The organism is Streptomyces sp. NPDC002788 (assembly GCF_053592115.1).
The window spans coordinates 57,411-113,643 of the sequence record NZ_JBSFVB010000014.1; the positions used below are offsets into that span (position 1 = coordinate 57,411).

Here is a 56,233-nt window from a genome sequence, read left to right on the forward strand (position 1 = left end):
CTGGTGAAGCTGATGGAGGACCACCGGGAGGCGGTCGTGGTGATCGTCGCGGGCTACACGGCCGAGATGGAGCGCTTCCTGTCGGTCAACCCGGGAGTCGCGTCCCGCTTCTCGCGGACCATCACATTCAGCGACTACGGCCCCGAGGACCTGCTGCGGATCGTGGAACAGCAGGCCGAGGAGCACGAGTACCGGCTGGCGCCGGGCGCCGCGGAGGCCCTGCGGATGTACTTCGCGGAGCTCCCCAAGGGCCCGGCGTTCGGCAACGGCCGTACCGCACGGCAGACGTTCGAGGCGATGGTGGAGCGGCACGCGAGCCGGGTCGCCCAGCTCACCGAGCCGACCACGGACGACCTGACCCTGCTCTACGCCGAGGATCTGCCCGAACTGCTGTGAGGGTCCGCCTAGGCGGCGGGCGGCTCGGGCGTGTCACGGGGCGAAGGCACTTGGGGCCGCAGCCGGCCCAGCAGCTTGCGGCGTTCCACGGCGAAGACCGGGTCGGCCTGGTAGTCGGAGTGGCCGAGGATCGGCGCGGGCAGCGGAAGCAGGGCGGTGCGGCCGTAGGTCAGGGGGTCCTTCAGGGGGGCGTGGTCGACGTGCGGGCCGCCGTCGCCGGGCAGGCTCATGGGGCCGCCGATGGGGTCGGTGAGCCGGTACAGGTTGCGCCAGCAGTCGACCTCCCGGTGCAGGGAGCTGAGCGCCGCGGGCCCGAAGTGCGCCGGGAACCAGCGGCCGTAGAGGCGCTCCAGCGGGGAGCCGTAGGTGAGCAGCGCGACGCGTTTGCGGGCGGACGGGGCGAGTTGCCAGGCCGCCGCGGCGGCGAGCACGCTGCCCTGCGAGTGCCCGGAGATGACCAGCCGGCCGCCGGTGGCGCGGGTCCAGGTGGCCATGCGCCAGGTCAGGTCCGGCACCGCGCGCTCGGCGTAGCAGGGTGGGGCGAAGGGGTGGGCGGCGCGGGGCCAGAAGGTGCCGACGTCCCACAGGATGCCGATGGTGCGGCGTGCCGCCGCGTCCTTGTAGGCGCGCCGGCCCCAGGTGACGAACAGTATGAAGCCGAGGCCGATCAGCCAGGAGCCGAGGGCCTGGGCGGTCTCCGCGGCGCCGTGGACGATCGGGTACGTGCCCCGCGCGGCCTCGCCCGGGGTCTCGTCGGTGGTCAGGGCGCCCACCAGGGCAGCGGCGCCGAGGAGCAGGGTGACACCCGAGGTGACGGCGACGATGCGGGGTCCTCGGTCGGTGAGCGAGGCCATGGCACGGGTGTAGGCGATGCGGCGCGTGCGGGCGCGGTCCTGGGCCTCGTCCGGGTAGGCCCGGGCCACGGTGTCGCGCTCGGCGCGGGCGAGTTGCCAGGCGCGCCGGGCCAGCCAGCCGAAGAGTCCCAGCAGCACGACCAGCAAGGGCGGGATCACTGACGCCTGCCAGGTCAGCAGGACCGGGGGGCCCGCGATCGACGTCCCCGTCCCGTCCAGCCAGTCGGACACGCGCTGGGAAACGCCGCCGGACATCACCCCGCCCAGGGCGCAGGCGAGCATCGCCACGGCCGGTCCGCCCAGGCCGCGCAGCACGGCGCGGCGGTCGGGGTCGGTGCGGTGCAGGACGTGGGCGACGACGGCGAGGACGATCACGAGCAGGCCCTGGACGAGGGCGATCGCGCCGAAGGCCGTGTCGCCGGGCAGCCGGCCTTCCGATGTCCACCCCGGGCGCTCCCACCCGGCGTACAGCAGGGTGAGGGCGAGCAGGACGAGCGCGGCGAGCGGCAGGCGTCGTACGTACCGTTCGTCGAGTTCCTGGTCGAGGCGGTTCTCGCTGCGGCCCCGGCGGCACACCACCCAGACCACGGCGACCGCGCAGGCGACGAGGGCGGCCTCCAGGAGCAGGCCGAGAAGGTTAAGTGCGGTCGGGCCGCCGGGCTCGCGGTCGTGGCGGGCGGCGGCACTGCCGACGGCGGCGGCGACCGTGATCAGGCCGGCGGCGGTGTGCGCGGCGCGCAGTCGGGCCACCAGTCGGCGTCCGTACCAGAAGCCGGGCCGGCCCAGGGCGGTCGGGCAGGGGTCCCCCTCGGGCTCGGGGTCGCGGGCGAGCGGCTGCTGCGACTCGTAGTCGCTCCAGGTGCGCCGGGACAGGAACCACAGCAGGACCGTCAGGGCGGTGGGGACGGCGGCGGCCAGGGCGAGTCTGCGGCCGGGGGCGCTCCACCAGCCGCCGTGCGAGACGGTGGGTGAGAGGAAGCCCAGCCACGAGTGGCGGTCGGCGCACGCGGTGGTGCCCGCGCACTGCCAGGCCGCCAGGTCGAGGGCGACCTCGCAGGCCGCCGCGACGAGCAGCACCGTCAGGGTCAGGGCCGTGAGCCGCACCAGGAGTCCGTACAGGCGCACGGTGCGGCGGCGGCCGCGGGCGGTGGGGCGCATCCAGTGGGCGAGGTTGACGACCATGAACGGCAGCAGTAACAGCCACAGGGCGCGGGTGCCGTTGCCGGAGGTGAGGTTGCACCAGACGTAGGCCTCGGGCACCGGCTCGTCGTGGCGGCGGTCGGGGCGGTGCTCGGCGTCGACGTCGTCGGCCCGCCGGAAGACGGCCGCGATGTCGTCGCCGGTGATCCGCACCGTCCGCGGATCGTCGAGCATCTCCTGGGGCGTGGTGCCGCCCACGCCGTGAACCAGGAGTTCCAGGGCGGTTCCGGGCTCGCCCGCCCGCGCGGCGGGATCGTCGGGCCCACCGGTCGACGCATGTTCCTGCGCACGCTCCACTGATCCGCACTTCCCCCGTGACACGCCGTCGGCTCTGTCCGTGCGGGCACAAGGATCTCCACTTCCGCGGCGCCACACACCTCCTGTCACGGAATCTTCCCGATCCGTGATGAAGCGGCGCCGCCGGTGAACCCGCGGTGTCGTGTGCGCGACGATCGGTCGGTGGCGCTGTCGGCGGCGCGACATGCGAGGATGGGGCGTCCGCGCACCGGAGCCGGGGAGTATGTCCTAGTCGGGGAGGGTGCGCAGGGCGTGTCGGACGGCATTGAGGCGAAAGGACCGGAGCGTACGTGAGCGAGAATCAGAACCTCCTCGCGGAGCAGCGGCGATCCCTGATCCTCGACGAGGTCCGCCGCCGGGGTGGTGTCCGGGTCAACGAGCTGACCCGCAAGCTCGGCGTGTCGGACATGACGGTCCGCCGCGACCTCGACGCGCTCGCCCGCCAGGGTGTGCTGGAGAAGGTACACGGCGGCGCGGTCCCGGTGGTCGAGGCGAGCACCCACGAGCCGGGCTTCGAGGCCAAGTCGGGGCTGGAGCTGACCGCCAAGGAGGACATCGCGCGCGCCGCGGCCAAGCTGGTCGCGCCGGGCGCGGCGATCGCCCTGTCGGGCGGTACGACGACGTACGCGCTGGCGCATCAGCTGCTGGACGTGCCGGACCTCACGGTGGTCACCAACTCGGTGCGGGTCGCCGACGTCTTCCACGCGGCGCAGCGCACCTCGGGCCCGCGGCAGGGCGCGGCCACGGTCGTGCTGACCGGCGGCGTGCGCACCCCCTCCGACTCGCTGGTGGGCCCGGTGGCCGACCAGGCGATCGCGGCGCTCCACTTCGACCTGCTGTTCCTGGGTGTGCACGGCATATCGGTCGAGGCCGGCCTGTCGACGCCGAACCTGGCGGAGGCCGAGACGAACCGGCGGCTCGTGCAGTCGGCCCGGCGGGTGGTGGTCGTCGCCGACCACACCAAGTGGGGCAAGGTGGGCCTGAGTTCGTTCGCCTCGCTGGAGCGGATCGACACGCTCGTGACGGACGCCGGTCTGCCGGACGAGGCACGCGCGGTGGTCGCGGAGCACCTGCGGCGGCTGGTGGTGGCCGGGGCGCCCGAGGAGGCGGCAGACATCTGACGGGGCGCCGGCCGGGGCGCAGTCCTCGGAGTGCGGGCGATCGTCGAGGAGTGGCGCCTCACCCCGGCCGGCACCGGTACGAGGATGCGGTGGACCTTCGCGACCGACGGGACGGCGGCGTACCGGCTGGTCATGAAACCGGCGCGGGCGGGCCAGGCGCGCGTTCCGGGACGCCGTGACCGCGTCGGACCGCAGGCTCACGGGCTGAACGACCGGGTCAGCCGGGCCAGACGCCCGTCTCCAGGAGCGAGTCGATCGCGGCGGCGTACGGCTCGATGTCCAGCCCATGGCCGGCCAGCCAGGTGTCCGAGTAGTACTTGTCCAGATACCGGTCTCCCGGGTCGCACAACAGGGTGACGACACTGCCCTGCCGCCCCTCGGACACCATCTCCGCGACGATCTTCAGCGCGCTCCACAGGCCGGTTCCGGTCGAGCCGCCCGCCTTGCGGCCGATGGCGCGCTCCAGAGCCCGTACGGCGGCGACACTGGCCGCGTCGGGCACCTTCATCATCCGGTCGATCGCGCCGGGCACGAAGCTCGGTTCCATCCGGGGCCGGCCGATGCCCTCGATACGGGAGCCGCAGTCGCAGGTGACGTCCGGATCGCCGGTGGTCCAGCCCTCGAAGAAGCACGAGTTCTCGGGGTCGGCCACGCAGACGCGCGTGTCGTACTGCATGTAGTGCACGTAGCGCGCGAGGGTCGCCGAGGTGCCGCCGGTGCCCGCCGTGGCGACGATCCACGCCGGCTCGGGGAACCGCTCCAGGCGCAGCTGCCGGAAGATGGATTCGGCGATGTTGTTGTTCCCGCGCCAGTCCGTGGCGCGTTCGGCGTAGGTGAACTGGTCCATGTAGTGGCCGCCGGTCTCGGCCGCGAGTCGGGCGGACTCCTCGTACATCGTGCGGGAATCGTCCACGAAGTGGCACCGGCCGGAGTGGAACTCGATGAGGCGGATCTTCTCGGCGCTCGTGGTGCGCGGCATGACGGCGATGAACGGCACGCCGATCAGCTTCGCGAAGTACGCCTCCGAGACGGCCGTCGAGCCGCTGGAGGCCTCGATCACGGGCCTGTCCGGACGGATCCAGCCATTGCACAGGCCGTAGAGGAAGAGGGAGCGGGCGAGCCGGTGCTTGAGGCTGCCGGTGGGGTGGGTCGACTCGTCCTTCAGGTACAGGTCGATGCCCCACCGCTCCGGCAGGGGGAACCGCAGCAGGTGCGTGTCGGCCGAGCGGTTCGCGTCGGCCTGCACCCTGCGGACGGCTTCTTTCAGCCACGCGCGGTAGGCGGTGTCGCTGTGGTCGGCGTCGAGGGTCACGCCGGTCCGGGTCTGCCGGGGAGTGCTCACGGGGGGCTCCTAACGCTGCGCGCACGCCGACGCGTCGCGCGGCCGACACACCGATCATAAGCACCCGGCGCACGCTTCTCACCTGCATAAACGCTGCTTTGAGCCCCCCAAAGCGCCCCCTGGGGCAGGGGGCGGGGCAAGGGGGCGCGCGGCCACGGGGGTGCATGGGCGACCGTGCTGCGGGCGCCCCCGGCGAGGAGGTCGCGGGCACTGGTGCTCGACGCCGCATGGGGGCAGACTGCACCGCGGGACCGAGGCCCGGGCGGGGCGGCGGCAACGGGGGGTGACGCGCCCTCGAAGCACCACCGACGCACCACCACCGATGCACCATCGACGCACCGCCGAAGCACCACCACGGACGCACCATCGACGCACCTCCGGAGCGGGCTTCCGGGCCGGGAGCAGCGCCCGGGAGGGCGGACCGCGCATCGGCCGAGGCCCCGGCAGGGCGCGACGCACCACCGGAGCAACGTCCCGGCGGGGGCGGTGCACCGCCGGGGCCGGTATCCGACCCGGGCACGGCGCGCCGCCGCGAGTGAGGGGCGCTGCCGCCGGGAGGAGCAGGGTTCCGGACGGGGCACACTGGATCAGGGCACGAGCCCGTACCGGGCACCGCGTCGGGCGGGGCGGTACACCGAAACGCGCAAGGGGGCGGGTGACATGGCGGAGCCGGAGTTCAGGGCCACGGGTGTGCGGATCGGGAAGCGGCTGCGTTCACTCACCCGGGCCGGCCAGGTCCGGATCAGCGACGGCCGGCTCGAGCTGCTGACCAGCTACGGCAGTGAGATCGACAGCGCACCGGTGCAGGCCGTGCGCGCCTCCAGGCCCTGGTTCGGCCCCGACGGCCGGGCCACCGCGGATCTCAACGGCAACCGGTACCTGCTCACCCTGGGCGATCACGATCCCGCTCCGGGCGAGCCGGGGCCACCGGCCGCACGGCGCTTCATAGAAGCCGTGCGCCGGGCCGCGGGGCGCGGCGACTGAGATGCCCGCGAGTTGCGGTACCTCACCCCTTGCGCCACTCTGGTTCCACGTCACTCTGGGTTTACCGGCGATAACGCTGCGAACCAGCCCGCCGGCCACGACAGCGGGCGGCAGCGTCACCAAGGCGCCCTGCTGGATCCGAACTCCGTGTTCTTCCGGACCTCACGTCGGGGAGTCGCAGCCGTGATCAGCTACCCAAGCAGGCACTGCACGGTGGAGCTCCAAGCCCTGCCGTCGCGGATCGGCCAGGTCCGCAGAATCGTCTCTGCGCAGTTGCGCTACTGGCATCTGGACGCCCTGATCGACCGGGCCTCGCTCGGTGTGACGGAGCTGCTGTCCAACGTCCACCGGCACGCCCAGCCCGACAAGACGTGCACCGTGGAGATGGAGCTGCTGCTCGACCGGCTCACGGTCTCGGTGCGCGACGGTGACCCGCGGATGCCCGTGGTCGACGACGCCGAGCCGCTGGCGACCTGCGGGCGCGGACTCGCGATGGTGGCCGCCATGAGCGAGAGCTGGGGTGTCCGGCCGGACGGCGAGTCCGGCAAGGTCGTGTGGTTCACCCTCCCCACGTCCCCCACCGCACTGGCGGCCCCGTCGCGCCGGGCGCGGCACACGGTCCAGGACAAGCCCGCACGCAGGTTCGCCGAGGTCGGGCACTCCGCCGACGGGCTACGGCCCGAACATGCTCCCGCCCGGTCCGCCGTTGCCGGTTGACCGGGCGGTGACCACCGTTCGCACGGCGGCTGCCGCCGGGTGAGGTACGCCGCCGGGCGCACGTCACCCGGTGGCGGCGGAGCGCGGCCTCGTTCGGCGTTCTCCCGCCGCCTTCTCGGCATCGCGGATTCCGTCCGGGGCGAACGCGGTGTATCGGCCGGACATCACGCACCACCACCCTTGGTCGAGCGGCCGAACTCCTCGTTCAGCACGGACGGTCGGCGCCAGTACTCGTCCTCGTCGATCTCTCCGGAGGCGAAGCGGTGGCCGAGTACGGCGATGGGCGAGTCGTTCCCGACCGTGGGCTGCCGCCGGGGGCCGCCGCGGCGGCCGCGCCACACGGTGCGGCGCAGCAGCATGACGCCGCCGCCGATGACCAGTGCCCAGATCACCGGGAAGAGCAAAATCCAGGGGCCGGGGCCGCCGTCGCCGTGGTTCGCCAGGGTGTGCATGTCGTTCAACTCCTCGGACGCGTTGCTGCGATGTCCTGTCTGTCGCTTCCGAGAGTCGCCGCGCGAGGGTGCCCGAGTCGTCGTACGGCCGGCGGCAGGGTGCTTACCTCGTGGGGAGTAGACGGGCAGGGCCGGGGTGCTTCCTGGCCTTCGACTTCTGTAACTACTGGTATGTACAGTGAGGGCATGAGCACCTCGGAACGGCTGATCGAATCCACCCGCGAGCTGCTGTGGGAGCGCGGCTACGTGGGCACGAGCCCCAAGGCGATCCTGGAGCGCGCGGGCGCCGGGCAGGGCAGCATGTACCACCACTTCAAGGGCAAGCCCGACCTCGCGCTGGCCGCGATCCGGCGGACCGCCGAGGAGATGCGGGCCACCGCCGCGGGTGTGCTCGACGGCCCGGGAACGCCGTACGAGCGCATCGAGGCGTATCTGCGGCGCGAACGGGACGTGTCGCGGGGCTGCCCGATCGGCCGGCTGACCATGGACCCGGACGTGATCGCCAGCGCCGAGCTGCGCGCCCCGGTCGACGAGACGCTCGACTGGATCCGCGGGCGGATCGCCGGGATCGTCGACGAGGGCAAGGAGCAGGGCCAGTTCGCGCCCTCGCTGGACGGCGAGGAGATCGCCGCGGCGGTCGTCGCGACGGTCCAGGGCGGTTACGTCCTCGCCCGCGCCTGCGGCTCCCCCGCCGCCTTCGACGCGGGTGTGCGGGGCCTGCTGTCCCTGCTGGCACCCCGTCCCTCCTGAGGAGACCTGAATGCACGCCATGCAGTACGAGCTCACCCTGCCCGCCGACTACGACATGGGCGTCATCCGCGACCGTGTCGCCCGCCTGGGGCGTCTGCTCGACGACTGGGACGGGCTCGGCCTCAAGGCCTACCTGATACGCGAGCGCGGTCTGCGCGGCTCGCCGGTCAACCAGTACGCGCCCTTCTATCTGTGGAACACCGTCGAAGGCATGAACGCCTTCCTCTGGGGCGGCGGGTTCCAGGGGCTCAGTGACGCCTTCGGGCGGCCGTCCGTACGGCAGTGGACGGGTCTCGCGTACGAGGAAGGGGCCGGTTCACGCGTGCGATTCGCGGTACGGCGGCGCCGACCCGTCCCCGCCGCCGGGGCGTTGGCCGAGGCGGCGGAGGACGCGGTGCGGGAGGCCCGGCGGCTGGCGGCGGAGGACGGTGCCCTGCTCGCCGCGGCCGCCGTCGACACGAGCCGCTGGGAGCTGGTGCACTTCTCCCTCTGGGAGCACGACGACCCGAAGGCCGACGGGGACGTGTTCGAGGTGCTGCACCTGTCGGCACCGGGCCGGGACCGTCTGCCCCGGGGGCGCCGGTGGTGAGCGCGGTCCGCACGGTGCTGGGGGACGTGCCGCCCGGAGAGCTGGGCGTGTGCGACGCCCACGACCACCTTTTCTTCGGCAGTCCCCGGCTGCCCGGCCAGGAGCTGCGCAGCGTGGCGGCGGCGCGGGCGGAGCTGGTCGCGTTCCGGGAGCAGGGCGGCGGTGCCGTGGTGCAGTGGACGCCGTACGGACTCGGGCGGCGGGCCGCCGATCTGCCGCCGCTGTCCCGGGAGACCGGGGTCCACGTGGTGGCGGCGACCGGGCTGCACCAAGCCGTCCACTACGACGAGGACGTGCTCGCGGGGCTGCGGGGCCGGCTCGCGGACGTCTTCGTCTCGGAACTCACCGACGGCATCGGGGCATCGGGGGTGCGGGCGGGGCTCGTCAAGGTCGCGGGCGGTTTCCACGCCCTGGACGCGCACGCCCGCTGGACCATGGCGGCGGCGGCCGAGGCGCATCACGCCACGGGCGTGACCCTCGCCGTGCATCTGGAGCTGGGCACCGGGGCGCTGGACGTACTGGACCTGCTGTGCGGGGAGTTGGGTGTGCCGCCGCATCGCGTGGTGCTCGGGCACCTGAACCGCTCCCCCGACCTCGTGGTGCACCGGCAGGCCGCCGAATCCGGCTGTTATCTGGCTTTTGACGGGCCGTCGCGCGCCCACCACGCCACGGACTGGCGGATGCCGGACGCCGTACGGGCCCTCGCCGACGCCGGGTTCGGCGACCGGCTGCTGCTGGGCGCGGACACCACGACGGCCGCCGCCCGCTCGGTGGGCGGCGGCCCCGGGATGCCGTATCTGCTGCGCCGGGTGCGCCCCCGGCTCATCCACGCGGTGGGCGAGGACCTGGTGGGGCGCATCCTCACGGAGAACCCGGGCCGGGCGTTCGCGGTGGAGTGGCGCTGACGGCGTGGTCCGCCCGTCTCAGGCCGAGGGCTGATCGCTCAGGTCGAGGCCTGGTCGCTGTCCTTCATCTCGCCCCAGCCGTGCCAGCGGTCGACCTCGATCCAGGCGCTGACCCGCGGGCGGACGCGGTTCGGGTAGGGCTTGCCGGTGTAGTGCCGGGCGAGCAGATCGATGTCGGCCAGGCCCTCGTCGTCGTACATCTCGGTGACCCGGCCGATGAGGGTGACGTGGGTGTACCAGTCGTCGCCGGCGAGGACGGTGAGGGTCACGCGCGGGTCGCGGCGCAGATGCTTCAGGCGGACCCGGCCCTCGTCGAGGTTGATCAGCACCCGGCCGTCCTGCCACAGGTACCAGGTGGCGGTGGAGACCGGTGCGCCGTCGGAGCGCAGCGTGGCCATGACGCACGGGTTGGGCCGGCTCAGCAAGGCATCGGCCTCGGGCGGCAGCGGCGGCTTGGACATGGGGGAACCTCCCTGATGATCAGGCGGACGGGTTGTCGAAGCTGGCGAAGTAGGCGGCGGCCATGTCCTCGTCGCCGTGGCCCTGGGCGGCGGCTCGTTCCATGCGGGCGGCGGCGGCTTCGGCGACGTCCAGGCGGACGCCGTGGTCCGCGCCGGCCTCGACGATGAGGCGGGCGTCCTTGGCGGCGGTGTTCACCGCGAACTGGGGCGGTGTGAGCCGGTCCTCGAGGAGCAGGCCGGACTTGGCGCGCAGATAGCCCATGTCGAGCGGGCCGCCGGCGATGAGGTCGAGGAAGCCGTGCGGGTCGACGTCAAGGGCCTTCGCCAGCGCCAGAGCCTCACCGGCGGCGGCCGTGACGGCCAGGACCCAACTGTTGGCGACGAGCTTCAGCCGGGTGGCGCCGCCGGCCGCCCCGTCCTCGCCGGCCCACACGGTACGGGCGCCGACGGCGTCGAAGACCGGCGTCACCGTGTCCCGGCCCTCGACGGGGCCGGCGGCGAGCACGGTCAACTGTCCCGCTTCGGCGGGCTGGCGGGTGCCCAGGACGGGCGCGTCGTAGAAGACCAGGCCGTGCTCGCGGGCGAAGGCGGCGAGGTCGCCGATGGCCTCGACGCCGGCGGTCGTGGACTGCACCCACGCGGCGCCGGGGCGCAGGGCGGGGGCGGCCTGGCGCATCGTGTCCAGGGCGGCAGGGCCGTCGTAGAGCATGGTCAGGACGACGTCGGTGTCCCGGACCGCCTGCGCGGGGGTGCCGGCGATGTGCACGCCCTCGGCGGCCAGCGGTTCGGCCTTGGCACGGGTGCGGTTCCAGGCGTGGACCGTGTGCCCGGCGCGTGCCAGGTTGCGGGCCATCTCGGCGCCCATGATGCCGGTGCCCAGGACGCTCACGGTGAGCTTGTCGGTCATGACGTCAACTTCCTCGTTCGTACGGTGCGGGCGTGCCGCCTGCGGTCCAGCCTGCCCGCTCAGGCGCGAGCCTTCCCGGAAGCGGCGCGGACAAGCCCGTCGAGCCGTGCCGGCGAGAGCAACGCCTGTTGAGGCTTGGGATGAGGCATCGCTGCCGAGCGTGAGCAGGATCGCGAACGGGACCGTCGGACCGGATTCCATCGCTGTGTTCAGCACGCCGACCGCGAGCCCGGTGTGCTGCTGCGACACCCCTTCAGTGGTGAGTACGGCGGCTCCCGCGAAGGAGGCCGCCGTGCCGGCCGGCAGTAGCACGAGGCTCGGCAGCAGCGGCGTATCCAGAACGATCAGTCAAATAACTGCGATGGTGTGCCAGCCGGTGGTGTGCTGCTCAACGAAGTGGGCCTGCTGCCCGAGGGCGAGCAAGGCGCAGCAGGTGTTCAGCGGGGCCTGAAGACCGCCGTGGACGGCGTGAGACTGTTTAGGTGAGCGCTCCGAGCGGATCGTCCAGTACCGGCTGCCAGGCGAGTTCCGCCGCGCCGACCAGGCTGTTGTGGTCGAGGGTGCACGGGAGGATGGGGACGCCGCCGCTCTGGCCCCAGAGGCTGCGGTCTGCCACGACCGCGCGGAGGCGGGCGGGGTCAGCGTCGAGGAGGGTGCGGTGCAGGCCGCCGAGGATGATCCGGTCCGGGTTGAGGATGTTGACCAGGCCGGCGAGCCCGAGGCCGAGCCGGTCGATGAGGGCCTCGGTGGCGGGGCGGACGCCCGGGTCGTCGTAGTGGTGGCGGATCAGGTCGATGGACTGCTGGAGGAGGGACACCTCGGGGCCCGGTTCGCGTCCGGCCTCCGTGAGGAAGGCCAGTGGGTCGGTCTCCACGTCGAGGCAGCCGCGGCTGCCGCAGTGGCAGGGGCGGCCCTCGGGGTGCACGGTCAGGTGCCCGACCTCCAGCGCGAGGCCTGAACTGCCCCGGTGCAGGCGGCCGTCGAGGACGAGCGCGCCGCCGACGCCGCGGTGGCCGGTGGCCACGCACAGCAGGTCCCGGGAGCCTCGGCCGGCGCCGTGCCGGTGCTCGGCGAGCGCGGCGAGGTTGACGTCGTTCGCGGCGAACGCGGGTCCGTCGAGGCCGGCCGCGCGCACCTGCTCGGCGAAGATGTCCCGGACGGGCGCGCCCGCGGGCCAGGCCAGGTGCAGGGGGTTGAGGGCCAGACCTTCTGGTTCCGCGACGGCGGACGGTACGGCGAGGCCCGCGCCCACACACCGGCGTCCGGTCTCGCGCAGCAGCTCGGCACCGGCCGTGACGACGGAGGCGAGCACCTTCGCCGGGTCGGCGTCGACGGTCTCGCAGCCGGGCGCGGTGGCGACGATCCGCCCGCCCAGGCCGACCAGTGCCGCCCGGAACCCGTCGGCGTGCACCTGCGCGGCGAGCGCGACGGGCCCGCCCTCGGCGACGGTGAGTCTGTGCGAGGGCCTGCCCTGCGAGCCGGCTCCCGCGCCGGGCCGGGCGTCGACGCGGATCAGCCCGAGCGCCTCCAGCTCGGCGGCGACCGCGCCGGCCGTCGCCCGGGTCACCCCGAGCTCGGCGGTGAGCACGGCCCGGGTCGGCGCGCGTCCGGTGTGCACGAGCTCCAGCGCGGGCCCGAGCGCTCCGCGCCCCCGGTCCAGCCGTGTCCTCGAGGTGCTCCCATCCCCCGGCCGGGGGTCCGCCTTCCCGCTCATGAGGGCGAGTCTCCCATGATCCGCCGGAGCGGCGGCCTACATGCCGCTGACCCGGAGCGTGATGTTGAGCCGCCCGGTCAGGCCCAGACCGGGCGGTGCCGTGCCCGCCTGGACCCGGGGAACGCCGTGGTGGGCGAGCCGGGAGGGGCCGCCGAAGACGAACAGGTCGCCGCTGCGCAACTCGACGTCGGTCCAGGGCCGGGTGCGGGTCTCGGTGTTGCCGAAGCGGAAGACGCAGGTGTCGCCGAGGCTCAGCGACACCACCGGCGCGTCCGACTTCTCGTCGCTGTCGCGGTGCATGCCCATGCGGGCGCCGGCGTCGTAGAAGTTGATGAGCGCGATGTCGTAGGCCGGGGCCGGTCCCCCGAGGGTGTCGCGGACGGCCCGGCGGCCCAGGTCGCCCAGCCAGTCCGGGAACGGTTTCACCGGTGCGCCGTCCCCGTCGACGACCGTCCGGGCGTAGGCGTACGGGTACCAGTGCAGGCCGAGGCACACCTGCCGGGCGGTCATGGTGCCGCCGCCGGGGGTGCGGACCGTGCGGAGCCCGGCGGGCGGCAGGGCCCAGTCGCGGCAGGCGTCGAGCAACGTGCGCTGCCGCTCCGCGTCCAGCCAGTCCGGCACGTGCACCGCGCCGGGCGCCACCTGCGCGCGGACCCTGGGGAACAGCTCGGCGTCCATGCCCTCCATGGTGCCCGACCGGGGCTGAGCTGCCGCTCGGCTAGCCTGGTCGCACGATGAACGACCGTATGACGACGCCGTGGGGCGAGCTGGCGCTGACCCGATTCCCCGAGGACCCGCGTGACCGGCTGCGCGCCTGGGACGCCTCCGACGAGTACCTGCTCAGGCATCTGGCCGGGGAGCGGGTCCCCCTGTCGGGCACGGTCGTGGTGGTCGGTGACCGCTGGGGCGCGCTGGTCACGGCGCTCGCGGCGCACCGGCCGGCGCAGATCACCGACTCGTACCTGACGCAGGAGGCCACGCGCGCGAACCTCGAGCGGGCCGGGGTCGAGCCCGGCGCGGTGCGGCTGCTCACCACGCAGGATCCGCCGCCGGAACGCGTCGACGTGCTGCTGGTGCGGGTACCCAAGAGCCTGGCCCTGCTGGAGGACCAGTTGCTGCGGCTCGCGCCGGCCGTGCACGCGGACACGATCGTCGTCGGCACCGGGATGGTGAAGGAGATCCACACCTCCACGCTGCAGCTGTTCGAGCGGATCCTCGGACCGACGCGCACCTCCCTCGCCGAGAAGAAGGCCCGGCTGATCTTCTGCACACCGGATCCCCGGCCGGCGTCGCCCGCCGGCCCCTGGCCGTACGTCTACACACTCCCCGACGGCATCGGTCCGGCCTCGGGTCGCACCGTGGTCAATCACGCGGGCGTCTTCTGCGGCGACCGGCTGGACATCGGCACGCGGTTCTTCCTCCGGCACCTGCCGGAGGGCCGGGGCGGCCGGGTGGTGGACCTGGGGTGCGGCAACGGTGTGGTGGGGACGGCGATGGCGCTGGCCGACCCGGACGCCGAGGTGCTGTTCGTGGACGAGTCGTTCCAGGCCGTGGCCTCGGCCGAGGCGACGTACAAGGCCAACGGCGTGCCGGGGCGCGCCGAGTTCCGCGTCGGCGACGGGCTGGCGGGGGTACCGTCCGGCAGTGTCGACCTGGTCCTCAGCAATCCGCCGTTCCACTCCCATCAGGCGACGACGGACGCCACGGCCTGGCGGATGTTCACCGGGGCGCGGCGCGCGCTGCGGCCGGGCGGCGAGCTGTGGGTGGTCGGCAACCGGCATCTGGGGTACCACGTCAAGCTGCGGAAGCTGTTCGGCAACAGCCGGCTGATCGCGAGTGACCCGAAGTTCGTGGTGCTGAAAACCGTCAAGCGGTAGCCGCGCCGAGGATCCGGAGGGTCCTGGCCACCGTCCGGGTCATCGCCTCGCGCGCGACCGTCAGGTAGCCGCGTGGGTCGACCGCTTCGGGGTGTTCGGTGAGGAAGCCCCGGATCGTACCGGTCAGCGCGATGTTCAGCGCCGTGCCGACGTTGACCTTGGTGATGCCGCCCGCGACGGCCGCGGTGAGTTCGTCGTCCGGGACGCCGGAGGAGCCGTGCAGGACGAGCGGGACGTCCAGTGCGGCCGACAGGCGTTCGAGGAGGGCGTGGTCGAGGGCCGCCGTGCGGGTGGTCATGGCGTGGGCGCTGCCGATGGCGACGGCCAGGGCGTCCACGCCCGAGTCGGCGACGAAGGCCCGTGCCTCGTCGGGGTCGGTGCGGGCCCCGTGCGCGTGGGCGTCCAGCGGGGGCCTGCCGTTCTTGCCGCCGATCTGGCCCAACTCGGCCTCGATCCACAGACCTCGGGAGTGCGCCCGGTCGACGGCGGCCCGGGTCGCGGCGAGGTTCTCCTCGTAGGGCAGCCGGGCGGCGTCGTACATCACGGAGCTGAATCCGGCCTCTGCGGCCTGGTACAGCAGGGCGTCGCTCCGCACGTGGTCGAGGTGCAACGCGACCGGCACGGTGGCGTGTTCGGCGGCGGCGACGGCGGCCCGGGCGAGCGGGAGCAGTCGGCCGCCGCGGAACCTGACCGCGTTCTCGCTGACCTGGAGGACGACGGGGGCCCGTACGGACTCGGCGCCCGCGATGACGGCCTCGACGTGCTCCAGGGTGATGATGTTGAACGAGGCGAGAGCCGAACGGGCATTGACTGCGCGGGTGACGAGTTCGCCGGTGGTGGTCAGGGGCACGGTGTCTCCAGGGTCGGGGAGCGGGGCACCGCGCGTCAGGGCGCGAGGATCACCGAGCGCGTGAGGTGGCGCGGACGGTCCGGGTCGAGGCCCCGGGACGCGGCGACGGCGACCGCGAGGCGTTGGGCGCGGACGAGCTCCGCGAGCGGGTCCAGCGTGCCGGCGATCCACAACGCGCCCGTGTTGCGCACCTGTTCGGCGAGTCCGTCCGGGGCCTCCCCCAGCATCCAGGTCGCCGTGCCGCGGGTGCTGACACTGATCGGGCCGTGCCGGTACTCCATCGCCGGATACGCCTCCGCCCAGGCCAGCGCGGCCTCGCGCATCTTCAGCCCGGCCTCGTTGGCCAGGCCGACGGTCCACCCGCGCCCCAGGAAGGTGAACTGCCCGCACTTCAGCAGCCCTTCGGGCAGCGGACCGGCCAGGGCCGAGTGCGCGTCGGTCACCGCACGGTCGGGGTGGCGGCCGAGGTGGGCGCGGAGGAGGGTGAGGGCCGTGGTCGCGAAACGGGTCTGCACGACGGAGCGTTCGTCCGCGAAGTCGAGGACGGCGAGCTCGTCGGCGGCCGTCGTCACGGGTGTGTCCGGGCCGGCGGTGATCGCGGTGGTCGGGGTGCGGCCCTTCAACCGGCCGAGGAGGTCGAGGACTTCGGTCGTGGTGCCGGAGCGGGTGAGGGCGACGACCCGGTCGTAGGCGCGACCGTGCGGGAACTCGGAGGCGGCGAACGCGTCGGTCTCGCCGCCGTCCGCGCCCTCGCGCAGGGCCGCGGCCGCCTGCGCCATGAAGTACGAGGTGCCGCAGCCGACGATCGCGACCCGCTCCCCCGCCTGCGGCAGGACCTGTGCGTACCGGGCCGCCTCCGACGCGGCGCGGGCCCAGCACTCGGGCTGGCTGGTCAGCTCGTCCTCGACATGCGGCATCTCGTCCCCGACCTGCGTCATACGACACCCTCCGGTCTGATTGTTCTTGCAAGATATCGCCCATTTTCGAGCATCCTCAAGCATCCCGGAGGAGAAACCGGTGCGTTAAGGTCGCCCGGAGATCGGGACCGGAGGTACGGATGTCGCGCGACGCCCGCTGGAAGGCGCTGCTGGAGCTGCTCGTCGAGCGCGGCCGGCTGGACGTCGAGGACGCGGCCGGTGAGCTGGGGGTGTCGGCGGCGACGATCCGCCGTGACTTCGACGGGCTCGCCGAGCAGCAGATGCTGGTGCGGACCAGGGGCGGCGCCGTCGTGCACGGCGTGTCCTACGAGCTGCCGCTGCGCTACAAGACGGCCCGCCACGCCTCCGAGAAGCAGCGCATCGCGAAGGCGGTGGCGGCTCTCGTGGCGCCCGGTGAGGCGGTCGGGCTGACCGGTGGGACCACCACGACCGAGGTGGCCCGGGCCTTGGCCGCCCGCGGGGACCTGGCGTCGGGCTCGCCCGCGCTGACCGTCGTGACGAACGCGCTGAACATCGCCAACGAGCTGGCCGTGCGGCCCCAGTTCAAGATCGTGCTGACCGGCGGGGTGGCGCGGGCGCAGTCGTACGAGCTGGTCGGGCCGCTCGCGGACGGGGTGCTCGGGCAGATCACCGTCGACGTGGCGGTGCTCGGTGTGGTCGCCTTCGACGTCAGGCACGGCGCCGCGGCGCACGACGAGGCGGAGGCCGCGATCAACCGGCTGCTGTGCGAGCGGGCGGAGCGCGTGGTCGTGGCAGCCGACTCCAGCAAGCTGGGGCAGCGGGCGTTCGCCCGGATCTGCGCCGCCGAGGCGGTGGACACGCTGGTCACGGACACGGCGGCCGACGCGGAGACGCTGCGGCGCTTCGAGGATGCCGGGCTGCGGGTCGAGACCGTGTGACTGCGGCGTCGGCCGGCCGCTCCAGGTCGTTTCCGCGAAGTCCCGTCGCCCGCCCGAAGGACGGGCCCCGCGGCGTCCGGTGCCTGCTCTCGGCGCGCCGCGCGGAGCCCTCGTACGGGATTCGGGGCTTCGCCCGGTGCGGCGGGGGCACCTTCCGCGCCCTTGAGGCAGTGGGGGGCATGCCAGGCGTCGCGGGGCAGGCGGGACTTTACGGGCACGGCCTAGGCTGGGGCTGAGGCGTGTATCCCAGGGAGGCTGTCATGGGCGGAACGGCGGGGGATCACGGTGCGCCGGGGGGACGGCGGTATCTGCCGATCGCGGAGCACGGGCTGATCGGTGATCTGCGCAGTGTGGCCCTGGTGGGGACCGACGGCACGATCGACTGGTACTGCTGCCCCGCCTTCGACGCCCCGAGCGTGTTCGCCTCGATCCTGGACGCGGAGCGCGGTGGCTGCTTCGAACTGGCGGCGGCCGTGCCGGCGCGGACCAAGCAGTTCTACTTCCCCGACACCAATGTCCTGATCACCCGGTTCTTCACCGAGGACGGCGTCGGCGAGGTGCAGGACTTCATGCCGGTCGACGGTGAGTCGGCGGAGGCCGAGCGGCACCGGTTGATCCGGCGGGTGGTGTGCGTACGCGGCTCGATCCCGTTCCGTACGCGCGTGGCTCCCCGGTTCGACTACGGCACCCGGCCGCACACCGTGCGCCTGACCGGCGAGATGGCGGTCTTCGAGGCCGAGGGGCTGGCGCTCGGTCTGACCTCGACCATGCCGCTGGAGGCCGACGGGCCGGACGTGTACGGGGACTTCAAGCTCTCCGAGGGCGAGACGGCGGTGTTCGCGCTGGACAAGGTCGGCGGCGACGTGGTGCCCCGCCGGTGCGCCCGCACGGAGGCGGAGCAGCAGTTCGCGGCGACGGTGGCGTACTGGCGGCGCTGGCTGTCGGCGTCCCGCTACAAGGGCCGCTGGCGGGAGATGGTGCATCGCTCGGCCCTGACGCTGAAGCTGCTCACCTACGCGCCGACCGGGGCGATCGTGGCCGCGCCGACGACGAGCCTGCCCGAGCAGCTCGGCGGCGAACGCAACTGGGACTACCGGTATGTGTGGGTCCGCGACGCGGCCTTCTGCGTGTACGCCCTGCTGCGGCTGGGCTTCACCGGGGAGGCCGAGGCGTTCATGAAGTTCGTGACCCGGCACATCAGCCCCGGCGACGGCAAGCCCTCCGGGCCGTTGCAGATCATGTACGGCATCGACGGGCGCACCGAACTGCCCGAGCGGGAGCTGGACCATCTGGAGGGCCACCACGGCTCCGCACCCGTACGGGTCGGCAACGGGGCGGCCGACCAGCTCCAGCTCGACATCTACGGCGCGCTGATCGACTCCATCTACCTCTACGACAAGTGGGCCCAGCCGATCTCCAGCGGCCAGTGGGACGACGTGTGCGGGCTGGTGGACTGGGTGTGCACGCACTGGGACCAGCCCGACGAGGGGATCTGGGAGACCAGGGGCGGGCGCAAGAGATTCCTGTACTCGCGGCTGATGTGCTGGGTGGCGATCGAGCGGGCCATCCGGATGGCCAACCAGCGCGGCCTGCCCGCCGACCTGCCCCGATGGCGGCAGTGCCGCGACACCATCTACCGGCGGATCATGAGCAAGGGCTGGTCCGAGGAGCGCCGGGCCTTCGTCCAGCACGAGGACGGCGACGTGCTGGACGCGGCCGTGCTGATGATGCCGCTGACGAAGTTCATCGCCCCGACCGACCCGAAGTGGCTGTCGACGCTGGACGCGCTCACCGAGGAACTGGTGTCGGACTCCCTGGTCTACCGCTACGACCCGCGCTCGAGCCCGGACGGGCTGCGCGGCGACGAGGGCACGTTCTCCATCTGCTCCTTCTGGTACGTCGAGGCCATGGTGCACGCCGGCCGGATCGACGAGGCGCGCCTGGCCTTCGAGAAGATGCTGACGTACGCCAACCATCTCGGTCTGTACGCCGAGGAGATCAGCCACACCGGGGAGCAGCAGGGCAACTTCCCTCAGGCGTTCACGCATCTCGGGCTGATCAGCGCGGCGTTCAACCTGGATCGGGCGCTGGGCTGACGTTCAGTGCCCGTGGCCGTCCTCCGCATGCCCCTCGGGGGTACCGGAACCGGTCGCCGCTCCCCCGGCCCGGACGGTGAACGCCGCCGTGTGGACCTTGCCGTCGTGCCGGAAGTCGAGGAACAGGCGGTAGGAACCGGCGCTCGGTGCCGTGGCGGTGAACGAGATGTCCGGGCCGGGGCTGGTCGTGCCGTCGCCGGGTTCGCCGTTCGGGTGAACGTGCAGGTAAGCGAGGTCGCCGGAGCGCAGGGCGACCAGGTGGCCGTACGCGCCGAGGTAGGGCTGGAGGTCGGTGACGGGCTTGCCGTGGCGGGAGACCCTCAGCTTCAGTTCGCTCGCCTTGCCGGGACGCAGGGCGCCGGCCAGCTCGACGTCGTAGCCGTTGGTCTCGGCCGTGGTGCCCGGTGCGGGCAGGTCCTTGGGCCGGTACGGGCCGGAGGCGGCGAGGTCGGCACCGAGGGTGAGGTTTTCGGCGTTCTTCTCCGCCGGGGTGAAGTCGGCGAAGACGCGGTAACCGCCCGCGCGGGGCAGGTCCACGGGGACGCTCCAGGTGCCGTCGGCGGCGCGGGTGGGGTGCAGGTGGCGGTAGGTGACCAGATCGCGTGAGGCCACGATGAGGTGGAGTTCCTTGTCGTGTTCGCGCTGGTAGGCGGTGACCGCGCGGCCGTCGGCGTCCCGCACGGTGAAGCGCAGCTCGGAGCGCTGCCCGGCGGTGACGCGCGGGGTCCGCAGGTCGAGCGTGTAGCCGCCCTCGGAGATCTGCAGTCCGCCGGCCGGGGGTGTGTCGTGTCCGGCATGGCCGCCGCCGTCCTCCGCCGGCTTCGGCGAGGGCCGGGTGTGTTCGTCCTCGTGCTTCGGCGGGTTGTCGGCGACGACGGGCTCGATGCCCTGGCCGACGCCGTAGGCCGCGCCGAAGGTGGCGGCCAGGGCGGCGGCGAAGGCGGTGATCCTCAGTCCGGTGTTCATGACCTTCGGCTCCTCCACATACCGGGTCTCCCGCTCGGATGCGGGACCTCCATACGGGTCACAATACCCCTGGGGGGTATCGAGTCAAGTTGTTCCGGCGCTTGCGTCATATACCCCTCGGGGGTATACAGGAATTCGGCAGGGATACCCCCGGCCGGTATACGGGAAAGCGATCGAGGAGGCACCGATGCCCGCCACCACCTACGCCGTCTCCGGCATGTCCTGCGGCCACTGCAAGGCCACGCTGACCAAGGTCATCGGTGAGCTGGACGGTGTCGGCCAGGTCGACGTCGACCTGGGCACCGGCCGTGTCACCGTCACCACTGCCGGCGAGCCCGACGACTTGGTGATCGCGGAGGCCGTCGACGAGGCCGGCTACGAGCTGACCGGGCGGGTATGACCATGACCACCACCACGACCGGCACCGGCGCCGAGGTCGAACTCGCCATCGGCGGCATGACCTGCGCCTCCTGCGCGGCCCGCATCGAGAAGAAGCTCAACCGCATGGACGGGGTCACCGCCACCGTCAACTACGCGACCGAGAAGGCGAAGGTCAGCTACTCGGGCGAGGTCTCCGTCCAGGATCTGATCGCCACCGTCGAGGCGACCGGGTACACCGCCCAGCAGCCCGCGCCCGTCGAGGCACCCGGCGGACCCGCCACCGGAGCCGACGAACTGCGGCCGCTGCGCGAGCGGTTGATCACGGCCGTCGTTCTCGCGGTGCCCGTCGTGGCCATGGCGATGATCCCGGCGCTTCAGTTCGAGTACTGGCAGTGGCTGTCGCTCGCGCTGGCGGCGCCCGTCGTGACGTACGCGGCGTGGCCGTTCCACAAGGCGGCGTTCACCAACGCCCGGCACGGCGCGGCCACCATGGACACGCTGATCTCGGTGGGCGTCTCGGCCGCCTTCCTGTGGTCGCTGTGGGCGCTGTTCTTCGGCACGGCGGGCACGCCGGGCATGACGCACCCCTTCGAGCTGACCATCGAGCGCACGGACGGCGCCGGAAACATCTACCTGGAGGCCGCCGCCGGTGTGACGGCCTTCATCCTGGCCGGGCGGTACTTCGAGGCCCGGGCCAAGCGCAAGGCGGGGGCGGCGCTGCGGGCGCTGCTGGAGCTGGGCGCCAAGGACGTCACGGTGCTGCGCGCGGACGGGCGTGAACGGACCGTACCGGTCGCGGAGTTGCGGGTCGGTGACCGCTTCCTGGTCCGGCCCGGCGAGAAGATCGCCACCGACGGGACGGTCGTGGAGGGCACCTCCGCCGTGGACGCCTCGATGCTCACCGGCGAGTCCGTACCCGTGGAGGTGGGCTCGGGCGACTCGGTCACCGGCGCCACGATCAACGCCGGCGGGCGGCTCGTCGTGCGTGCCACGCGGGTCGGTGCCGACACCCAACTGGCCCGGATGGCCAAGCTCGTGGAGGACGCGCAGAACGGAAAGGCCGCCGCGCAGCGGCTCGCCGACCGGATCTCCGCCGTGTTCGTGCCGGTCGTGATCGCCCTCGCGCTGGGCACGCTGGGCTTCTGGCTCGGCAACGGCGTCGGGCTGACGGCGGCCTTCACCGCCGCGGTCGCCGTCCTCGTCATCGCCTGCCCCTGTGCCCTCGGTCTGGCCACGCCGACCGCGTTGATGGTCGGCACCGGGCGGGGCGCCCAGCTCGGCATCCTCATCAAGGGCCCGGAGGTCCTGGAGTCCACGCGCCGGATCGACACCGTCGTCCTGGACAAGACCGGCACGGTCACCACCGGCCGGATGACCCTGCTGGCCGTGCACACCGCCGGCAGCACCGACGAGGCCGAAGTGCTGCGGCTGGCCGGGGCGCTGGAGCACTCCTCCGAGCACCCGATCGGCCGGGCCGTGGCCGACGGGGCCCTGGAGAAACTGGGCGCGCTGCCCACACCCGAGGACTTCGCCAACGTGCCCGGACTCGGTGTGCAGGGCGTGGTCGAGGGCCACGCCGTGCTGGTGGGCCGGGAGCGGTTGCTGGCCGACTGGGCGATGGAACTGCCGGCGGGGCTGGCCCGGGCCGGGGAAGCGGCCGAGGACGCCGGGCGCACGGCCGTCGTGGTCGCGTGGGACGGCGAGGCGCGGGCGGTGCTGGAGGTCGCGGACGCGGTGAAGCGGACGAGTGCGGAGGCGGTCGGCCGGCTGCGTGCACTCGGCCTCACGCCCATCCTGCTGACCGGCGACAACGAGGCAGTGGCCCGGTCCGTCGCGCGGGAGGTGGGCATCGAGGAGGTCATCGCCGAGGTGCTCCCGCAGGACAAGGTCGAGGTCGTCGAGCGGCTGCAGGCCGAGGGCCGGTCGGTCGCCATGGTCGGCGACGGCGTCAACGACGCGGCGGCCCTCGCCCAGGCGGACCTCGGCCTGGCGATGGGCACGGGCACGGACGCCGCCATCGAGGCGGGCGACCTGACCCTGGTCCGCGGTGACCTGCGCTCCGCGGCCGACGCGATCCGCCTGGCCCGCCGTACCCTGGGCACGATCCGCTCGAACCTCTTCTGGGCCTTCGCCTACAACGTGGCGGCGCTCCCCCTGGCCGCGTCCGGCCTCCTCACGCCGATGATCGCCGGGGCGGCCATGGCCTTCTCGTCGGTCTTCGTGGTGGGCAACTCACTGCGGTTGCGGACGTTCCGGGCCGCCGTCTGAGGCGGTGACGGGTCAGGGGTGGCGCCACACCAGCGTGTACCGCCAGAACAGGCGGCGGCGGAGGCGGGCGCCGGGCAGGATCGTGCGGGCGGTGCGAGCGATCTCGGGGAAGGTCATGTCCGGCTGCCGCACCGGCGCGGTCATCGAGACCGGACGCTCTGCCCGGCGGCCCCGGTTCTTCAGCAGCGCCATGACGATGTTGAGCGGGATCGAGGCGACGGAGAGGAGGTGGTCGGCCGGCGTCCGCTCCCGGCAGACGCCGACGATCACCAGGGCGCCACCGGGGGCCAGGTGGTCACGGAAAGCCTCCAAGGCCTCGGTGAACGGCAGATGGTGGAGCACGGCGACGCAGGTGATGACGTCGTGGGGCCGGCCGAGTCCGGTCAGCGCGTCGGACGTCGTGTAGGTCACGGGGGCCGCCGCCGGGGTCAGCTCCCGGGCCCTGGCCGTGATCTCCGGGTCGGCGTCGACGCCGTGCACCCGCTCCGCCCGGCCGGCCAGTAGCCGGGCGAGGTCGCCGCTGCCGCATCCCACATCCAGGGCGCTCCCCACCCGCGCGGGGAGTTGCCGCAGGATCCAGCGGTGGAAGTGGGCGTTGTGGTCCCAGGGATGGGCGGCGTGGAACCGCTCGAGTGCCTGCAGGATGCGTCGGGGCCACGGCGTCATGGGATCAAGTCGAGCACAGCGCGTCGCGCGGCCGTCACCGTGCCCCGCTCAGCGGGGTGGCCGTTCACCGACCGGGCACTCGGGAGGTACCGGCTCGCGGGGGCGCCGAGCGTGCGCCCGGCGTGAGCCGGTACCTTGCTGAGGAAGGCCACTGCGGGGAGAAGCACATGACCGATCCGACGATCACAGACGCGGACGCCCTCCGTCCGCTCCCCGGGGACGGGACGTCCCCGCGCGGGCCCGTGCGGCTTCTGGGCGCCGTACTCCGCGATCTCAGGGCCGTGGACGGCGCCCTGTACGCGGCGGTGGCCGCCACCCCGACACCCACACTCGACCGGACGTTGCGCCATCTGTCCCACGCGGCCGACCACTCGAAGATCTCGTTCGGCATCGCCGCCGCCCTGGCGCTGGCCGGGAAACGGCCGCGCAAGGCCGCCTTCGCCGGGGTCGGCGCCATCGCCGTGGCGTCGGCCTCCGCCAACCTCCTCGGCAAGCGCCTGGTGCGCCGTGCCCGGCCGGACCGGGAGGCGGCCCGGGTGACGGTGGACCGGCACGTCCGGATGCCGACGTCGGCCTCGTTCCCGTCCGGCCACACCGCGTCGGCGGTCGCGTTCGCCACAGCCGTGGGTGTGGTCCTGCCTCCCGCCGCGGTTCCGCTCGGGGCGCTGGCGGGCGCCGTCGGGTACTCCCGCATCCACACGGGCGTCCACTATCCCGGCGACGTGGCCGCGGGTGCCGTCCTCGGCATCGCGAGCGCGGCGGCGGCACTGGCGGCGGCCGCGGCCACTCCGTCAGCCAGGACCCAGGCTCTCCTGACGGCGGCCCGCTCCTGGCCCCGCGTCCGCATCGACGGTTTCGGACGCGGTTGAGCGGCCGAGGTGTGGCAACCGGGCCTGCCGCCCCGACTCGGCGAGCTGGACGCAGACCAGCGTGCGCCGGCGAGCCTTCGGCGCGTCCCACACCTCCATGAGGCTGCGGCCCGCCCGTCGAGCCGAGGGTTCAGGGACAAGAGGACGGCCGGCTCCGCGGGGCGCTCGCACCTGGTGCGCCCCAATGCCCCGCGTTCCTGGCTATCGAGGGAGAACGTGGGCGGACCGGCGTAGGTCGACGGCGGTGAGCGCCAGGGCCAGCGGCCCCGGGGCGAGGAAGGCCAGCGGAAGCATCATCCAGGCGCACAGTGCGGCCGTCGCCACGGCGAGCAGGACCAGGCCGCTGCCGCCCACGTCCGTCACGGCGTCCCGGGCGGCCCCGCGTACCGCCACCCGCCAGTCCGTGAGCGACTCGGGACGTCCGCAGGTCCGCAGGCCGACGACCGCCGCGCACGCGCCGATCATCGCGGCGGCCACCGCGAACAGCGGTGCCCCCGGCAGCCCCGCACCGGCCAGCGCCAGGTCGGCGGCGAGCAGCAGCAGTCCCGCCAGGGCGACGGCCCCCGCCGCCAGGTCACCGGCGCGCAGGCGCCGCCGGAGGAGCGCGGCGTACCGTCCCGCTGTGACGGGCCGGTCCTGGCCCGCTCCGCGCAGGACGGCACACGCCGTCGACAGGGCGGCCGGGGCGGTGATCAGTGGAAGGCAGGCCACCGCCGTGGCCAGACCGACGCTCAGCACGTCGGCGAACAGGGTCATGCGCGGGCCGAACACCTCGCCCGCCTCGCGGGTGCGCATGCCGCTCACCCCTTGAGTCCGGAGCTGGCCATGCCCTCCACCAGGAATCGCTGGAAGGCGAGGAAGAACAGCACGATCGGCAGCAGCGCGATCACCGACATCGCGAACATCGGGCCGAACGCGGAGGTGCTGGAGGCGTCCACGAAGGAGCGCAGGGCGAGGGTCAGGGTGAACTTGTCCGGGTCGAAGAGGTAGATGAGCTGGGTGAAGAAGTCGTTCCAGGTCCAGATGAACGTGAAGATGGCGGTGGTGATCAGGGCCGGACGGGTCAGCGGCAGGACGACCTTGAAGAAGCTGCGGAAGGGCCCGCAGCCGTCGATGCGGGCCGCCTCCTCCAGCTCGCGGGGCAGGCCGCGCATGAACTGCACGATGAGGAAGACGAAGAACGCCTCGGTGGCGAGGAACTTCGGCAGGATCAGCGGCCAGTAGGTGTTCACCAGCCCGAGCTGGTTGAAGATGATGTACTGCGGGATCAGCACCGCGTGGTGCGGCAGCATGATGGTGGCGATCATGAAGGCGAACAGCGGCCCGCGCATCCGGAACCGCAGGCGGGCGAAGGCGTAGGCGGCGAGCGAGCAGCTGAGGACGTTGCCGACGACCGCGCCGCCCGCGATCAGCAGGGAGTTGCCGAGCAGCCGCCAGATGGAGACGTCGTTGACGCCGTCGAAGGCCGTCCGGTAATTGGACCACTCCAGGTGGCTGGGCAGCAGGTCGAGGCTCGCGATGACCTCGTCGGCGGGCTTGAGCGAGGTGGCCAGCAGCCACGCCAGCGGGTACAGCATGACCAGCAGCGCGGCCAGGCAGCCGAGGTGGACGGCGAGACGGCCCGGGCGGAACGGCTTGCGGGAAACGGCGGTCGAGGTCATCGGTCCCCCTCGGAGGCGTAGAAGACCCAGGAGCGCGAGGTGCGGAACAGCACCGCCGTGACGATGCCGATCACGACGAGCAGCACCCAGGCCATGGCGGAGGCGTAGCCCATGTGGGAGGCGACGAAGCCGCGGTCGTAGAGGTACATGGTGTAGACGAGGGTCGAGTCGGCCGGCCCGCCCTTGCCCGCGCTGATCGCGAAGGCGGGGGTGAACACCTGGAAGGCCTGGATGGTCTGGAGGACCAGGTTGAAGAACAGCACCGGGGACAGCATCGGCACGGTGACGGACAGGAACTGCCGCCACTTCCCGGCCCCGTCGACCGCCGCCGCCTCGTACAGCTCGGCGGGGATCTGCTGGAGACCGGCGAGGAAGATGACCATCGGCGCGCCGAACTGCCACACCGTCAGCAGCGCGACGGCGAGCAGCGCCCAGCCGGGCTTGTTGACCCAGCCGCCGGTGCCGAGCAGGTTGTCCACCGTGCCGCCGTCGTTGAAGACCGCACGCCAGACGAGGGCGATGGACATCGACGCGCCGAGCAGCGAGGGTGCGTAGAAGGCGGAGCGGTAGAAGGCCTTGCCGCGCTTCATGCCCTTCAGTGCGAGGGCCACGACGAGGGCGAGGGCGAGTTGCAGGGGCACGGCGATGACGACGTACGTCAAGGTCGTCACGACCGAGCGCCAGTAGCGCGGGTCCTCGGTGAACATCTGGACGTAGTTGCGCAGGCCCACCCACTTCGGCGGGTTGAACAGGTCGTAGTCGGTGAACGACAGGTACAGCGACACGGCCATCGGCAGCAGGGTCAGGACGATCGCGCCGAGCACCCAGGGCGAGAGGAACACCCAGGCGGCGCCCTCGCGTTCGCGCTTGGGGCGGCGCTTCGGGGCGGTGGCGGTGACGCGTTTAGTCTCCGTGGGCGTCGCGGTGGTGGTCATGACCTCAGCTCCGCCTTCGCCTCGGTGATGTAGTTCTCGGCCGCCTCGCGGGGCGACATGCGCGCGTAGGACACCTGGTCGTAGTCGCGCTGGAAGGTGGTCTGGAGGGCGTTGTCGCCCGACGGCGGTGCCTGTGGCGGGTCCTTGAGCTTGCCCTCCAGGGACGCCTGGAAGTCGGCGATGGTCTTGTCGAAGTCCTCGAGCTGCGGGCCGAGTTCGTCGCGGACGGTCTCGTTGACGGGGATGCCCCGGCTGGCGCCGAGGATCTTCGCGGCCTGCCGGTCGTTGATCAGGAAGTCGACGAGCTGCGCCGCCTCCTTCGGATGGGCGGTGTTCGCGGAGACGCCGAGGAACATCGACGGCTTGAAGTACTGGCCGGGTGTGCCGTCCTCGCCGGACGGCATGGGGGCGAGGGCGACGCCGCCCTTGACGAGGGCGAGGAAGCCGCTGGCCGGGGCGTCCCAGTTGGCGTCGGACACCGCCTTGCCGCGCCCCAGCGGGGTGTTCTCGACCGAGCCGTCGAGCTGGGTGGTCTGCTCGGCCGGCGAGACGGCGCCCTCGCGGCGCAGCTTGTCGGTGAAGGTCCACCAGCGGGTGAGGTCGTCGGCGGTGAAGCCGAGCCCGCCGTCCTCGGTGTAGAGGGCCTTGCCCTGCCCGCGCAGCCAGACCTCGAAGGCGTCCTCGCTCTGGCCGGGGTCGGTCGCCCCGGGCATGCCGGTCTTCCTCGCGAGGGCGCGCATGGTGTCGGCCCACTGGCTCCAGGTCCAGCTCTTGCCGGGGAGGGGCACGCCCGACTTCTTCCAGGTCCCGACGTCGTAGGCGACGGTCTCGGTGCCGCGGCCCTGCGGGATCGCGTACTGCACGTCGTCCACGCGGCCGGTGGCCAGCAGCCCCTGGTCGATCTCGGAAGTGCGCAGGACGGACTTCTGCTTCGCCAGGTCGAGCAGGACGCCACCGGAGGCGTACTGGTCGATCTGGCGGTAGTCCAGCTGCATCACGTCCGGCGCGTCACCGCCGGCTGCCTGGGTGGCGAGCTTCTGCTTGTAGGCGTCGTAGCCGGAGAACGACGTCGTCACGTCGACGTTCGGATGCTGTTTCTCGAACAGCGCGACGGCCTGCTCGGTGCGTTCCGCGCGGTCGGGGTTGCCCCACCACGTGTAGCGCAGCACGACCTTGCCGCCGCCGGCCGATTCCCCGGGTCCTCCGCAGCCCGCCAGCACGGCACACAGTGCCAGTGCGGCGGCCGACGCGCAGAACCCCTTTGTCCTGTGTCCGGGCATGCCGAGGTCACCTCTCCTTTCCTCGGACTCTCTGTCGGCCCCCTCGGCCCCCCTCGCTCTGTTACTCGCCCTGGTACGGCAGCGTCGTCCCGGGCAGGTTGTACTCGTCGCGCCGGCCGCACATGCCGAAGCCGCCGAGCCGGGTGGGCGCGGCCTCGTAGGCGGTGGCCTCGCCGAGGTAGGCGGGCTCGCCGTCGGCCAGCGCGTCGAGCTGGGCGCCGGTGCGTTCGGCGGTGGCCAGGGCGCCCGCCCGCCACAGCTCGCGCCAGGTGGGCACCTTCTCCCGCACGATGCGGGCGGCGGCGCGCTGGAACTCCAGGTACGGGCCGTTGTCGCCGGCGACGAGCGCCTCGCGCAGGGCGAGGTAGCCCTCCACGGCGAGGTCCCGGCGGCGCTGGGCGGCCGCCGCCGTCTCCGGTCCCGTGCCGGGCGGCAGGGTCGCCACGGCGGCGTACTTCTCGGGGTCGGCGAGCACCTCGGGCGGGAAGGTGAACACGGCGTCCCCTGCCTCGGGCAGGCCGCTGTTCTGCATCAGCACGGTGATGCGCAGATCGCCGCCCTGCACCATGCGGTGCACGGTGCCCGGCGTGAACCAGGCGACGGAGCCCGGCTCCAGCGGGATGTCCCGGTAGCCGTCGGGGCTCAGTGTCTGCACCGCGCCCCGGCCGCCGGTGACGACGTACGCCTCGGTGCACACCAGGTGCAGATGCGGGCTGCCGCCGCAGACGCCGTCGGCGGCCTCCCAGTCGTAGGCGCTCAGATGGGACAGGCCGATCGCGCCGGGCAGCGGGTGCGGCAGGGCGGGCTTCGCGTCGTTCACCACGGCAGGCCCTCCAGGTGCGTGCCGACCCGGTCGCGGTCCCAGGCGCCGTCGGCGACGACGAGCCGGTAGCGGTAGGCGAAGGACTCGCCCGGCGGAAGCTCGAACTCCTCGAAGAACGCCCAGGAGAAGGCGACCGTCGGGAAGGGCTCGGAGCGGACGAACCAGTGCGACTCGTGGATCGCGGACGTCTCGTCGAGGTTCTCCGGCGCGTGCGCGAAGACGAGGGTGGAGTGGCCGTCGACGTCGTCGTGCTCGGTGGTGAAGGCGAGCCAGGGGCCCTGGGTGCCCATGAGCTTCCCGGCGTCGGCGTCGGTGTCCGGGGCGAAGACCGTGCCGCCGGCGAAGTCGCGCGGGCCGCGCCACTGGAGTCCGGTGTAGCCGGCCATCTCGCGGCCCGCGGTGGTCGGGGATCCGAAGGCGAGGGGCTCGGAACGGACGTTGGTGAGGCGGATCGACCAGTCCAGGGCCCAGGCGCCGGCCTCCTCGTCCACCGAGTGGACGGTCAGCCCCCGCACCTCGCGCGCCCACTCCTCGCCGCCGTTCTCGACCCAGGTGAGCTCCTCGGTGAAGGCGAGGCGGTCGTCCTCGACCGTGAACTCCTGGAAGCCGTCGTGCCGCATGGAGCCGACGCGCTCGGGCAGGCGGAGATAGCCCTGGCCGTGGACGTAGCAGTTGCCGCCCCAGAAGTTCTGGCCGGACAGATGGCTCGCGGTCATCTGCAGGCCCTTGTGCCAGCGGTGGTCGTTGGGGCGGTAGCCGGTGACCGTGCGGCCGGACAGCGTGCGCACCGGGTGGGCGTACGGCTTGCGGGCCTCGAACGGATCCGGGTCGGGGCGATAGACGTAGCGCAGGATCTCCGTGCCGTTCGCCGCTATGACGGCGATGTCCTCGCCGTGGGTGTGGGTGACTCGGATGCTCATGCGCGCTCCTTGGGGGCCCAGTCGGGGTGCTCGCCATGCATGGCCTCGTAGAAGGGGTCGCCGGGGCCGATCTCCCCCGCGTGGACGGAGCGGTTGGTGAACGCCGCCTTGTACAGGGCGGCGGCGAACTCGAGGGTGGCGCGGGCGTCCCGGCCGCTGCCCGGTGGACGGGTGCCGGTGTCGTAGGCGTCGAGGAGAGCGCCCAGCTGGGCCGTGTGCGAGCTGGGCACGTCGTTCGCGGGGGCGCGCCATGCGGTGGCGCGCTCGGAGGCGACGTGCGGGGCCGGGGTGTAGGCCCAGCTGTCGTTGGTGTGGCCGTACAGGTGTGTCAGCTCGACGGTGGCGTCGGCGCAGTCGATGCGGATGCGGCTGACCTCGTCAGGGGAGAGCACGCTGTTGACGACGGTGGCGAGGGCGCCGCTCCTGAAGCGCACCAGCGCGGTGGAGACGTCCTCGCTCTCGGTGTCGTGCACGAGCCGGGTTGCCATCGCCCGGATCTCCTCCCACTCGCCGAGCAGGTGCAGCAACAGGTCGTACTGGTGGATGCCGTGACCCATGGTCGGCCCGCCGCCCTCGCTGGCCCACTTGCCGCGCCACGGCACCGCGTAGTACGCCGCGTCCCGGTGCCAGGTCGTCTGGCAGTGCGCGACCAGCGGGGCGCCCAGCTCACCGCTGGTGATCAGTTCGCGGGCGTGCACCGCGCCGGAGCCGTAGCGGTGCTGGAAGACGACCGCCGCGTACGCGCCCGAGGCATCCTCGGCGGCGGCGATCTCGTCGTACTCGGCGAGCGAGAGGGTGAGCGGCTTCTCGCACAGCACCCAGGCGCCCGCCTTGAGCGCGGCGACCGTCTGGTCGCGGTGCAGGGCGGGCGGCGTCCCGATGAGCACCAGGTCGGGGCGTACGGCGTCCAGCATCGCCTCCACCGAGGTGTACCCGGCGACCTGGTCGCCGGCCAGCTCGCGGAACGCGTCCAGCCGCTCCTGGTCCACGTCGACGGCGGCCACCAGCTCCACCCGGTCGGAGTGGGCCCGCAGGGCGGGCAGATGACTGCCGCTGACGATGGCTCCGGTGCCGACGACGGCCACGCGGCGGCGAGTGGGGGACAAGGACATGCGGCGCTCCTCGGACGGCCGGCGGACACACGCTTGGAAAGCGCTTGCACTCGGAAGGCGACCCTAGGCGCGAGAGAATGTCTGGACAACCCCCCTGCAGCGACCTGCACAAGGTCCGCCCGTGCGTTCTCCCAGCTTGGGGCAGACTTTCCGGTTTGTTGCCACGGCCACCGAACGGCACTCCCCGCCTCCGCACGGGGGCTGACCCCACGGCGCGGCGAGGTGCTGGCGGCCGTGGACCGGGCCGCAGAGCCGCCGCCCGCACCCCGCTGCGGCTCGGCGGCCACCGGGAAGCGCGCCCGCGCACAGGACCCGCTGTTCGCGCCCGTGACCCACAACCTCAACCCGTGCGCCTTCTGGGACAGGCAACCTCAACCCGTGCGCCTTCTGGGACAGGCCGCACGAACGCCCGACCACGGTCCGCGACGACCTGCCCGCCCTGCTCGTCAACGCCACCGGAGACCCGCGCACCGACTACGCCGGCGCCAAGTCGGTGCGCACCATGTGGCCCTCCTCGCGCCTGGTCACCCTGCACGGCGCCGACCAGCACGCGGTGTACGGCGTCCACGGCGTGCCGTGCGTCGACGACGCGGTCAACGCGCACCTGGCCACGGGCCGGCTGCCGGGGCGGGACATCGACTGCGGGGCGCACGCGCACGGCTAGGACGCACGGTGCGAACGCCGGAGCCCGGACCGTTTCCGGTCCGGGCTCCGGCAGCCGGCGACGAGGGGCCGGTCGTCAGGACCGGTCGGCTCGCCTCAGGACTCGACGATCTTGCGCACGTTGTCCACGGAACCGCAGCCGGCCTTCAGCTGACGCTCACGCTCCTGCCAGAACGCCAGGCCCAGCTCCTCCCGCCGCTCCATCGTCACGTTCTCCCGCGCACCGTTGAGGATGGTGCGCTCCTCTTCGTCGGCGTGGTGGGTGACGGCCTCCACCAGCCCCTCGAGCTTTTCGTCCCACTCGTCGGAGCCGACCTCCTCGACCTCGAGGAGCTCCAAGAGGGCCTCGTTGCCCTCGTCGTGCTCGTGCTCGCCGTGCTCGACCTCTTCGTCGTCGATGTTCTTGTACCGCTTGAGCGCCGGGTAGACCTTGGCCTCCTCGGCCAGCGCGTGCGCGATCAGCAGGTCTGCGAATTCCCGCAGCGCACCCTCACGGTCGGCTTCGACGCTGCGCATCTGACGGAAGAGGTCTTCCATGCGCCGGTGGTCCTGGAGAATGAGCTCTACGATGTCTTGTGCATCGGCCATGGAACAGGAACCCCTTTCGTGCAAGAGAATCGGGCCATTTCCATGTACCCGTTCCTGACGTTCTGTGCGCCCTGGGCGGGCCTGCCGGTCTACCAGCGATACCAGCGACCCTTGCGGCCACCGCTGTCCACGCTGCGCAGGACGAAGCCGAGCAGCCACAGCACCAGCACGATCACCGCGAGCCACCACAGGGCCTTCAGCGCGAAGCCCGCGCCGAACAGGATCAGGGCCAGCAGCAGGACGAGAAGCAAAGGAACCATAGTTATCTACCTCCGCCACTCCTGGTGCCCGGCTCTTTGGCGAACACACGGTCGAATCACTGCGTTTCTCCACCCGGATCACGGGCACCTGCATCGATTTGACCGAGCGGAGGCGGCCGGAACCCGATCAGGCCAACCGGCGTCAGTCCCTGCCCACGACGACCACCTCGTCCCCGGTCGTCCAGCGGCGGCGCTCCGCTTTGGGCGGGTTGATGCGCACGCCGTGGCCGGGACTCGTCGACGCCTCGTCGTGGCTTCGGTAGCCGATGGCGCATTCGCCGCGCTGCCGTGCCGCTGCCACGACGGTGGCGAAGGTCGTCTCGCAGCCCGGCAGCACGTAGTCGCTCGCCGGCCGCAGGCGGACGCCGGTGCCGTCGGCGGAGAACAGCTCCTCGAAGACCGCCGCCAGGTGCCGGTTCTGGGAGATCTGCGCCATGAGCAGGCCGAGGAGCTTACCGCTGATGATCACGTCGGCTCCGGGACTGACGGGGGCCAGCGCCCGGTTGCGGTCGTCGATCAGCTCGGTGACGACGGGCACTTCGCGCCCGGTGGCCTCCTCCAGCTGTCGCAGCAGCAGGAGGGTGACGAGCGTGCGGTTGTCGGGGTCGTCCGGCGGCTGCCCGGGAACGGGGTCCTGGCCGAGCACGATCACGCTGTCGTAGGAGTGGACGTCCAGACGCCGCAGGGTCTCGGGGCGGGTGACGTCCCCCTGGTGGAGGGTCAGGGTCAGGTCGGCGCCGTGGTGTGCGCCGGCCTCGCTCACCTGCCGGACCGTCGCGTCACCACCGTCCGCCACCACGTCGACGGCTGATCCGGGCCGGGCCCGGCGGCGCAGTTGGTCGACCATGAGCGGCGCCCGGCGGTTCCAGCCCAGCAGGAGGACCCGCTCCGGCCGCGCGGGCGTGGCGGGGCCGGACGCCATCGCCGCCTTCTCGACCCACTCCGCGCAGTCGGCCGGCCAGACCGTGTCGTCGTCCCGGGAGATGACGACGAGCAGGTCGTCCGCAGCGATGGGCGTCTGCGGTGGCGGGTTGAGCAGAGGGGTGTCTCCACGCACCATCCCGACGACGCTCGACGTCGGGTAGGACAACAGCGCGTCCCCGAACGGGCGGCCCGCCAGGGCCGGTTCGGTGACCAGGTAGAACTCGTCGCCGGCGAAGTCGAGGAGCTCCTGGTGGACCAGGGAGAGCCCGGGGCGGCGGGCGGCCTGGACGATCAGCCGGGCCGTGACGGTGTCGCTCTCCAGGACGACACCACCCGGCCCGGCGGCGAGACAGGCGGCCAGTCGGTAGCGGTCGTCCCGGACGGCGGCGACGACGGGCGGACGGGTCGCCTCCCCGGCCAGGGCTGCCCTGAGCGCCAGCAGCGTCTTGACCACCTCGGCGTCGGCATCGGGCTCGTCGCGAGGCAGGACCAGCACGACACCGGCCGTCGACGGACTGGTGAGGGTGAGCACGGCGGGGTCGGTGGTGGGGCCGCTGCGGCAGATCAGCCGCGTACGGCCGACGGGGCCCACCTTCGTGCTCAGGGCCTCCTCCATGGCGGTCTTGTCCCGGTCCGCCAGCACCGCCACCGCCGCGCGCCGCTGGTTGGCGTTGGCGGCCACCAGCTCGCTCACCACCGTGAAGACCTGCTCCGACCACCCGAGGACCACGACGTGCCCGCGTTCGAGCACGGTGGACCGGCCACGCCGCAACGCGGTGAGCCGCTCCGTGAGCGCCGTCGTGATCAGGCCGACCAGCGTCGAGACGTACAGCAACGCGACCAGCGCGAGCAGCACCGACATCATCACGCGCAGCGGCGTACCCGTCGCACCGCCCAGCCGCAGGGTCTGCCCGGTGAGGTGCCACACCTGCGCCAGCCGGTCCGGCAGGGACGCCGGCGCGTCGGGATCGGTCCACACCACCACCGCACTGGCCGGGACGACGACGGCCAGGCACAGCAGCGCCATCCAGCCGACCAAGGCGGATGCACCGCGGGCCAGCGTGCTGTCGAACCAGTAACGGGCTCGGTCACCGACCGGAGTGCGCCGCTGCGCCACCCTTCCCCCTCCGTCGCCCCGGACTCTCGTGCGGCCGGTCGGCGCCGCGTACGCGACGCGCGGGACGGCCGGAGAGCACGGATGTGGATACGCATGTCGCAGTGTGGGCGCTCTATCGCGGCGGCAGAGGCAGTTCCCTCCTCATTCATCCCTTCGGGTTCCCGAGGCGTCCGCGTCGGCGGATCGGCTGTGACGTCAGCGTTTGCCGCGGACTTCGCTCCTTCGGGGCAAGGCCCGGACGAAGGGCGGCGCCGGGGCGTGGCCGCCAGTACAAAGGCCGCCATGACTGAAGATCACGCGGTGGTGCGTTCGGACGGCGGTTTCTCGCGGCGGAGCTTCGCGGCGGTGGCCGGCACGGCCACGGTGGCGACGGCCCTGACCGGCGGCCCCGCCACCGCTCTGCCCGCACCAGCCGCACCAGCCGCACCAGCCGCACCGGCGGTACCGGCCGCACCGGGCGACAGCCGGGGCGCCGACTTCGACCGGTGCCTCGCCGTCGCCCGCGCACTCCTCGTCCTGGACTCCGACGACCGCCCCCTCGTTCCGCGTTACCAGCGCGTCCTGAAGAAGGGACTGCCGGATCAGCGACGGACCCGTCCCAAGAACGTCCTCGTCATCGGCGCCGGTCCGGCCGGGCTGGTGGCCGCCTGGCTGCTGAAGGAGGCAGGTCACCGGGTGACGGTCCTGGAGGCCAACGGCAACCGCGCGGGCGGCCGCATCAAGACCTTCCGCAGCGGCGGCCACGAGGGCGCCGAGCAGCCCTTCGCCGATCCCCGCCAGTACGCCGAGGCCGGCGCGATGCGCATCCCCGGCAGCCATCCCCTGGTGATGGAGCTGATCGACCAGTTCGGTTTGAAGAAGCGGCGTTTCCACTACGTCGACGTCGACGGCGAGGGACGTCCCGCCGGCCGCACCTGGATCCACGTCAACGGCATCCGAGTGCGGCGCGCCGACTATGCCCGCGCGCCCCGGCGCGTGAACCGGTCCTTCGGTGTCCCCAAGGCCCACTGGGACACCCCCGCCGCCGCCATCCTGCGCTCCGCGCTGAACCCGGTGCGCGACGAGTTCAGTTACGTCGGCTCCGACGGCAAGCGGGTCGACAAACCGCTCCCGGAACGGCTTCGGGGCTGGGCCCGCGTGGTGCAGCGGTTCGGTGACTGGTCGATGTTCCGCTTCCTCACCGAGCACGCGGGGCTCGACGAGCGGACCATCGACCTGATCGGCACCCTGGAGAACCTCACCTCACGCCTCCCGCTGTCCTTCATCCACAGCTTCATCGGCTCCTCCCTCATCAGCCCCGACACGCCGTTCTACGAGCTGGAGGGCGGCACGGCAGTACTGCCGGACGCCCTGCTGGAGCGCGTCCGCAAGCAGGTGCGGTTCGACCGCCGTGTCACCCGCGTCCAGTACCACCACCCCGACCGCCCTTCGCGGGACACCGAGCACGTGCGCAGCAAGGGGCCGAACGTGTGGGTGGACACCGTGTCCGAGGGGCGCGACGGACCCGTCGTCCGCGAGCAGTTCACCGGGGACGTCGCCGTGGTCACGGTGCCGTTCTCCGGGCTGCGCCACGTACAGATCGACCCGCCGCTGTCGTACGGCAAGCGCCGCGCGGTCTGCGAACTGCACTACGACACCGCGACCAAGGTGCTGCTGGAGTTCAGCCGCCGCTGGTGGGAGTTCGACGAAGCCGACTGGAAGCGCGAGCTGAACGCCGTGGACCCGGACCTCTACGACGCCTACCGCACCGGCCGCGCCGCCGACGACGGCAGCCTGCTCGGCGCCCACCCCTCCGTGCCCGACGGGCACATCACGGCGGGTCAGCGCACCCACTACGCCGCCAACCGCTCGATCACCCGCGACCAGCCGGAGGCCGTCGACGTCGTGGGGGGCGGTTCGGTGTCGGACAACGCCAACCGCTTCATGTTCCACCCCTCCCATCCGGTTCCGGGCAGCGCGGGGGGTGTGGTCCTGGCTTCCTACAGCTGGGCGGACGACGCGCTGCGCTGGGACTCCCTGGACGACGAGGCACGGTACCCGCACGCTCTGTGCGGCCTCCAGCAGGTCTACGGCCGGCGCATCGAAGTCTTCTACACCGGCGCGGGCCGCACGCAGAGCTGGTTGCGCGACCCCTACGCCTACGGGGAGGCGTCCGTGCTCCTGCCCGGTCAGCACACGGAGCTGCTGCCCGCCATCCCCGTGCGGGAGGGGCCGTTGCACTTCGCCGGGGACCACACGTCCGTCAAGCCGGCGTGGATCGAGGGAGCCCTGGAATCCGCCGTGCGGGCGGCCCTGGAGGTCCACACGGCGTAGAAGTCGCTGAACCGCCATGCAGGCGAGGGCCCCGGCGCACCGGCGCCGGGGCTCTTCGGTTCCCGGGGTACGGCTTCCCTGCCACCGGGAGCCGCTCCGGTGACGGAGCGGAGGCGGAGGTGCGGGCGGCGACCGCAAAGACCAAAACCTCCGTTGGTTCCGCAAGAGAGACAGCCGGTCGGCGCTCGGTGCAGCATGTGGCCCACATCACCCTCCCCCACAGGGCCTTTACCCACCCGCAACGACGTACCGACAGGTGGTGGCACTCGTGCGCCTGCGCACCCCCCTCGCCCTGCTCGGGGCCGCCGTGCTCGTGCTCGTCGGACCACCGCTGCTGACCACCGGCAGCGGCTCCGAGACCGGCACACAGATCCCGGGCCTGCGCTTCATGGTCCCCAACACGCCCGGCGGCGGTTACGACATCACGGCCCGTACGGCCGCGAAGAACGCCGAGGAAGCCGAACTGACCCACAACATCGAGGTGTTCAACCTGCCCGGCGCCGGCGGCACGGTCGGGCTGAGCCGGCTGGTGAGCGAGCACGGCAACGGCAAGCTCGCCATGTCCATGGGCCTCGGGGTCGTGGGCGCCGTCCGTTCCAACGACGCGCCGAAGACGCTCGGCGACACCACTCCGATCGCCCGGCTCACCGAGGAGCAGGACGTCGTCGTGGTCGCCAAGGACTCCCCGTACAAGACGATCGACGATCTCATCGGCGCCTGGAAGGAGAACCCGGGCAAGCTCCCGGTGGGCGGTGGCTCGTCGCCCGGCGGGCCCGACCACCTCGCGCCGATGCTGATGGCGCGGGCCGCCGGGATTTCCCCGAAACAGGTCAACTACATCCCGTTCGACGGCGGCGGCGAGCTGCTCGCGTCGATCCTCGGCAACAAGGTCGCCTTCGGCGTGTCCGGCGTCGGCGAGTACCTGGACCAGATCAAGGCTGGCGAGCTGCGCCTCCTGGCGGTTACCGGCCCCGAGCGCGTCGAGGGGCTGGACGCGCCGACGCTGAAGGAGGCGGGCTACGACGTGAACTTCACCAACTGGCGTGGCATCGTCGCCCCGCCCGGCCTGACCGACGGGGAGCGCGACAAGCTCGTGCGGCTGATCGAGGAGCTGCACGACTCGGACGAGTGGCGGAAGTCCCTGGAGCAGAACGGCTGGGACGACGCCTTCCTCACCGGTGAGAAGTTCGGCGCGTTCCTCGACGCCGAGGACAAGCGCGTGGTGTCGGTGCTGAAGGAGCTGGGACTGTGACGACGCGGACCACCGGGATTCCCCCGGCCGAACGCAGCGAGCGGCGCGCGTGGCTGCGCGAGCACTCCGAACTCGGCGTGTGCGTGCTGCTGCTGGTACTGGGCGTGCTCGTCCTGACGGACGCGCTCACCATGGACGTCGACATCGCCCAGCGCGGCCCGATCGGCCCGAAGACCGTGCCGATCGTGGTCGGCGCCGGACTGCTGGTGATCGCCGCCCTGCTCGCCGTGGACGTGCTGCGCGGCGGTCGGGGCCAGGCCGAGACCGGCGAGGACGTCGACCTGTCGGAACCCGCCGACTGGCGCACGGTGCTGCTGCTGTCCGGGGTGTTCCTCGGCTCGGCCGTGCTGATCGAGCCGCTCGGCTTTCCCGTCGCGGGCGCGCTGCTGTTCTGGGGTGCGGCGTTCGCGCTCGGCAGCCGCAGGATCGACCGCGATCCGCTCATCGCGGCCGGGCTGTCCCTCGTCACCTACGTGGTCTTCAACAACCTGCTCGGAGTGCCCCTGCCCGGCGGTCCGCTGATGGGAGTGCTGTGACATGGATGCGTTCAACTCCCTTCTGGACGGCTTCGGTACGGCCCTCACCCCGGTCAACCTGCTGTGGGCCGTCATCGGCGTGCTGCTCGGCACGGCGATCGGCGTGCTGCCCGGCATCGGCCCGGCGATGGCGGTCGCGCTGCTGCTGCCGGTGACGTACGGGCTCGAACCGACCGGCGCGTTCATCATGTTCGCGGGCATCTACTACGGCGCGATGTTCGGCGGCTCGACCACCTCCATCCTGCTCAACACGCCCGGCGAGAGCGCGGCGGTGGTGGCGGCCATGGAGGGCAACCCCATGGCCAAGTCCGGGCGCGGCGCGCAGGCTCTGGCGGCGGCCGCCGTCGGGCACTTCGCGGGCGGCCTGATCGGCACGATCCTGCTGGTCGCGCTCGCCCCGACGGTCGCCGAACTGGCCGTGGACATCGGCGCGCCGGACTACTTCGCCATCATGGTGCTGGCGTTCATCGCGGTGACATCGGTGCTGGGCTCGTCCCGCATCCGGGGCCTCGCCTCCCTGCTCATCGGCCTCACGCTGGGCCTGGTGGGCCTGGACCAGATGACCGGCCAGCAGCGCCTGACCTTCGGCTCGCTCCAACTGGCCGACGGTATCGACGTGGTGATCGTCGCGGTCGGTCTGTTCGCGATCGGCGAGGCCCTGTGGGTGGCGGCGCACCTGCGGCGCAGCCCGCCGGAGCCGATCCCGGTGGGGCGTCCGTGGCTGGGGCGCGGGGATGTGGACCGCACGTGGAAGTCGTGGCTGCGCGGCCCGTTCATCGGTTTCCCGTTCGGCGCGATCCCGGCGGGCGGCGCGGAGATCCCGACCTTCCTGTCGTACGTGACGGAGAAGCGCCTGTCGAAGCACAAGGACGAGTGGGGCAAGGGCGCCATCGAGGGCGTGGCCGGCCCGGAGTCGGCGGCGTCGGCCTCGGCGGCGGGCACCCTGGTGTCGATGCTGACCCTGGGCCTGCCGACCACGGCGGTCGCGGCCGTGATGCTGGCCGCCTTCCAGCAGTACGGCATCCAGCCCGGCCCGCTGCTCTTCGAGCGCGAACCCGACCTGGTGTGGGGCCTGATCGCCTCCCTGTTCGTCGGCATGGTGCTGCTGCTCGCGCTCAACCTGCCGCTGGCGCCACTGTGGGCGAAGCTGCTGCGCATTCCGCGCCCGTACCTGTACGCCGGGATCATGTTCTTCGCGGCGGTCGGCGCGTACGCGGTCGGCGGTGAGGTGATCGACCTGGTGATCCTGCTGGTCATCGGCCTGATCGGCTTCGGCATGCGTCGCTACGGCCTGCCGGTGCTGCCCGCCGTCATCGGCGTGATCCTCGGCCCGAACGCCGAGCAGCAGCTGCGGCGCGCCCTCCAGATCAGCGACGGCAGCGTGACGGGGCTGTTCAACACGCCGTTCGCGGTGACGGTGTACGCGGTGATCGTGCTGCTGCTGGCCTGGCCGCTGCTGAGGAAGGCGGTGACGCGCAGGCGCGTGGAGGCCTGACACGCGCGCCGATGCGGGGGCGTGGCTCATCCTGGCCACGCCCCCACGGCATGTCTCAGGGCACCGACTCCGAGGCCCCGTCCGGGAACCGGATCTCCGCGGCCCCGTCCGCGACGACCCGAACCCGGGTCTCCGTGACCAGGGCGTGCGGATCGCCGCACACCGCCGGGTCGGCGCTGAGCACGATCAGGGTGACCAGGAGCCGGCTGCCGCCGGGGTGGTCCGGCAGTGTGAGGCAGGGGGTCGCCGAGTGGCGGCCGTACGCGTTGCTGCCGTGGGCGGGCAGGACCGCCCCCTTCTCGTCGCCCCATCCGTGCAGGCCGACGACCGCGCTGGTCAGGCCGTCCGAGCGGCGCGTCAGCGCCCAGCCGGGGCCGGTCCGGCCGGTCGGCGGCCCGGTGTCGTCGGCGATGGCCCAGCCGCCCTCGCGCACGGGCGTCCCGGGCGGCGCGTCGACGCGGTGCACCCGGACCTCCCAGGGGCCGTGCACCACGCTGACCGTCTCGATGCGGTGCCCTTCGCGGCCGCCCGGGAGCACGGCCCGGTGCCAGGAGGCGGCCCGGCCGCCCTCGACGCCGAGGGGGTGGATCCGGCCGCGCGGGGTGGGCGTGCCATCGGGAGCGAGCAGCGCGATGTGGTTGTCCGGGCCCGCGTGCGGGGGCGGTGGTGTCTCGGGGGCCGTTGCGCTGGAGTAGGCGAACCGGGCGTAGTGCGGGCTGTCGTCCGCTGGGGCCGGCGGGGGTGGCAGGCGGTCGCTGCCGTGGTTGACGAGCCGTACGATCCCGTCGGCCGCGGTGGAGTGCAGCAGCCAGCCCGGCGCCGGCAACGCGAGGCGTACATCGTCCGTCTCGACCGGGCCGGGTTCCTCGGGCTCGGTCCACACGGGGTGGCCGGCGGGCAGGAGCAGGCCGAGGAAGGCCTTGCTCGCCCAGTAGGGGGAGGCAGGTCCCGAGTACCGCTGGGTGACCGGGCGGAAGGGGCCGTACCAGCCGAGGGTGAGCAGCCCGTGGTCGTCGGGCACGCCCCGCTCGGCGAAGTGCTTCAACGCCCCGGAGGCCAGGCGGCGGGTGCGGCCCGGCGGCAGCGGGGTGGCGCCGGCGAGAACACCCGCCCACAGGGGCGCGGTCGTGGCGAACCGGTAGGTGAGGGAACGGCCCTGGTGGACCGGTGCGCCGTCGGCGCCGAAGAAGTGCTGGTGATCGTGGAGGAACGACCGCAGGCGTGTTCGGTGTTCCGCCACCAGCCGGGGGTCGGCGCGCGGCCCCGCGATGCGGGCCCACAGCACGGGGTACAGGTGCAGCGCCCAGGCGTTGTAGTAGTCGAACTTGCGGCCGTCGCCGTCGGTGTACCAGCCGTCGCCGCGGTACCAGTCCTCCAGGCGGGCGAGGCCGGCGTCGATCTCACAGCGGCTGTGCGGGGCGCCGACGGAGGCGAGGAACTCCTCGGTGATGACCTGGAACAGCCGCCAGTTGGAGTCGTTGACGATCGCTCCGACGAAGCCGCCGAGCCAGTCGGCGACCCGTTGCCGTACGCGGTCGTCGAGCCGGTCCCAGATCCAGGGGCGGGTCTCGTGCAGGGCGATCGCGAGGGACGCGGCCTCGACCATGGGCTGGCCCCGGTCGGTGATGGGCGGCCAGCGGTCGGGGCCGTGCGGGTCGGTGCCGGCTGCGAGGCCGGCCGCGTACCGTTCGATCAGGCCGGGTACCCCCTGCCCGCCCGCACCGGCGATGCGGAAGGCCGCCAGGAGGAAGGAGCGGGCGAAGCCCTCCAGCCCGTCGGACCAGGACCCGGAGTGGCTGGGCGGCCCGGGGAGCCGGTACTGGGCGAGGCCCGGGGAGGCATAGGGCGTGAGGGCGTCGAGGAGGCGGTCGGCGACGGCCTCCCAGTGGGCGCGGGTCCAGCCGGTGAAAGGGGAGGTCAGCAGGTCCGGTGGTGGCAGGTGGGGCAGGTTGGGGAGGTGCGTCGGGTCGGGGAGCGACACATGCGGCGCGCTCATGCGGGTGTGGTTCCTCCGATGGTCACAGGGCACGCCCGGGCGGGGGCGGGCCGACGCTGTCGCGGACGACGATGTGGGTGCCGAGCAGGTGGTGGGCCCCGGCGGCGTGCTCGGGGTCGCGCAGCGCGATGCGTACGGCGGCGCGCCCGAGTTCCTCGGCGGGGGTGCGAACGGTGGTGAGCGGCGGGTTGAAGTCCTCGGCGAGCGGGATGTCGTTGTAGCCGACGACGGAGATGTCACCGGGGACGCTCAGCCCGGTGTCGGCGATCGCGCGCAGGGCACCGGCGGCGACCATGTCGTCCCCCGCGAACACCGCGGTGAACTCCCGTCTCCCTTTGAGGAGTTCGGTCATGGCGCGGTGGCCGGCGGCGCGGCCGAGTCCGCAGTCGACGACGTGCGCGGCCTCCGGCGGCAGCCCGTGCTCGGCGAGCGCCGCCCGGTAGCCGGCGACGCGGGCGTCGAGGGCGGTGTTGCCGGGCAGCCCGCCGAGGAAGACGATCCTGCGGTGCCCGGCCGACAGCAGATGGCTGGTGACCGCGTGGGCTCCGGCCTCGTTGTCGAACTCGACGACCAGGGCGGGGACGTCGGGGCCGGGGGCGGGCCGGCCGCACAGCACGAGCCGGGCTCCGGAGGAGTCGAGGGCGTGGGCGTAGTGGGCGACGCGCTCGCGGTAGGCGTCGTCCTCGACGACCCCGCCCACCAGGATCACCAGCCGGGCGCCCTCCTCCCGCATGAGCTGCACGAACTCCATCTCGCGCTGGGCGTCGCCGCCCGTGGCGCCGACCACGCAGAGCCAGCCGCGGTCGGCGGCCTCCGCCTCCACGCCCTCGGCGACCTGGGCGTAGAAGGGGCTGGTGACCTGGCGGACGACGACGGCGGCCATCTTGCGGCCACCGCCGACCAGGGCGCGGGCGTGCGCGTTGGCCACGTAGTCCAGGTCGCGGGCCGCGCGCAGGACGCGGGCCCGGGTCGCGGCGGGCACCGGGTGGTTGCCGCTGAGCGCGCGGGAGGCGGTCGCCGTGGACACGCCCGCCCGCTCGGCGACCTCGCGGATCGTGACCCGCCCCTTGGGACCCATGTCGTTCCCCATCCCCCGCGTCTCCTCTTCCGCCCACCGCTGTTCAGGTGTTGGCCGCGTAGTCCTTCGCGTACTCCTCGGCCATTCTGTCGCCGCCCCGGCTGCGCCACTTCTTCACCGCCGCGTCCCATTCCGACAGCGCCAGACGTCCGGCGATGATCCCGGTGACGGTGTCGTCGAGGAACGTCTGGAGGGTGGCACCCTGGGAGTTGTTCGTCGCGGACTGCAGCCCGAAGGACGCGTTGCGGATGGCGTGCGGTACGACCTTCCGCTGGTAGGCGTGCAGGGCGCGCACGGCGTCGGGCATGCCGGGCACGAACAGCACCTGGGGTCCCTCGGCGAGGTACTTCAACGGCAGGTTGGTGTTGTTCTCCACCTCGCCGAGCTTGGTGGGCACGGGCGAGCCGTCCTTGCCGCGGGCGAAGTGGACGCCCTCGACGCCGTAGTGGACGAGTTCCCACTCCTCGCTGCCGAAGGGCGCGGCGAGGTAGTCGAGGACGCGCAGCAGCAGCTGGATGCGCTCCTTCTTCGCCTTCTTCAGGACGGTGTAGCCGAAGGAGCGGCGGGCGGCGACGATGCCGCCGGCCTCGCCGCCGACGCTGTACGGGAGGGCCGCCGCCGGGTTCATCTTGCCTTTGGACTCCTGGTACTTGGGCAGGTAGGCGCCGAATCCGTCCTGCATGGAGCCCACGGTGCCGTTGTAGTAGAGGGTCGTCAGGTCGATCTGGGAGATGGACGTGGCGTCGGGGTGGTAGGAGCCGTTCTTGCGCAGTTGTGCCTGGAAGGCGATGGACGCCTTGTAGCGTTCGTCGGCCCCCGCCGGAAGGAAGGTGCCGTCCTTGGTGACGGCCCAGCGCTGGGGCGCGTTGTGGGCGGCGGAATGGAAACCGTTGCCGAAGAGGGAGCCGGTGGCTGCCCCGAGCATGTAGGTCTTCCCGCGCGTGCCGCGCCGGGCCACGGCCGTGAAGTCCTCGGCGGTCCAGCCGTCCTTCATGCCCGCGTCGGCGAACATGTCCTGGTTGATCCACAGGGTCGAGCCGGGCAGCGGGCGTTCCAGCGGGATGCCGTAGATGCGCCCGCCGATGCGGCCCATGTCGCGCCAGGCGTGGGTGGGGATGTTGGCGAGATTGGGGTAGTCGGTGATCGCGTCGCCGGAGAGGTACGGCGTGAGGTCCTGGGCGCGGCGCTGCACGAACTGCGCCTCGCGGGGCAGGGTGAAGCCGGCGAACATGTTGATGATGTCGGGCAGGGCCTCGGCGTCACCGGCCATCACGGTCGCCATCTTCTTCTGGTAGTCGGCCTGGGAGATGATCGTGTATTCGATCTTCACGCCGAGGGCCTTCTCCACGGCCGCCCAGAACCGGTTGGCCGAGGCGGGCTTGGGCGGGGTCCCGAAGGAGACGGTCATGACGCGGACGGTGGAGCCGTCGCCGGGGGTGCGCGAGACCGACTTTGCCAGGTCGGACGGGTAGGAGGTGTATCCGGCCTGGACACCCTCCTCGGTCGGGGCGAGGTCCGGTTTCGGGCCGGTGGCGGGCCGGTGGGCGGGCCAGGGGGCGAGCTTCTTCCCGGCGTTGGAGACGTCGCCGTCGTCGGACCCGGAGGAGCAGGCGGTCAGCAGGCCGGGGACGGAGACGGCGGCGCCACCGGCGGCCACGGTACGCAGCAGGGTGCGTCGGGACATGCTGGGCATGGGTGAGTCACCTCGTGTCGGCTTGGGTCAGCTTTTGATGGCGCCGGTGAGCACGCCCTTGGTGAAGTACTTCTGCAGGAAGGGATAGACGAGCAGGATCGGCACGGTGGCGATCACGAGCACCGCCATCTGCACGGTCTGCGGAGCGGTGACGGTGGCCTCGCCGGTGGTCGCGTCGGTGAGCCCGGCCCCGGCCACGACATAGGTGCGCAGCACCTGCTGGAGCGGCCAGTGGTCGCTCTCCAGGTAGAGCGAGGCGTAGAACCAGGAGTTCCAGTAGGCGACGGCGTAGAACAGGCCGACGACGGCGAGCGCCGCCTTGGACAGCGGCAGCACCACCGACACCAGGACCCGCCAGTCCCCCGCCCCGTCCAGCCGGGCCGCCTCGAACAGCTCCTCGGGGACGGACTGGAAGAAGCCGCGCAGGACGACCAGGTTGAAGACGTTGACCAGGACGGGCAGGACGAGCGAGGCGTACGAGTCGAGCAGGCCGAGTTCCTTGACGAGCAGGAAGCTCGGGATCATGCCGGGCGGGAAGAGGAACGTGAAGAGCACCAGCAGCAGGACGGGCCTGCCGCCGAAGACGCCCGGGCGGGACAGCGCGTAGGCCAGGGTCACCGTGCAGCCGAGGCTGAGCAGGGTGCCCACGATCGTGACGCCGGCGCTGACGCCGAGGGCGTGGGTGACGATGCCGCCGTCGAAGATGTCGCGGTAGGCGTCGAGCGAGGGCTCTGTGGGCCACAGCACCCAGCCGCCGTTGTCGACGACCTCCTGGGTGGAGGCGAGGGACGTCGACACGATGACCAGGAACGGCACGCACACCAGCAGCACGACCGCGGCCAGGGCGAGAACCTTCGCGGCCTGGGTGAGCGGCCGGGGCCTCTCCATCCAGCCGGGCCGGGCGGACGCGCTCACCTGTAGACCCCCTGTTCGCCGAGGCGGTGGGCGACCTTGTTGGCCGCGTAGACGAGCAGGGCCCCGACCAGGCCCTTGAACAGGCCCGCGGCAGCGGCGAATCCGTAGTCGCCACCGACGATGCCCTGGTAGTAGACGAAGGTGTCGATGACCTCGGCGGTCTCCGGTCCGACCGCGTCGCGTTGCAGCAGCATCTGCTCGAAGCCGACGGAGAGGATGTCACCGAGCCGCATGATGAGCAGCAGCACGATCACCGGGCGGATGGCGGGCAGGGTGACGTGCCAGAAGCGGCGCCAGGGCCCGGCGCCGTCGATGGCTGCCGCCTCGTACTGCTGCTCGTCGACCTGGGCGAGCGCGGCGAGGAAGATGATCGTGCCCCAGCCGGCGTCCTTCCAGATGACCTGGGCGACGACGAGCGGCTTGAACGCCTCGGGGTTGCCGATGATGTCGACGGTGTGCAGACCGGCCCCGCTCAGGCCGCTGTTGAGCAGGCCGGTGTCCCCGAGCACCTGCTGGAACAGCGCGACGACGATCACCCACGAGATGAAGTGCGGCAGATACGCCACCGACTGCACGAAGCGGCGCACCGAGCTCCAGGTGAGGGTGTGCAGCAGCAGGGCGAGGCCGAGCGGCACCGGGAAGTAGAAGACCAGCTGGAGGAGCGCGATCCAGAGGGTGTTGAGGACCGAGTCCCAGAACGCCGCGTCCTCGAACATGCGCTGGAAGTTGCCCAGGCCCACCCAGGGGCTGCCCCACAGGCCGTCGAACGGCACGTACTCCTTGAAGGCGATGACGTTGCCGACGAGTGCGCCGTAGTGGAACAGCAGGAAGTAGGCGAGGCCGGGCAGCATGAGCAGAAACAACGCCCGGCTCTGAAAACCTTTACGTGAGTGCTTCGTCCTTTCCGGGTGACGGCGATGCGGATCCACCCCCTTCACACCTGCTCGTTCCCGTAAGACCGTTGCCACGGATCCCCCTCACCTCGGCGTGTCCGGTGAGGGGAAGCTAAAACGCTTTCACTGCGCGGTCAACACCTCTGACAGAGCCGGGATTTCCGCCGGGCCGGTGGCGCGGGTCAGGTCGCGAGCAGCTTCCTGCCCAGCCAGTCGGAGGAGTCGCGCACGCCGGGCAGGACGTAGAAGTAGCCGCCGCCCGCCGGGGAGATGTAGTCGACGAGGGGCTCGTCGATCAGCCGGGTCTGCGTGGCCTCGAACTGGCGTCGCACGTCCTGCTGGTAGCAGCAGAAGACCAGACCCATGTCGAGGTTGCCGACGTCGTCGACGCCCCGGTCGTAGTTGTAACCGCGGCGCAGGATGCGGGAGTCGTCGGTCTTCGTGGTGCGCGGGTTGGCGAGCCGGATGTGGGCGTCGAGCGGGATGGCCGTGCCGTGCGGGTCCTTGGCGTAGTTCGGGCTGTCGGTCTCCTTGGCGCCGTCGAGGGGGGCACCGGTGTCCTTGCGCCGGCCGAACATCAGCTCCTGCTCGGACAGCGACACCCGGTCCCAGAACTCGACGAGCATCCGGATGATCCGGACGACCTGGTAGCTGCCCCCGGTGGCCCAGGCGGGTTCGCCCTGCCCGGTGCCGACCCACACCAGGTGGTTCATCTCGCGGGCCGACGCGACGTCCGGGTTGGCTATGCCGTCCTTGAATCCGAGCAGGTTGCGCTGGGTGCCGCTGGGCCGGGGCACGTTCTGGAAGCCGTCGATGCGCCACCTGATCTGCATCGCGCCGCGGGTGTGCTTGGCGATGTCGCGCAGCGCGTGCAGCACGGTGTCCTGCCGGGCCGCGCAGATCTGCAGCGACAGGTCGCCGTGGCACTCGGCGGGGTTCAGGTCGTCGTTGGGGAAGGTCCTCATGGGCGTGAGGCGGCGCGGCTTGGCCGCGGCCAGTCCGTAGCGGTCGTCGAAGAGGGAGGCGCCGACGCCCACGGTGATGGTGAGCGCGTCGGCCGGGACCACCGGGCCGAGGATGCCGTTGTCCGAGGGCGGGGCACCGACCCCCAGGTCGGTGGGGGTGCCGCCGGAGGTGAGGAAGCGGGCCCGTTCGGTGAGGGTGCGCAGCAGTCGGGTCAGTTCCCGGCGGTCGTCGGCGATGACGTCGAAGGAGACGAAGGCGGCGGCGGCCGGTGCGGGGGTGAGGATCCCGGCCTGGTGGGTGCCGTGGAAGGCCACGGGGGCGGCGTCGGTCTGCTCGGCCGCCTGGGCGGTGCCGCTGCCGCTCTCGGCGAGCGCGAGCCCTCCCCCGGCCAGGACGGCTCCGGTGGCTGAGGCACCCAGGGCCGTCTTCACGAAGGAGCGGCGGCCGGTGTGGCCGGGGCAGCCCGGGGGCGGCGTGTCAGCGGAGGGCATGGGGAGGTTCCTTTCTTCTGTGTGGTGCTGCCGGTGCCGGGCGCTCAGGGGTCCTTGCACCATGAGCGTCCGATCAGGTCGCGTGGTCCGGTGCCGTGCACGCAAGGCGCCGGGGTGTCCTGGTAGCGGAGCTGCCTGGGCGTTTCGGCAACGCGGCGAGGTGCGGTGCCGAACCACGCGACCCGGGCGGGCACCGTGCAAGGGCCCCTTACGCGGACTTCCTGATCTCCAGGAGGTCGGGCACCGGCGACAGGTCTTCGAGGAGTTGACCGGTGGCCCCGTCGATCCGGGCCTTCACGGCCGGTTCGAGATGTGCGACGGGAGTCCAGTCGGCCCCGTGACGCTCGGTGTCGAGCAGTTTCTGCAGCCGGGCGATGTCCCCGTCGACGGTGGGGAGCAGGTGCGGGGCCCGGGTGGTGAGCAACGGCCGGAGAGCGGTGAGCAGTTCGCGCGTGCCGGCGAGGTTGGCGTCGGCGGTGGCCAGTCCGGTGCCGCTGCCCTGGTCGGTGTCGCCGGTCAGCTCGAACCGGAGGGTGTTCTCGAGGATCTCGTGGGTGCGCAGGGGAAGGTCGGAGGGGTCGAAGTCCTGGTGCGGGAAGGCCTTCCGCAGCGCGGCGGCGTCGTTGGCCAACTGCTCGGCCGGGTCCTTGAGTTCCGCGGCGTCCTGACCGTGCCACAGCCCGTACTCGATCCGGAGGAAGCCGGTGAAGTCCTTGTCGTGCACGCCGCCCGGCAGTCCGTCGGGCCGTCCGTCGATCTTCTGGTCGAAGTCCTCGAAGGTGCCGTAGGCCGCGCCGAGGGAGGCGTAGGTGCGGTGGGCGGTCAGCCAGTCGGCGCGGGCGGTGTCCAGGTGCCCGGCGCGGACGTCTGCGCTGAGTTCGCGGGTCTGGCCGACGAGAGTGGTCAGCCCCCGGTTCACATAGGCCTTGTACGCCTTGAGCGGCGCGGCGAGGTCCTTCCCGGAGACGGGGACGACGGCCGCGGCACCGGCTGCCCCGCCGACCCGGACGGCCTTGGAGGTGACCGCCTTGCCGTCGGCCGGCACACAGCGCCAGGCGTACGTCCCGCCCGCCACGGTGGCGACGAGGTCCCGGGTGGTGCCGGGGGCCAGGCCCTCGATCTCCCCGTACACCGCGCCGGTCGAGAGGTCGATGAGATACACCTCGGATGTCTGGTTCCCCGTGTTGTGCATCCGGAAGTCCTGCCGGCCCGGCTTCGGCGCGGTGAAGCCCTGCCCGCAGTCCGACGCGGACACGGCGACGGTCTCACCGGCGGCGGGCTTCGGGCGCACCAGGACGACGACGAGTCCGGCCAGCAGGGCGGGGACGGCGACGACGGTGACTTGGATGATCCAGCGGGGCCGGGGCCGGGGGCGGGTGGGCGCGGGGCTGGTGGGCGGGCCGGGCGTCGCGGTGGCGGACCCGGACGGTGTGGCGGTGGCCCGCTCCGGAGCCCCCTGGTCCTGCGGCCGGCGCACCCCGCGCACGAACAGCGGCATCACCACGGCGAGATAGCCGACGTACCCGGCCACCTGAAGCCAGGTCATCGCCGGTGTCAGGTTGAAGACACCCTGGAGCAGGGTGCTGTACCAGGACCCCGCGTCGACGCTTCCGCTCAGGTCGAAGGCGTACGCGGTTCCACCGGGCAGGACCGTGCCCTCCTGGAGATCACGCAGCCCGTAGCCGAGCACGCCCGCGGCGATGACGACGAGGACCACGCCGGTGACGGTGAAGAACCGGGTGAGATCGATGCGCAGCACCCGGCGGTACAGCCCCCAGCACAGGACGGCGGCCAGGACGAGCCCGACGCCCGCGCCGGCCATCGGTCCTGCCGACTCGTCGGCGGTGCGCGCCGTGGTCCACAGGAACAGCGCGGTCTCCAGGCCCTCGCGTCCCACCGCGAGGAAGGAGGTGAGGACCAGGACGCCGGCGCCCATGGTCAGCGCCTCGGTGACCTTCTCCTTGATCTCGCCGGCGAGGCTGCGGGCGGATCGCCGCATCCAGAACACCATCGCGGTGACGAAGGCGACGGCGACGATGCTGAGCGTGCCGCCGAAGGCCTCCTGGGCGGTGGTGGGGAGGGAGGCGGCGGTGAAGGTGAGCACCGCGCCGAAACTCATCGACAGCGTGATCGCGGCCAGCACCCCGGTCCACACCTGCGGCAGACGGGACTTGGCGCCGGCCCGCACAAGGGTGGCGACCAGCACGGAGACGATGAGCCCGGCTTCCAGCCCTTCCCTCAGCCCGATCAGAAAACTCGGAAACGAGTCGTCCCACATCCGCCGCAGCCCTCCCGGCCCTCCGCCCGACGCCACCCGCAACCGAGTTAGCCAAGGCGTGCCTTACTGACGCGGACCATCATGACCCCGACTGTCTGGGCATCCGGTCATGAATGCCTCATGGACCGGCAAAGGTCCGGGGGGCCGGGACCGGCAGCGTCCCGGAAAGGAGCCATCGTGGACCAGTCGGCGGCAGGGCCCCCGGTCGCGGCGTCACGCGGAGTCGCTCACCCCAGGCGTCCGACGGGTTGCTTCACCGAAGGTGTCCGCCGTGTGCTCCCCAAGAGCGGGCGGGGGCAACACGTAGTGCGCCGGGGGCGCGCTCAGCGTGACGGGACCGGCCACCTGCGGGCACTCCGCCCCGCCTCCTGCCCCGGTCACCGTCACGATCCCCGGCAGTCCCAGCCGATCGGCGAACGCGAACGCCTCGCCGAGGGTGTTCACGGGCCCGGCCGGCACCCCCGCGGCCGGCAGCACCGCCGACCAGTGATCCACCCTGCCCTGCCCGGCCGTTCGTCGCGTACGGTCCGGCCGGAACCCGGGTGAAGTCCGCGATCCGCAGTCCTTCAGGGCGCCACGCTCCATGTCCACGTCTGTCTCCGGAGCATCGTCGCCGGTCCGTCCGCCGACCCGCCCCGGCATGATCGGCCTCGCCCGGACCGGACCACGGGCCAACGAGGCATGAGCGACTCACCCACACCCCTTGACGCGTTAATGACAACAATGGCTTGATGACATGGGAGCGCTCCCATCTCCTGGGAAGGGACCACCATGCGCAGAACCCGCCTCACGTCCCCGCACTTACGGCTCGTCCTCCTGCTCGGCCTCCTGGCCGCCCTCCTCCTCCCGCTCGGCACGACGTTCGCACCTGGCGCGACGGCCGCGCCCGCGACGGCGGATCCCGTCCGGGTCATGCCGCTCGGCGACTCCATCACCGGCTCGCCGGGCTGCTGGCGAGCCGTCCTGTGGAACCGGCTGGTGAACAGCGGATACCAGGACGTCGACTTCGTCGGCACCCTCCCCCCGCAGGGCTGCGGACAGGCCCACGACGGCGACAACGAGGGCCACGGTGGTGAGCTGGTGACCACCGTGGCCGAGAAGAACCTGCTGCCGGGGAGGCTGTCCGCCACCCGCCCGGACATCGTTGTCATGCACTTCGGCACGAACGACGTGTGGAGCAGCATCTCCCCGGACCGCGTCCTCGCCGCCTACAGCAAGCTCGTGGCGCAGATGCGGGCGTCCAACCCGGACATGCGGATCCTCGTCGCGCAGCTCATCCCCCTGAACCCGAGCAGTTGCCCCGCCTGCGCGCAGCGGGTCGTCGACCTCAACGCACGGATTCCCGCCTGGGCCGCGGCGACCGGCACGGACCGCTCCCCCGTCACCGTGGTCGACCAGTGGACCGGCTTCAGCACGGCCATCGACACCTACGACGGCGTACATCCCAACGCCTCCGGCGACAACAAGATCGCCACCCGCTGGTTCCCGGCCCTGGCGGCCGTTCTCGACGCCGGCGTCCCGCAGGACCCGGGCGATCCCGGGGATCCGGGCGAGGAACCCGGCGCCTGCACCGCGCGTTTCCGGGCCGTCTCCTCCTGGCAGGGCGGCTACCAGGGCGAAGTGACGGTCACGAACGCCTCCGCCTCCGTCGTCCGGGGCTGGACGGCGACGGTCGTACCGGCGGGCGGAGCCCGTCTCACGCAGCTCTGGAACGGCACCCTCACCGCGGCCGCCGACGGCACGGCCACCGTCACGAACGCGGCGTGGAACGGCACCCTCGCCCCCGGCGCGAGCACCACATTCGGCTTCGTCACCGCCGCCCCGGCAACGGCCGGCACCCCGGCGGCGACCGTCACGTGCACGGCGAAGGTCCCGGCCGCCTGACGTCCGGCACGCCCGGCACAACCCGGCACAACCCGACACAACTTGGCCAACCCGGAACCCAGGCGCGGACACCGACAGGCTCAGAGCAAGCGGTTTCGCCCCAGGGCACCCCCAGGGCGCACCCCGTCCCGTCCCACCCCACCTCCCCCCGGAGCTCCCATGAGACCCCGCCCGTCCCCCACCCCTCGCCTCGCGGCCATCGCCGCCACTCTCCTCGGCCTCCTGCTCTCCTTCCTCACGCTCAGCCCCCCGGCCCACGCCGCCCCCACCGGCTTCCGGATCGAGAACGGCCGCCTCCTCGAGGCCTCCGGGAACGACTTCGTGATGCGCGGCGTGAATCACGCGCACACCTGGTACCCGAACCGGATCAGCTCCCTCGCCCACATCAAGGCCAAGGGCGCCAACACCGTCCGCGTGGTCCTCTCCAGCGGTGACCGCTGGACCCGCAACGACACCGCCGACGTGGCGAACGTCGTCTCGCAGTGCAAGCAGAACCGGCTGATCTGTGTCCTGGAGGTGCACGACACCACTGGCTACGGCGAGCAGAGCGGAGCCGTCACGCTCTCCCGCGCCGCCGACTACTGGATCAGCGTGCAGAGCGCGCTGACCGGCCAGGAGGACTACGTCATCGTCAACATCGGCAACGAGCCGCACGGCAACACCGGTTACACGGCGTGGACGGCGGACACCAGGGCCGCCATCCAGAAACTGCGCAGCGCCGGCTTCGACCACACGATCATGGTCGACGCGCCCAACTGGGGGCAGGACTGGGCGTTCACGATGCGCGACAACGCCGCCTCCGTGTTCGCCGCCGACCCGGACGCCAACACGATCTTCTCGATCCACATGTACGGCGTCTTCGACACGGCGGCCGAGATCACCGATTACCTGAACCGGTTCGTCACGGCGAAACTGCCCATCGTCGTCGGCGAGTTCGGGCACGACCACTCGGACGGCAACCCCGACGAGGACACCATCCTGGCCGTCACCCAGCAGCTCCGCCTGGGCTACCTCGGCTGGTCGTGGAGCGGCAACAGCGGCGGGGTCGAGTACCTGGACATGGTCACGAACTTCGACCCGGACCAGCTCACCTCCTGGGGCCGGCGCCTCTTCAACGGCGCGAACGGCATCGCCGCCACCGCGAAGGAGGCCGCGATCTACTCCCCCGGCGGAGGCGACACCACTGCCCCGACGGCGCCCGGCGCCCCCACCGCCTCCGGCGTGACCTCCTCGTCCGTCACCCTGACCTGGGCCGCCGCCACCGACGCGACCGGCGTCACCGGCTACGACATCGTGCGCGTCAGCGGCGGCACCGAGACGGCCGTCACCAGCACCGCGAGGACCACAGCCACCCTCACCGGCCTGTCCCCCGCCACCTCCCACACCTTCGCCGTCTACGCCCGCGACGCCGCCGGCAACCGCTCGCCCCGCTCGGCCACGGTGACGGTCACGACCTCCCCCGGAGGCTCGCCCCCGGCCTGCGGCGTCGGCTACCGGGTGACGAGCAGCTGGCCCGGCGGCTTCCAGGGCGAGATCACCCTCCGCAACACCGGCACGTCCGCGGTCAACGGCTGGACACTGCGCTGGACCTTCCCGGACAGCCAGCGCATCACCAACCTCTGGGGTGGTACGGCGACGCAGAGCGGCTCCGCGGTCAGCGTGGCGGCCGCCCCGTACACCGCGACGATCCCCACGTCGGGTTCGGTCACCCTCGGCTTCACGGCCACCCGGGCGACCACGAACCCCAGCCCGACGGCCTTCACCCTGAACGGCGCCGACTGCTCCGTGAGCTGACCGCTCCCTCTGGGACGGTGCCGCCCCGCCCTCCGCGCACCGGGCCGGGCGGCACCGTCACCATCGGTGTGATCCGCGCTACACCCGCCCCAGTGAGCGGTTTACACCGCCCCGCAGTGGTCAGGCGGCGGGGATGTCGCACCGGCTCCCCACAGCTGCATCTCCGGCTCGACGCGTATGCGCCCGTCCGGGTTCCCCGAGCACCGCGCGGGGGGCCCGGTGAGCGAGGACACCCTGCGCATCCGTGTGGTCCAGACCAGCGGGACGCAACGGACGGAGCGGCCCGCGAAGGACCCGGCCGGGCAGCGCGACGCGTTCTTCGACAACGCGAAGTACCTGGCCATCGTGCTCGTGGCGATCGGGCACGCCTGGGAGCCGTTGCGGGACGGCAGCCGTGCCGCCGGCGCGCTCTACATGGTCGTGTACGCCTTCCACATGCCGGCGTTCATCGTCGTCTCCGGCTACTTCTCGCGCTCCTTCGACGCGAGCCCGGGGCGGCTCAGGCGCCTGATCACCGGGCTCGCCGTTCCGTACGTCGTGTTCGAGACCGCGTACACCCTGTTCACGCGGTGGACCGACCAGGAGCCGGACCGCCCGATCAGCCTGCTGGACCCGCTCTACCTGACCTGGTTCCTGGCGGCCCTGTTCATCTGGCGGCTGACCACGCCCGTCTGGCGCCGCGTGCGGTGGCCGCTGCCGCTCGCGCTGGTCATCGCGATGCTGGCGACGCTCTCCCCGTCCATCGGCAACGACCTCGACCTGCAACGCACCCTGCAGTTCCTGCCCTACTTCGTCCTCGGTCTGCTGCTGAGGCCCGAGCACTTCCGGCTGGTGCGCCGGCGCGCCGTGCGGATCGTCGCCGTGCCGGTCTTCGCCTGCGCGGTCGGCGTGGCCTACTGGGCGGTGCCGCGGATGACCGGTGCCTGGTTCTACCACCGCGACAGCGCCGAGGAACTCGCCGCTCCCTCCTGGTACGGGCCCGTCATGACATTGGCGACCTTCGGGTGCTCGCTGGTCCTGGTGGCCTGCTTCCTCGCCTGGGTGCCCGGCCGCCGGGCGTGGTTCACCGTGCTCGGCGCGGGCACGCTGTACGGCTACCTGCTGCACGGCTTCGTCGCCCAGGGCGCCAAGTTCTGGGGCTGGTACGAGCCGGCGTGGGTGCACCGGCCCGTGGGCGAGATCGTCGTGACCGTCGCCGCGGCGCTGCTCGTGACCGCGCTGTGCACTCCGCCCGTGCGGCGGCTGTTCCGCTGGGTGATGGAGCCCGACATGGCATGGGCGTTCCGCCGGGACGCACGCGACCGATCGCGCCCCCCTCACGCCGTAGGCACGTAGGACGCACTACTCCTCCTGGCTGAGCCGGATGAGCAGCACCCCGGGCGTGCGCGGCACGGAGACCGTCAGCGCGTCCCCGTCCCAGGCGGCTCCGCCCGTCCCCTCGGACGACGGGTGCAGGACGTCCGCGCGGACGGGACGGCCCGCCAGGTGCCGGACGGGGACGCGGAGTGCCGCCGGTCCGCCGCGGCGCCAGAGTGAGAGGTACGCCGTACGGTCGCCGGGGACCCGCAGGCCCAGGGCCAGCCACTCGTCCGTCCAGCCGGGGAGGCCGAGCGGCCAGAACGGCAGGGCCCGTGCGAGGTCACCGCGGATCGACTTGTAGACCGCGACCGCGTCCCGGACGAGGGCCAGCTGGTGCTCCGACATGCGGTTCAGGTGGCCGGAGAGGTGGATGCGGCCGAGCAGGGCGCCGCCCAGCGTCCAGCCGATCAGGTCGTCGTCGAACTCGGGCTGCGGGTAGGCCCAGACGGCCCCCTGTTCGGGCGGTACCGCGGTCGGCGCGGCAGCGGCGATGGGCGCGTAACGGAGC

At 72.4% G+C, this 56,233-nt stretch carries 50 protein-coding genes and 2 pseudogenes (2 of these 52 only partly in view); 22 read left to right on the forward strand and 30 right to left on the reverse strand.

The genetic code is table 11. From position 1 onward, the window contains the following. On the forward strand, positions 1–396 hold the 3' portion of the coding sequence (locus tag ACWD1U_RS25125) for a right-handed parallel beta-helix repeat-containing protein (protein WP_451110712.1). Its footprint begins 2,046 nt before the window's first position; only the last 396 of its 2,442 coding nucleotides appear in the window; its start codon lies beyond the left edge, outside the window; its stop codon occupies positions 394–396. A gap of 8 nt (positions 397–404) precedes the next feature. Here the strand turns inward: ACWD1U_RS25125 and ACWD1U_RS25130 are convergent, their stop codons facing one another. Then, positions 405–2,747 (reverse strand): hypothetical protein, encoded by a 2,343-nt coding sequence (locus ACWD1U_RS25130; protein ID WP_451110714.1) that lies wholly within the window; start codon positions 2,745–2,747, stop codon positions 405–407. A gap of 290 nt (positions 2,748–3,037) precedes the next feature. Here ACWD1U_RS25130 and ACWD1U_RS25135 point away from each other — a divergent pair, with 290 nt between their 5' ends. Then, the gene (locus ACWD1U_RS25135; RefSeq protein WP_451110715.1) at positions 3,038–3,868 is read left to right on the forward strand and encodes a DeoR/GlpR family DNA-binding transcription regulator; all 831 of its coding nucleotides are present in this window, start codon (positions 3,038–3,040) and stop codon (positions 3,866–3,868) included. Positions 3,869–3,895: 27 nt separating this feature from the next. Beyond that, positions 3,896–4,076 (forward strand): annotated as a pseudogene (locus tag ACWD1U_RS25140) (SRPBCC family protein); the annotation flags it as partial. 9 nt (positions 4,077–4,085) lie between these two features. Here the strand turns inward: ACWD1U_RS25140 and ACWD1U_RS25145 are convergent. Beyond that, positions 4,086–5,210: a PLP-dependent cysteine synthase family protein gene (locus ACWD1U_RS25145; protein WP_451110717.1), complete on the reverse strand. Its 1,125-nt coding sequence runs from the start codon at positions 5,208–5,210 to the stop codon at positions 4,086–4,088. Between the two features lie 660 nt (positions 5,211–5,870). On the opposite strand from ACWD1U_RS25145, the gene ACWD1U_RS25150 reads away from it, so the two are divergent. Next, positions 5,871–6,194: a hypothetical protein gene (locus ACWD1U_RS25150; RefSeq protein WP_328416714.1), complete on the forward strand. Its 324-nt coding sequence runs from the start codon at positions 5,871–5,873 to the stop codon at positions 6,192–6,194. A 183-nt stretch (positions 6,195–6,377) separates the two neighbouring features. Continuing rightward, positions 6,378–6,911: an ATP-binding protein gene (locus tag ACWD1U_RS25155; RefSeq protein ID WP_451110719.1), complete on the forward strand. Its 534-nt coding sequence runs from the start codon at positions 6,378–6,380 to the stop codon at positions 6,909–6,911. A gap of 164 nt (positions 6,912–7,075) precedes the next feature. On the opposite strand, the gene ACWD1U_RS25160 is transcribed toward ACWD1U_RS25155, so the two are convergent. Next, the gene (locus tag ACWD1U_RS25160; RefSeq protein ID WP_451110720.1) at positions 7,076–7,363 is read right to left on the reverse strand and encodes an SHOCT domain-containing protein; all 288 of its coding nucleotides are present in this window, start codon (positions 7,361–7,363) and stop codon (positions 7,076–7,078) included. Between the two features lie 171 nt (positions 7,364–7,534). On the opposite strand from ACWD1U_RS25160, the gene ACWD1U_RS25165 reads away from it, so the two are divergent. Genes ACWD1U_RS25165 through ACWD1U_RS25175 form a run of 3 tightly spaced genes read left to right on the forward strand, consistent with a single transcriptional unit; the run spans position 7,535 to position 9,607 of the window. Beyond that, complete coding sequence (locus tag ACWD1U_RS25165) at positions 7,535–8,113, forward strand: TetR/AcrR family transcriptional regulator (RefSeq protein WP_451110722.1); 579 nt, start codon at positions 7,535–7,537, stop codon at positions 8,111–8,113. A gap of 10 nt (positions 8,114–8,123) precedes the next feature. Further along, complete coding sequence (locus tag ACWD1U_RS25170) at positions 8,124–8,702, forward strand: DUF4865 family protein (RefSeq protein ID WP_451110723.1); 579 nt, start codon at positions 8,124–8,126, stop codon at positions 8,700–8,702. Beyond that, a complete protein-coding gene (locus tag ACWD1U_RS25175; RefSeq protein ID WP_451110725.1) occupies positions 8,699–9,607 on the forward strand; it encodes a phosphotriesterase family protein in 909 nt (302 codons plus the stop codon). Before ACWD1U_RS25170 ends, ACWD1U_RS25175 begins: the two co-directional genes overlap by 4 nt. A 38-nt stretch (positions 9,608–9,645) precedes the next feature. On the opposite strand, the gene ACWD1U_RS25180 is transcribed toward ACWD1U_RS25175, so the two are convergent. From ACWD1U_RS25180 to ACWD1U_RS25195, 4 genes are all read right to left on the reverse strand, one after another. After that, positions 9,646–10,068 (reverse strand): PPOX class F420-dependent oxidoreductase, encoded by a 423-nt coding sequence (locus ACWD1U_RS25180; RefSeq protein WP_451110727.1) that lies wholly within the window; start codon positions 10,066–10,068, stop codon positions 9,646–9,648. A 19-nt stretch (positions 10,069–10,087) separates the two neighbouring features. Beyond that, on the reverse strand, positions 10,088–10,975 hold the full coding sequence (locus tag ACWD1U_RS25185; RefSeq protein ID WP_451110728.1) for an NAD(P)-dependent oxidoreductase: 888 nt from the start codon (positions 10,973–10,975) through the stop codon (positions 10,088–10,090). A 478-nt stretch (positions 10,976–11,453) separates the two neighbouring features. Then, positions 11,454–12,689 carry an ROK family protein gene (locus ACWD1U_RS25190; RefSeq protein WP_451110729.1) on the reverse strand — a complete coding sequence of 412 codons (1,236 nt, stop codon included), beginning with the start codon at positions 12,687–12,689 and terminating at the stop codon, positions 11,454–11,456. A 36-nt stretch (positions 12,690–12,725) separates the two neighbouring features. Further along, a complete protein-coding gene (locus ACWD1U_RS25195; RefSeq protein ID WP_451110731.1) occupies positions 12,726–13,367 on the reverse strand; it encodes an alpha-ketoglutarate-dependent dioxygenase AlkB family protein in 642 nt (213 codons plus the stop codon). A gap of 68 nt (positions 13,368–13,435) precedes the next feature. On the opposite strand from ACWD1U_RS25195, the gene ACWD1U_RS25200 reads away from it, so the two are divergent. After that, positions 13,436–14,566: a methyltransferase gene (locus ACWD1U_RS25200; RefSeq protein WP_451110978.1), complete on the forward strand. Its 1,131-nt coding sequence runs from the start codon at positions 13,436–13,438 to the stop codon at positions 14,564–14,566. On the opposite strand, the gene ACWD1U_RS25205 is transcribed toward ACWD1U_RS25200, so the two are convergent. Beyond that, the gene (locus ACWD1U_RS25205) at positions 14,556–15,416 is read right to left on the reverse strand and encodes a class II fructose-bisphosphate aldolase (protein ID WP_451110733.1); all 861 of its coding nucleotides are present in this window, start codon (positions 15,414–15,416) and stop codon (positions 14,556–14,558) included. The genes ACWD1U_RS25200 and ACWD1U_RS25205 overlap by 11 nt on opposite strands. A 35-nt stretch (positions 15,417–15,451) precedes the next feature. Then, a complete protein-coding gene (locus tag ACWD1U_RS25210) occupies positions 15,452–16,333 on the reverse strand; it encodes an SIS domain-containing protein (RefSeq protein WP_451110980.1) in 882 nt (293 codons plus the stop codon). A gap of 140 nt (positions 16,334–16,473) precedes the next feature. Here ACWD1U_RS25210 and ACWD1U_RS25215 point away from each other — a divergent pair, with 140 nt between their 5' ends. Together ACWD1U_RS25215 and ACWD1U_RS25220 are read left to right on the forward strand one after the other, a co-directional pair. Continuing rightward, entirely contained in the window at positions 16,474–17,253 is a 780-nt protein-coding gene (locus ACWD1U_RS25215) for a DeoR/GlpR family DNA-binding transcription regulator (RefSeq protein WP_451110735.1), read from the forward strand. Positions 17,254–17,513: 260 nt separating this feature from the next. Continuing rightward, a complete protein-coding gene (locus tag ACWD1U_RS25220; protein ID WP_451110737.1) occupies positions 17,514–19,349 on the forward strand; it encodes a glycoside hydrolase family 15 protein in 1,836 nt (611 codons plus the stop codon). Positions 19,350–19,352: 3 nt separating this feature from the next. Here ACWD1U_RS25220 and ACWD1U_RS25225 read toward each other — a convergent pair whose 3' ends face one another. Continuing rightward, entirely contained in the window at positions 19,353–20,315 is a 963-nt protein-coding gene (locus tag ACWD1U_RS25225) for a hypothetical protein (RefSeq protein WP_451110739.1), read from the reverse strand. A gap of 187 nt (positions 20,316–20,502) precedes the next feature. On the opposite strand from ACWD1U_RS25225, the gene ACWD1U_RS25230 reads away from it, so the two are divergent. Further along, entirely contained in the window at positions 20,503–20,715 is a 213-nt protein-coding gene (locus ACWD1U_RS25230) for a heavy-metal-associated domain-containing protein (protein ID WP_451110741.1), read from the forward strand. Positions 20,716–20,717: 2 nt separating this feature from the next. Then, positions 20,718–22,964 (forward strand): heavy metal translocating P-type ATPase, encoded by a 2,247-nt coding sequence (locus tag ACWD1U_RS25235; protein ID WP_451110743.1) that lies wholly within the window; start codon positions 20,718–20,720, stop codon positions 22,962–22,964. A gap of 12 nt (positions 22,965–22,976) precedes the next feature. Here the strand turns inward: ACWD1U_RS25235 and ACWD1U_RS25240 are convergent, their stop codons facing one another. Continuing rightward, entirely contained in the window at positions 22,977–23,630 is a 654-nt protein-coding gene (locus ACWD1U_RS25240; RefSeq protein WP_451110745.1) for a class I SAM-dependent methyltransferase, read from the reverse strand. A gap of 167 nt (positions 23,631–23,797) precedes the next feature. Between ACWD1U_RS25240 and ACWD1U_RS25245 the strand changes: the two genes are divergently transcribed. After that, positions 23,798–24,499 carry a phosphatase PAP2 family protein gene (locus ACWD1U_RS25245; RefSeq protein WP_451110747.1) on the forward strand — a complete coding sequence of 234 codons (702 nt, stop codon included), beginning with the start codon at positions 23,798–23,800 and terminating at the stop codon, positions 24,497–24,499. Positions 24,500–24,700: 201 nt separating this feature from the next. Here ACWD1U_RS25245 and ACWD1U_RS25250 read toward each other — a convergent pair whose 3' ends face one another. From ACWD1U_RS25250 to ACWD1U_RS25280, 7 genes are all read right to left on the reverse strand, one after another. Beyond that, positions 24,701–25,294 (reverse strand): hypothetical protein, encoded by a 594-nt coding sequence (locus ACWD1U_RS25250; protein ID WP_451110748.1) that lies wholly within the window; start codon positions 25,292–25,294, stop codon positions 24,701–24,703. Positions 25,295–25,299: 5 nt separating this feature from the next. Then, the gene (locus ACWD1U_RS25255) at positions 25,300–26,160 is read right to left on the reverse strand and encodes a carbohydrate ABC transporter permease (RefSeq protein ID WP_451110750.1); all 861 of its coding nucleotides are present in this window, start codon (positions 26,158–26,160) and stop codon (positions 25,300–25,302) included. Next, on the reverse strand, positions 26,157–27,095 hold the full coding sequence (locus ACWD1U_RS25260; RefSeq protein ID WP_451110751.1) for a carbohydrate ABC transporter permease: 939 nt from the start codon (positions 27,093–27,095) through the stop codon (positions 26,157–26,159). The genes ACWD1U_RS25255 and ACWD1U_RS25260 overlap by 4 nt, the downstream gene beginning before the upstream one ends. Beyond that, positions 27,092–28,375 carry an ABC transporter substrate-binding protein gene (locus ACWD1U_RS25265; protein ID WP_451110753.1) on the reverse strand — a complete coding sequence of 428 codons (1,284 nt, stop codon included), beginning with the start codon at positions 28,373–28,375 and terminating at the stop codon, positions 27,092–27,094. Before ACWD1U_RS25265 ends, ACWD1U_RS25260 begins: the two co-directional genes overlap by 4 nt. Before the next feature lie 61 nt (positions 28,376–28,436). Then, entirely contained in the window at positions 28,437–29,198 is a 762-nt protein-coding gene (locus ACWD1U_RS25270; RefSeq protein WP_451110755.1) for a cupin, read from the reverse strand. Continuing rightward, the gene (locus ACWD1U_RS25275; RefSeq protein ID WP_451110756.1) at positions 29,192–30,118 is read right to left on the reverse strand and encodes a DUF6807 domain-containing protein; all 927 of its coding nucleotides are present in this window, start codon (positions 30,116–30,118) and stop codon (positions 29,192–29,194) included. The genes ACWD1U_RS25270 and ACWD1U_RS25275 overlap by 7 nt, the downstream gene beginning before the upstream one ends. Next, positions 30,115–31,230, reverse strand: a complete 1,116-nt coding sequence (locus ACWD1U_RS25280; protein ID WP_451110758.1) for a Gfo/Idh/MocA family protein — start codon at positions 31,228–31,230, stop codon at positions 30,115–30,117. The genes ACWD1U_RS25275 and ACWD1U_RS25280 overlap by 4 nt, the downstream gene beginning before the upstream one ends. 427 nt (positions 31,231–31,657) lie before the next feature. Between ACWD1U_RS25280 and ACWD1U_RS25285 the strand changes: the two are divergent. Beyond that, positions 31,658–31,894, forward strand: a pseudogene (locus ACWD1U_RS25285) (alpha/beta hydrolase); the annotation flags it as partial. Between the two features lie 95 nt (positions 31,895–31,989). Here the strand turns inward: ACWD1U_RS25285 and ACWD1U_RS25290 are convergent. The 3 genes from ACWD1U_RS25290 to ACWD1U_RS25300 all read right to left on the reverse strand — a co-directional run bounded on the left by ACWD1U_RS25290 (position 31,990) and on the right by ACWD1U_RS25300 (position 34,782). Next, complete coding sequence (locus ACWD1U_RS25290) at positions 31,990–32,481, reverse strand: hemerythrin domain-containing protein (RefSeq protein WP_451110760.1); 492 nt, start codon at positions 32,479–32,481, stop codon at positions 31,990–31,992. An 89-nt stretch (positions 32,482–32,570) separates the two neighbouring features. Further along, positions 32,571–32,741, reverse strand: a complete 171-nt coding sequence (locus ACWD1U_RS25295) for a hydrophobic protein (RefSeq protein ID WP_338775843.1) — start codon at positions 32,739–32,741, stop codon at positions 32,571–32,573. A 142-nt stretch (positions 32,742–32,883) separates the two neighbouring features. Beyond that, the gene (locus ACWD1U_RS25300) at positions 32,884–34,782 is read right to left on the reverse strand and encodes a CASTOR/POLLUX-related putative ion channel (RefSeq protein WP_451110761.1); all 1,899 of its coding nucleotides are present in this window, start codon (positions 34,780–34,782) and stop codon (positions 32,884–32,886) included. 282 nt (positions 34,783–35,064) lie between these two features. Here ACWD1U_RS25300 and ACWD1U_RS25305 point away from each other — a divergent pair, with 282 nt between their 5' ends. From ACWD1U_RS25305 to ACWD1U_RS25320, 4 genes are all read left to right on the forward strand, one after another. After that, entirely contained in the window at positions 35,065–37,095 is a 2,031-nt protein-coding gene (locus ACWD1U_RS25305; protein WP_451110762.1) for a flavin monoamine oxidase family protein, read from the forward strand. A 268-nt stretch (positions 37,096–37,363) separates the two neighbouring features. Further along, on the forward strand, positions 37,364–38,347 hold the full coding sequence (locus ACWD1U_RS25310) for a Bug family tripartite tricarboxylate transporter substrate binding protein (protein ID WP_451110982.1): 984 nt from the start codon (positions 37,364–37,366) through the stop codon (positions 38,345–38,347). Then, positions 38,344–38,883: a tripartite tricarboxylate transporter TctB family protein gene (locus tag ACWD1U_RS25315; RefSeq protein ID WP_451110763.1), complete on the forward strand. Its 540-nt coding sequence runs from the start codon at positions 38,344–38,346 to the stop codon at positions 38,881–38,883. Before ACWD1U_RS25310 ends, ACWD1U_RS25315 begins: the two co-directional genes overlap by 4 nt. Before the next feature lies 1 nt (position 38,884). Beyond that, entirely contained in the window at positions 38,885–40,378 is a 1,494-nt protein-coding gene (locus ACWD1U_RS25320) for a tripartite tricarboxylate transporter permease (RefSeq protein ID WP_451110764.1), read from the forward strand. Between the two features lie 55 nt (positions 40,379–40,433). Here the strand turns inward: ACWD1U_RS25320 and ACWD1U_RS25325 are convergent, their stop codons facing one another. From ACWD1U_RS25325 to ACWD1U_RS25360, 8 genes are all read right to left on the reverse strand, one after another. Beyond that, complete coding sequence (locus tag ACWD1U_RS25325; protein ID WP_451110766.1) at positions 40,434–42,374, reverse strand: DUF2264 domain-containing protein; 1,941 nt, start codon at positions 42,372–42,374, stop codon at positions 40,434–40,436. Between the two features lie 22 nt (positions 42,375–42,396). Beyond that, the gene (locus tag ACWD1U_RS25330) at positions 42,397–43,452 is read right to left on the reverse strand and encodes a LacI family DNA-binding transcriptional regulator (protein WP_451110983.1); all 1,056 of its coding nucleotides are present in this window, start codon (positions 43,450–43,452) and stop codon (positions 42,397–42,399) included. A 43-nt stretch (positions 43,453–43,495) separates the two neighbouring features. After that, positions 43,496–45,145 carry an extracellular solute-binding protein gene (locus ACWD1U_RS25335; RefSeq protein ID WP_451110767.1) on the reverse strand — a complete coding sequence of 550 codons (1,650 nt, stop codon included), beginning with the start codon at positions 45,143–45,145 and terminating at the stop codon, positions 43,496–43,498. A 27-nt stretch (positions 45,146–45,172) separates the two neighbouring features. After that, positions 45,173–46,060 carry a carbohydrate ABC transporter permease gene (locus ACWD1U_RS25340; protein WP_451110768.1) on the reverse strand — a complete coding sequence of 296 codons (888 nt, stop codon included), beginning with the start codon at positions 46,058–46,060 and terminating at the stop codon, positions 45,173–45,175. Continuing rightward, a complete protein-coding gene (locus ACWD1U_RS25345; protein ID WP_451110985.1) occupies positions 46,057–46,911 on the reverse strand; it encodes an ABC transporter permease in 855 nt (284 codons plus the stop codon). The genes ACWD1U_RS25340 and ACWD1U_RS25345 overlap by 4 nt, the downstream gene beginning before the upstream one ends. 224 nt (positions 46,912–47,135) lie before the next feature. After that, entirely contained in the window at positions 47,136–48,410 is a 1,275-nt protein-coding gene (gene efeB, locus ACWD1U_RS25350; protein WP_451110769.1) for an iron uptake transporter deferrochelatase/peroxidase subunit, read from the reverse strand. A gap of 208 nt (positions 48,411–48,618) precedes the next feature. Continuing rightward, on the reverse strand, positions 48,619–50,688 hold the full coding sequence (efeU, locus tag ACWD1U_RS25355) for an iron uptake transporter permease EfeU (protein ID WP_451110771.1): 2,070 nt from the start codon (positions 50,686–50,688) through the stop codon (positions 48,619–48,621). 213 nt (positions 50,689–50,901) lie between these two features. Next, positions 50,902–51,273 (reverse strand): CoA transferase, encoded by a 372-nt coding sequence (locus tag ACWD1U_RS25360; protein WP_451110987.1) that lies wholly within the window; start codon positions 51,271–51,273, stop codon positions 50,902–50,904. A gap of 186 nt (positions 51,274–51,459) precedes the next feature. On the opposite strand from ACWD1U_RS25360, the gene ACWD1U_RS25365 reads away from it, so the two are divergent. From ACWD1U_RS25365 to ACWD1U_RS25375, 3 genes are all read left to right on the forward strand, one after another. Further along, the gene (locus ACWD1U_RS25365; protein ID WP_451110773.1) at positions 51,460–52,572 is read left to right on the forward strand and encodes a GDSL-type esterase/lipase family protein; all 1,113 of its coding nucleotides are present in this window, start codon (positions 51,460–51,462) and stop codon (positions 52,570–52,572) included. Between the two features lie 159 nt (positions 52,573–52,731). Further along, positions 52,732–54,366 (forward strand): cellulase family glycosylhydrolase, encoded by a 1,635-nt coding sequence (locus ACWD1U_RS25370; protein WP_451110775.1) that lies wholly within the window; start codon positions 52,732–52,734, stop codon positions 54,364–54,366. A gap of 219 nt (positions 54,367–54,585) precedes the next feature. Continuing rightward, positions 54,586–55,701 carry an acyltransferase family protein gene (locus tag ACWD1U_RS25375; protein ID WP_451110777.1) on the forward strand — a complete coding sequence of 372 codons (1,116 nt, stop codon included), beginning with the start codon at positions 54,586–54,588 and terminating at the stop codon, positions 55,699–55,701. Positions 55,702–55,707: 6 nt separating this feature from the next. On the opposite strand, the gene ACWD1U_RS25380 is transcribed toward ACWD1U_RS25375, so the two are convergent. Next, positions 55,708–56,233, reverse strand: partial view of a glycoside hydrolase family 36 protein gene (locus ACWD1U_RS25380; protein WP_451110778.1) — the final stretch only. 1,583 nt of this gene lie beyond the right edge of the window; only the last 526 of its 2,109 coding nucleotides appear in the window; its start codon lies beyond the right edge, outside the window; it ends in the stop codon at positions 55,708–55,710.

Bases quoted from the DNA above. Each gene is read 5' to 3' on its own strand.
- ACWD1U_RS25365 (WP_451110773.1), top strand. From the start codon at position 51,460: ATGCGCAGAACCCGCCTCACGTCCCCGCACTTACGGCTCGTCCTCCTG.
- ACWD1U_RS25170 (WP_451110723.1), top strand. From the start codon at position 8,124: ATGCACGCCATGCAGTACGAGCTCACCCTGCCCGCCGACTACGACATG.
- efeB (WP_451110769.1), bottom strand. From the start codon at position 48,410: ATGCCCTCCGCTGACACGCCGCCCCCGGGCTGCCCCGGCCACACCGGC.
- ACWD1U_RS25290 (WP_451110760.1), bottom strand. From the start codon at position 32,481: ATGGCCGATGCACAAGACATCGTAGAGCTCATTCTCCAGGACCACCGG.
- ACWD1U_RS25305 (WP_451110762.1), top strand. From the start codon at position 35,065: ATGACTGAAGATCACGCGGTGGTGCGTTCGGACGGCGGTTTCTCGCGG.
- ACWD1U_RS25345 (WP_451110985.1), bottom strand. From the start codon at position 46,911: ATGCTGCCCGGCCTCGCCTACTTCCTGCTGTTCCACTACGGCGCACTC.
- ACWD1U_RS25150 (WP_328416714.1), top strand. From the start codon at position 5,871: ATGGCGGAGCCGGAGTTCAGGGCCACGGGTGTGCGGATCGGGAAGCGG.
- ACWD1U_RS25335 (WP_451110767.1), bottom strand. From the start codon at position 45,145: ATGCCCAGCATGTCCCGACGCACCCTGCTGCGTACCGTGGCCGCCGGT.
- ACWD1U_RS25195 (WP_451110731.1), bottom strand. From the start codon at position 13,367: ATGGACGCCGAGCTGTTCCCCAGGGTCCGCGCGCAGGTGGCGCCCGGC.
- ACWD1U_RS25200 (WP_451110978.1), top strand. From the start codon at position 13,436: ATGACGACGCCGTGGGGCGAGCTGGCGCTGACCCGATTCCCCGAGGAC.
- ACWD1U_RS25160 (WP_451110720.1), bottom strand. From the start codon at position 7,363: ATGCACACCCTGGCGAACCACGGCGACGGCGGCCCCGGCCCCTGGATT.
- ACWD1U_RS25330 (WP_451110983.1), bottom strand. From the start codon at position 43,452: ATGGGTCCCAAGGGGCGGGTCACGATCCGCGAGGTCGCCGAGCGGGCG.
- ACWD1U_RS25165 (WP_451110722.1), top strand. From the start codon at position 7,535: ATGTACAGTGAGGGCATGAGCACCTCGGAACGGCTGATCGAATCCACC.
- ACWD1U_RS25280 (WP_451110758.1), bottom strand. From the start codon at position 31,230: ATGTCCTTGTCCCCCACTCGCCGCCGCGTGGCCGTCGTCGGCACCGGA.
- ACWD1U_RS25240 (WP_451110745.1), bottom strand. From the start codon at position 23,630: ATGACGCCGTGGCCCCGACGCATCCTGCAGGCACTCGAGCGGTTCCAC.
- ACWD1U_RS25180 (WP_451110727.1), bottom strand. From the start codon at position 10,068: ATGTCCAAGCCGCCGCTGCCGCCCGAGGCCGATGCCTTGCTGAGCCGG.
- ACWD1U_RS25230 (WP_451110741.1), top strand. From the start codon at position 20,503: ATGCCCGCCACCACCTACGCCGTCTCCGGCATGTCCTGCGGCCACTGC.
- ACWD1U_RS25210 (WP_451110980.1), bottom strand. From the start codon at position 16,333: ATGCCGCATGTCGAGGACGAGCTGACCAGCCAGCCCGAGTGCTGGGCC.
- ACWD1U_RS25265 (WP_451110753.1), bottom strand. From the start codon at position 28,375: ATGCCCGGACACAGGACAAAGGGGTTCTGCGCGTCGGCCGCCGCACTG.
- ACWD1U_RS25185 (WP_451110728.1), bottom strand. From the start codon at position 10,975: ATGACCGACAAGCTCACCGTGAGCGTCCTGGGCACCGGCATCATGGGC.
- ACWD1U_RS25260 (WP_451110751.1), bottom strand. From the start codon at position 27,095: ATGACCACCACCGCGACGCCCACGGAGACTAAACGCGTCACCGCCACC.
- ACWD1U_RS25220 (WP_451110737.1), top strand. From the start codon at position 17,514: ATGGGCGGAACGGCGGGGGATCACGGTGCGCCGGGGGGACGGCGGTAT.
- ACWD1U_RS25295 (WP_338775843.1), bottom strand. From the start codon at position 32,741: ATGGTTCCTTTGCTTCTCGTCCTGCTGCTGGCCCTGATCCTGTTCGGC.
- ACWD1U_RS25225 (WP_451110739.1), bottom strand. From the start codon at position 20,315: ATGAACACCGGACTGAGGATCACCGCCTTCGCCGCCGCCCTGGCCGCC.
- ACWD1U_RS25250 (WP_451110748.1), bottom strand. From the start codon at position 25,294: ATGCGCACCCGCGAGGCGGGCGAGGTGTTCGGCCCGCGCATGACCCTG.
- ACWD1U_RS25215 (WP_451110735.1), top strand. From the start codon at position 16,474: ATGTCGCGCGACGCCCGCTGGAAGGCGCTGCTGGAGCTGCTCGTCGAG.
- ACWD1U_RS25325 (WP_451110766.1), bottom strand. From the start codon at position 42,374: ATGAGCGCGCCGCATGTGTCGCTCCCCGACCCGACGCACCTCCCCAAC.
- efeU (WP_451110771.1), bottom strand. From the start codon at position 50,688: ATGTGGGACGACTCGTTTCCGAGTTTTCTGATCGGGCTGAGGGAAGGG.
- ACWD1U_RS25190 (WP_451110729.1), bottom strand. From the start codon at position 12,689: ATGAGCGGGAAGGCGGACCCCCGGCCGGGGGATGGGAGCACCTCGAGG.
- ACWD1U_RS25370 (WP_451110775.1), top strand. From the start codon at position 52,732: ATGAGACCCCGCCCGTCCCCCACCCCTCGCCTCGCGGCCATCGCCGCC.
- ACWD1U_RS25275 (WP_451110756.1), bottom strand. From the start codon at position 30,118: ATGAGCATCCGAGTCACCCACACCCACGGCGAGGACATCGCCGTCATA.
- ACWD1U_RS25360 (WP_451110987.1), bottom strand. From the start codon at position 51,273: ATGGAGCGTGGCGCCCTGAAGGACTGCGGATCGCGGACTTCACCCGGG.
- ACWD1U_RS25320 (WP_451110764.1), top strand. From the start codon at position 38,885: ATGGATGCGTTCAACTCCCTTCTGGACGGCTTCGGTACGGCCCTCACC.
- ACWD1U_RS25255 (WP_451110750.1), bottom strand. From the start codon at position 26,160: ATGACCTCGACCGCCGTTTCCCGCAAGCCGTTCCGCCCGGGCCGTCTC.
- ACWD1U_RS25245 (WP_451110747.1), top strand. From the start codon at position 23,798: ATGACCGATCCGACGATCACAGACGCGGACGCCCTCCGTCCGCTCCCC.
- ACWD1U_RS25235 (WP_451110743.1), top strand. From the start codon at position 20,718: ATGACCACCACCACGACCGGCACCGGCGCCGAGGTCGAACTCGCCATC.